Annotated in this window: 53 protein-coding genes and 1 pseudogene (1 of these 54 cut by a window edge); 36 read left to right on the top strand and 18 right to left on the bottom strand. The window is 64.9% G+C overall.

The window, feature by feature from the left end; all coding sequences use genetic code 11:
- From LGN19_RS28115 to LGN19_RS28090, 6 genes are all read left to right on the top strand, one after another.
- Positions 1-1,077, top strand: partial view of a type VI secretion system Vgr family protein gene (locus tag LGN19_RS28115; RefSeq protein WP_122948807.1) — the final stretch only. It extends 1,455 nt beyond the left edge of the window; only the last 1,077 of its 2,532 coding nucleotides appear in the window; its start codon lies off the left edge, out of view; its stop codon occupies positions 1,075-1,077.
- Positions 1,078-1,081: 4 nt separating this feature from the next.
- A complete protein-coding gene (locus LGN19_RS28110; RefSeq protein WP_226218340.1) occupies positions 1,082-2,047 on the top strand; it encodes a DUF4123 domain-containing protein in 966 nt (321 codons plus the stop codon).
- Between the two features lie 40 nt (positions 2,048-2,087).
- On the top strand, positions 2,088-4,958 hold the full coding sequence (locus LGN19_RS28105; RefSeq protein WP_226218338.1) for a T6SS effector BTH_I2691 family protein: 2,871 nt from the start codon (positions 2,088-2,090) through the stop codon (positions 4,956-4,958).
- Positions 4,958-5,695: a putative type VI secretion system effector gene (locus LGN19_RS28100; protein ID WP_175219231.1), complete on the top strand. Its 738-nt coding sequence runs from the start codon at positions 4,958-4,960 to the stop codon at positions 5,693-5,695. Before LGN19_RS28105 ends, LGN19_RS28100 begins: the two co-directional genes overlap by 1 nt.
- A gap of 248 nt (positions 5,696-5,943) precedes the next feature.
- Entirely contained in the window at positions 5,944-6,678 is a 735-nt protein-coding gene (locus LGN19_RS28095) for a putative type VI secretion system effector (RefSeq protein ID WP_226218337.1), read from the top strand.
- 34 nt (positions 6,679-6,712) lie between these two features.
- Entirely contained in the window at positions 6,713-6,964 is a 252-nt protein-coding gene (locus LGN19_RS28090) for a PAAR domain-containing protein (RefSeq protein ID WP_043178489.1), read from the top strand.
- Positions 6,965-7,016: 52 nt separating this feature from the next.
- Here the strand turns inward: LGN19_RS28090 and tssF are convergent, their stop codons facing one another.
- Positions 7,017-8,906, bottom strand: coding sequence for a type VI secretion system baseplate subunit TssF (gene tssF, locus LGN19_RS28085; protein WP_226218335.1), 1,890 nt, complete (start codon positions 8,904-8,906; stop codon positions 7,017-7,019).
- 167 nt (positions 8,907-9,073) lie between these two features.
- On the opposite strand from tssF, the gene LGN19_RS28080 reads away from it, so the two are divergent.
- Together LGN19_RS28080 and LGN19_RS28075 are read left to right on the top strand one after the other, a co-directional pair.
- A complete protein-coding gene (locus tag LGN19_RS28080) occupies positions 9,074-9,454 on the top strand; it encodes a hypothetical protein (RefSeq protein ID WP_122948816.1) in 381 nt (126 codons plus the stop codon).
- 662 nt (positions 9,455-10,116) lie between these two features.
- Entirely contained in the window at positions 10,117-11,019 is a 903-nt protein-coding gene (locus LGN19_RS28075) for a hypothetical protein (protein ID WP_226218333.1), read from the top strand.
- A gap of 40 nt (positions 11,020-11,059) precedes the next feature.
- Here LGN19_RS28075 and LGN19_RS28070 read toward each other — a convergent pair whose 3' ends face one another.
- Both LGN19_RS28070 and LGN19_RS28065 read right to left on the bottom strand, forming a co-directional pair.
- Complete coding sequence (locus tag LGN19_RS28070) at positions 11,060-12,754, bottom strand: NfrA family protein (RefSeq protein ID WP_122948818.1); 1,695 nt, start codon at positions 12,752-12,754, stop codon at positions 11,060-11,062.
- Positions 12,751-14,709, bottom strand: coding sequence for a glycosyl transferase family protein (locus tag LGN19_RS28065; protein WP_226218330.1), 1,959 nt, complete (start codon positions 14,707-14,709; stop codon positions 12,751-12,753). Before LGN19_RS28065 ends, LGN19_RS28070 begins: the two co-directional genes overlap by 4 nt.
- Positions 14,710-15,677: 968 nt before the next feature.
- On the opposite strand from LGN19_RS28065, the gene LGN19_RS28060 reads away from it, so the two are divergent.
- The 6 genes from LGN19_RS28060 (at position 15,678) to LGN19_RS28035 (ending at position 21,120) form a co-directional block, all read left to right on the top strand.
- Positions 15,678-15,986, top strand: coding sequence for a hypothetical protein (locus LGN19_RS28060; protein WP_226218328.1), 309 nt, complete (start codon positions 15,678-15,680; stop codon positions 15,984-15,986).
- A 12-nt stretch (positions 15,987-15,998) separates the two neighbouring features.
- Positions 15,999-17,642, top strand: a complete 1,644-nt coding sequence (locus tag LGN19_RS28055; RefSeq protein WP_226218326.1) for a DUF2334 domain-containing protein — start codon at positions 15,999-16,001, stop codon at positions 17,640-17,642.
- Between the two features lie 107 nt (positions 17,643-17,749).
- Positions 17,750-18,718 (top strand): hypothetical protein, encoded by a 969-nt coding sequence (locus LGN19_RS28050; RefSeq protein ID WP_226218324.1) that lies wholly within the window; start codon positions 17,750-17,752, stop codon positions 18,716-18,718.
- A gap of 312 nt (positions 18,719-19,030) precedes the next feature.
- On the top strand, positions 19,031-20,230 hold the full coding sequence (locus LGN19_RS28045; RefSeq protein WP_174962051.1) for a PLP-dependent aminotransferase family protein: 1,200 nt from the start codon (positions 19,031-19,033) through the stop codon (positions 20,228-20,230).
- A gap of 12 nt (positions 20,231-20,242) precedes the next feature.
- Positions 20,243-20,434 carry a hypothetical protein gene (locus LGN19_RS28040; protein ID WP_226218323.1) on the top strand — a complete coding sequence of 64 codons (192 nt, stop codon included), beginning with the start codon at positions 20,243-20,245 and terminating at the stop codon, positions 20,432-20,434.
- A 98-nt stretch (positions 20,435-20,532) separates the two neighbouring features.
- Positions 20,533-21,120 carry a pyridoxamine 5'-phosphate oxidase family protein gene (locus LGN19_RS28035; RefSeq protein ID WP_226218322.1) on the top strand — a complete coding sequence of 196 codons (588 nt, stop codon included), beginning with the start codon at positions 20,533-20,535 and terminating at the stop codon, positions 21,118-21,120.
- On the opposite strand, the gene gcvA is transcribed toward LGN19_RS28035, so the two are convergent.
- A complete protein-coding gene (gene gcvA / locus LGN19_RS28030; protein ID WP_226218320.1) occupies positions 21,093-22,013 on the bottom strand; it encodes a transcriptional regulator GcvA in 921 nt (306 codons plus the stop codon). The two genes, LGN19_RS28035 and gcvA, sit on opposite strands and share 28 nt — an antisense overlap.
- A 134-nt stretch (positions 22,014-22,147) precedes the next feature.
- On the opposite strand from gcvA, the gene LGN19_RS28025 reads away from it, so the two are divergent.
- The 7 genes from LGN19_RS28025 (at position 22,148) to LGN19_RS27995 (ending at position 30,303) form a co-directional block, all read left to right on the top strand.
- The gene (locus LGN19_RS28025; RefSeq protein WP_043205077.1) at positions 22,148-22,852 is read left to right on the top strand and encodes an SDR family oxidoreductase; all 705 of its coding nucleotides are present in this window, start codon (positions 22,148-22,150) and stop codon (positions 22,850-22,852) included.
- Between the two features lie 204 nt (positions 22,853-23,056).
- A complete protein-coding gene (locus LGN19_RS28020) occupies positions 23,057-24,334 on the top strand; it encodes an epoxide hydrolase family protein (protein ID WP_226218319.1) in 1,278 nt (425 codons plus the stop codon).
- A 331-nt stretch (positions 24,335-24,665) separates the two neighbouring features.
- Positions 24,666-25,475 carry an enoyl-ACP reductase FabI gene (fabI, locus tag LGN19_RS28015; protein WP_374102081.1) on the top strand — a complete coding sequence of 270 codons (810 nt, stop codon included), beginning with the start codon at positions 24,666-24,668 and terminating at the stop codon, positions 25,473-25,475.
- 60 nt (positions 25,476-25,535) lie between these two features.
- The gene (locus tag LGN19_RS28010; RefSeq protein WP_226218317.1) at positions 25,536-27,878 is read left to right on the top strand and encodes a DUF3141 domain-containing protein; all 2,343 of its coding nucleotides are present in this window, start codon (positions 25,536-25,538) and stop codon (positions 27,876-27,878) included.
- Positions 27,879-27,897: 19 nt separating this feature from the next.
- Positions 27,898-28,836: a phosphate acetyltransferase gene (locus LGN19_RS28005; RefSeq protein ID WP_174962061.1), complete on the top strand. Its 939-nt coding sequence runs from the start codon at positions 27,898-27,900 to the stop codon at positions 28,834-28,836.
- Between the two features lie 4 nt (positions 28,837-28,840).
- Positions 28,841-30,019, top strand: a complete 1,179-nt coding sequence (locus LGN19_RS28000; RefSeq protein WP_226218316.1) for an acetate/propionate family kinase — start codon at positions 28,841-28,843, stop codon at positions 30,017-30,019.
- A gap of 29 nt (positions 30,020-30,048) precedes the next feature.
- Positions 30,049-30,303, top strand: a complete 255-nt coding sequence (locus tag LGN19_RS27995; protein ID WP_122948831.1) for an RNA-binding protein — start codon at positions 30,049-30,051, stop codon at positions 30,301-30,303.
- A 210-nt stretch (positions 30,304-30,513) separates the two neighbouring features.
- Here the strand turns inward: LGN19_RS27995 and LGN19_RS27990 are convergent, their stop codons facing one another.
- Positions 30,514-30,909, bottom strand: a complete 396-nt coding sequence (locus LGN19_RS27990; protein WP_226218314.1) for a hypothetical protein — start codon at positions 30,907-30,909, stop codon at positions 30,514-30,516.
- Between the two features lie 459 nt (positions 30,910-31,368).
- On the opposite strand from LGN19_RS27990, the gene LGN19_RS27985 reads away from it, so the two are divergent.
- The 10 genes from LGN19_RS27985 to LGN19_RS27940 all read left to right on the top strand — a co-directional run bounded on the left by LGN19_RS27985 (position 31,369) and on the right by LGN19_RS27940 (position 39,766).
- Positions 31,369-32,412, top strand: coding sequence for an alpha/beta fold hydrolase (locus LGN19_RS27985; protein WP_175219253.1), 1,044 nt, complete (start codon positions 31,369-31,371; stop codon positions 32,410-32,412).
- Entirely contained in the window at positions 32,409-32,954 is a 546-nt protein-coding gene (locus tag LGN19_RS27980) for a cytochrome P460 family protein (protein ID WP_226218311.1), read from the top strand. Before LGN19_RS27985 ends, LGN19_RS27980 begins: the two co-directional genes overlap by 4 nt.
- Before the next feature lie 303 nt (positions 32,955-33,257).
- A complete protein-coding gene (locus tag LGN19_RS27975; RefSeq protein WP_226218308.1) occupies positions 33,258-33,584 on the top strand; it encodes a DUF4148 domain-containing protein in 327 nt (108 codons plus the stop codon).
- Positions 33,585-33,668: 84 nt separating this feature from the next.
- Positions 33,669-34,460, top strand: a complete 792-nt coding sequence (locus LGN19_RS27970; protein WP_226218306.1) for an alpha/beta fold hydrolase — start codon at positions 33,669-33,671, stop codon at positions 34,458-34,460.
- Positions 34,461-34,464: 4 nt separating this feature from the next.
- Complete coding sequence (locus LGN19_RS27965) at positions 34,465-34,626, top strand: hypothetical protein (protein ID WP_226218543.1); 162 nt, start codon at positions 34,465-34,467, stop codon at positions 34,624-34,626.
- 426 nt (positions 34,627-35,052) lie between these two features.
- Entirely contained in the window at positions 35,053-35,523 is a 471-nt protein-coding gene (locus tag LGN19_RS27960) for a rhodanese-like domain-containing protein (protein WP_226218304.1), read from the top strand.
- 28 nt (positions 35,524-35,551) lie between these two features.
- Positions 35,552-36,490: a serine O-acetyltransferase EpsC gene (gene epsC / locus LGN19_RS27955; RefSeq protein WP_174962072.1), complete on the top strand. Its 939-nt coding sequence runs from the start codon at positions 35,552-35,554 to the stop codon at positions 36,488-36,490.
- A gap of 8 nt (positions 36,491-36,498) precedes the next feature.
- A complete protein-coding gene (locus LGN19_RS27950) occupies positions 36,499-36,720 on the top strand; it encodes a helix-turn-helix domain-containing protein (protein WP_226218302.1) in 222 nt (73 codons plus the stop codon).
- Between the two features lie 138 nt (positions 36,721-36,858).
- Complete coding sequence (locus tag LGN19_RS27945; RefSeq protein WP_021156739.1) at positions 36,859-37,791, top strand: family 2A encapsulin nanocompartment shell protein; 933 nt, start codon at positions 36,859-36,861, stop codon at positions 37,789-37,791.
- Positions 37,766-39,766, top strand: coding sequence for a family 2A encapsulin nanocompartment cargo protein cysteine desulfurase (locus LGN19_RS27940; protein ID WP_226218300.1), 2,001 nt, complete (start codon positions 37,766-37,768; stop codon positions 39,764-39,766). Before LGN19_RS27945 ends, LGN19_RS27940 begins: the two co-directional genes overlap by 26 nt.
- A gap of 58 nt (positions 39,767-39,824) precedes the next feature.
- Here the strand turns inward: LGN19_RS27940 and LGN19_RS27935 are convergent, their stop codons facing one another.
- The 9 genes from LGN19_RS27935 to LGN19_RS27895 form a co-directional block, all read right to left on the bottom strand.
- Complete coding sequence (locus LGN19_RS27935; RefSeq protein WP_319000666.1) at positions 39,825-40,718, bottom strand: acetylglutamate kinase; 894 nt, start codon at positions 40,716-40,718, stop codon at positions 39,825-39,827.
- Between the two features lie 48 nt (positions 40,719-40,766).
- Positions 40,767-41,288: a PTS sugar transporter subunit IIA gene (locus tag LGN19_RS27930; RefSeq protein WP_226218296.1), complete on the bottom strand. Its 522-nt coding sequence runs from the start codon at positions 41,286-41,288 to the stop codon at positions 40,767-40,769.
- A gap of 139 nt (positions 41,289-41,427) precedes the next feature.
- Entirely contained in the window at positions 41,428-41,646 is a 219-nt protein-coding gene (locus tag LGN19_RS27925; protein ID WP_226218294.1) for a hypothetical protein, read from the bottom strand.
- A gap of 58 nt (positions 41,647-41,704) precedes the next feature.
- Positions 41,705-42,076: a DUF6697 family protein gene (locus LGN19_RS27920; RefSeq protein ID WP_226218291.1), complete on the bottom strand. Its 372-nt coding sequence runs from the start codon at positions 42,074-42,076 to the stop codon at positions 41,705-41,707.
- Positions 42,077-42,517: 441 nt separating this feature from the next.
- The gene (locus LGN19_RS27915) at positions 42,518-43,810 is read right to left on the bottom strand and encodes a hypothetical protein (protein ID WP_226218289.1); all 1,293 of its coding nucleotides are present in this window, start codon (positions 43,808-43,810) and stop codon (positions 42,518-42,520) included.
- Positions 43,811-43,868: 58 nt separating this feature from the next.
- Complete coding sequence (locus LGN19_RS27910) at positions 43,869-44,483, bottom strand: LysE family translocator (protein ID WP_122948844.1); 615 nt, start codon at positions 44,481-44,483, stop codon at positions 43,869-43,871.
- Positions 44,484-44,663: 180 nt separating this feature from the next.
- Positions 44,664-46,304, bottom strand: coding sequence for a chaperonin GroEL (gene groL, locus LGN19_RS27905; RefSeq protein WP_226218287.1), 1,641 nt, complete (start codon positions 46,302-46,304; stop codon positions 44,664-44,666).
- A gap of 12 nt (positions 46,305-46,316) precedes the next feature.
- Positions 46,317-46,607, bottom strand: a complete 291-nt coding sequence (locus LGN19_RS27900; RefSeq protein WP_011356207.1) for a co-chaperone GroES — start codon at positions 46,605-46,607, stop codon at positions 46,317-46,319.
- A gap of 142 nt (positions 46,608-46,749) precedes the next feature.
- Positions 46,750-48,033 (bottom strand): alpha/beta fold hydrolase, encoded by a 1,284-nt coding sequence (locus LGN19_RS27895; RefSeq protein ID WP_226218285.1) that lies wholly within the window; start codon positions 48,031-48,033, stop codon positions 46,750-46,752.
- A 387-nt stretch (positions 48,034-48,420) separates the two neighbouring features.
- Here LGN19_RS27895 and LGN19_RS27890 point away from each other — a divergent pair, with 387 nt between their 5' ends.
- Both LGN19_RS27890 and LGN19_RS27885 read left to right on the top strand, forming a co-directional pair.
- Positions 48,421-49,101: a class II aldolase/adducin family protein gene (locus LGN19_RS27890; RefSeq protein WP_174963376.1), complete on the top strand. Its 681-nt coding sequence runs from the start codon at positions 48,421-48,423 to the stop codon at positions 49,099-49,101.
- Positions 49,102-49,221: 120 nt separating this feature from the next.
- A complete protein-coding gene (locus tag LGN19_RS27885; RefSeq protein WP_226218283.1) occupies positions 49,222-50,340 on the top strand; it encodes a sigma-54 interaction domain-containing protein in 1,119 nt (372 codons plus the stop codon).
- On the opposite strand, the gene LGN19_RS27880 is transcribed toward LGN19_RS27885, so the two are convergent.
- From LGN19_RS27880 to LGN19_RS27865, 4 genes are read right to left on the bottom strand one after another with little or no spacing between them, the layout of a single operon-like run.
- The gene (locus tag LGN19_RS27880) at positions 50,331-51,119 is read right to left on the bottom strand and encodes an ABC transporter permease (RefSeq protein WP_226218280.1); all 789 of its coding nucleotides are present in this window, start codon (positions 51,117-51,119) and stop codon (positions 50,331-50,333) included. The genes LGN19_RS27885 and LGN19_RS27880 overlap by 10 nt on opposite strands.
- A gap of 16 nt (positions 51,120-51,135) precedes the next feature.
- Positions 51,136-51,951, bottom strand: coding sequence for an ABC transporter permease (locus LGN19_RS27875; protein ID WP_226218278.1), 816 nt, complete (start codon positions 51,949-51,951; stop codon positions 51,136-51,138).
- Complete coding sequence (locus LGN19_RS27870; protein ID WP_226218277.1) at positions 51,951-53,057, bottom strand: PhnD/SsuA/transferrin family substrate-binding protein; 1,107 nt, start codon at positions 53,055-53,057, stop codon at positions 51,951-51,953. Before LGN19_RS27870 ends, LGN19_RS27875 begins: the two co-directional genes overlap by 1 nt.
- Positions 53,058-53,088: 31 nt before the next feature.
- Positions 53,089-54,165 carry an ABC transporter substrate-binding protein gene (locus LGN19_RS27865; RefSeq protein WP_226218274.1) on the bottom strand — a complete coding sequence of 359 codons (1,077 nt, stop codon included), beginning with the start codon at positions 54,163-54,165 and terminating at the stop codon, positions 53,089-53,091.
- A gap of 455 nt (positions 54,166-54,620) precedes the next feature.
- Between LGN19_RS27865 and LGN19_RS27860 the strand changes: the two genes are divergently transcribed.
- From LGN19_RS27860 to LGN19_RS27850, 3 genes and pseudogenes are all read left to right on the top strand, one after another.
- Positions 54,621-55,793 (top strand): LLM class flavin-dependent oxidoreductase, encoded by a 1,173-nt coding sequence (locus LGN19_RS27860; RefSeq protein ID WP_226218271.1) that lies wholly within the window; start codon positions 54,621-54,623, stop codon positions 55,791-55,793.
- A gap of 50 nt (positions 55,794-55,843) precedes the next feature.
- Positions 55,844-56,890 (top strand): ABC transporter substrate-binding protein, encoded by a 1,047-nt coding sequence (locus LGN19_RS27855; RefSeq protein ID WP_175219290.1) that lies wholly within the window; start codon positions 55,844-55,846, stop codon positions 56,888-56,890.
- Positions 56,891-56,923: 33 nt separating this feature from the next.
- Positions 56,924-57,355: pseudogene (locus tag LGN19_RS27850) on the top strand (energy transducer TonB); the annotation flags it as partial.

The raw sequence follows: 57,355 nt of genomic DNA, 5'->3' as shown, positions 1-57,355 counted from the left end.
TGCGACCGGCCCGTCATCATTGCGAGGATGTACGGGGGCGCGACGCAGCCGGTGTGGCACACGAACGGCTTGCTGTCCGGTCAACGCTCGCGCGAGTACGGCGGCACCGGCTACAACCAGCTCGTGATGGACGACTCGACGCAGCAGAATCGGGTTCACCTTTACTCGAGCAGCTACCAGTCTCATTTGCACCTCGGGTACCTGATCCAGCACACCGACAATACGCGTGGCGCGTTCCTCGGTAGCGGTTTCGACCTCAAATCGGACGCCTATGGCGCCATTCGGGCGGGGCAGGGCCTGTTCGTATCAACGCACGCGACAGCGCCGAACCAGCCGTTGAACGTGACCGCCGCATCCGAGCAGTTGGCCAGTGCGGAAACCGTTGTCGATCTGACGTCGCAGGCGAGTTCGGCGAACCAGGCGGAGAGCCTGCAGGAGGGGCAGGACGCGCTCAAGAAATTTACCGACGCGACGCACTATAGCGTGAGCGGCGGCGCCGGCAGCGGTGGTCGGACGGACGGCGGCGGCACGGGTAACGCGAACGGGTTCTCGACGCCGATCATGCTGATGGCGAGTCCTGCGGGCGTGGGGCTGTCGACGCAGGAGTCGGCGCAGGTCACGGCGAACCAGCAGGTCAATATCGTCAGTGGCAAGAGCGTGCACGTGGCGGCCGGCAAATCGCTGATCGCGAGTGTGATGGAGAAGATCAGCCTGTTCGCGCAGAACGCGGGGATCAAGCTGTTTGCGGCGAAGGGCAAGGTTGAGATTCAGGCGCAGAGTGACGAGATGAAGCTTTCGGCGCTCAACGACGTGACGATCACGAGCTCGAACGGGAAGGTCGTTATCTCGGCCGAAAAAGAAATCTGGATCGGCGCTGGTGGCTCGTATATCAAGATCACGCCTGATCTGATCGAGAACGGAACGAGCGGCCAGATTCTCGAAAAATGCGCATCGTGGGACAAGCCGGGTGCATCGTCGATGCGTCTGCCTTCACCGCTTGCCAGCGTGCCGAAGGGCTGTTCGTGGAAGACCGCTGCGGCATCGGCCGATAGCGCGTCGAGCGTTGTGCTGGAGTGACTGGATGGAAACGTTCGAACCTGTTGATGACTTGAACCGTGAGTCGGTCGATTCGACTGTCCGTGCCTTGCGCGCTTATTTCGACCAGCAACGCTTGTCGCGCTGTTGCCTTGTAGTCGACCCGAGTCAGCGTGCGTTGCCTCAAAGCGGCGAGGGTGCACCTTCGTTCCATGATCGGCCTGGCGCCGTCGTCGCAATTGGACACGAAGCTTTCCCTGATGATCATCGTCCGTATTTGATCGAGCTGGATCTGTCGACCTCTGAAGGTGTGGCGTTGCTGGTTGAAAGCGTTCGGCTGGCCTTCGAAGATCGACAGCCGGATGCCGTCGCAAAGGGGCTCGGTCAACGGATTGGCGGCTGGTTGGCGAGCGACATGGCGCCGGAACAAATCGCCGGATACTGGTCGAATCACATACTGCAAATCGACGACCAGGGGCGCCGATGCGCATTGCGCTTCTACGACGCTCGTGCACTGAGTCTGATGTGGCCGATTCTGTCTGACGCGCAGAAGCGGACCTTGCTCGGCCCGGTCAAAGCCTGGCACGCGTTGGATGCCACGGCAAAGTTATGCGTTTACTCGTCGGCAACGACATTGTGTACGGAACTGGATCTGACTGAAGGGCAGTGGCGTGATATCCATCGTCATGGCGTGATAAATCGAGCGCTTGCATTGCATATGTTGGCTACGCAGCGGCAGCCTCGATCCAGCGAAGTCGAGACCGCGATTGCGAGCGCGACCCGTGCGGAGCAGCACGGATTGACCGATCGAGAGGACAAGGTCGCTTTTATCGGGCATGCGCTGGCGTGGCATCCCTATTTCGATCGTCATCCGAGCGTTGCACTGGCATTGCGCCAGCGCGCGCCGGATGAGTTCTATACATCCGCTGTCGGCGAATTGAGCGAGGACGAAATCGAAGCGATTCGCCGGGGAGCGTGGTACGACGAGTCGAAGGCAGTTTTGTCTTTCTAGTCTCAGCAGAATAAATCTAGTTCCCATATCGAGAGAGCGAATGGATACAGCAAACCAGTGCGCCAACTGCGAAAAGACGGGGCTGCCGATCCTGCCGGTTCGGTACACAGTCGTACCGAATTCCGTGGCGGCAAAGTTGCCAGCCGGCGTTAGCGGGCATGGGGTGACTGACGTCAAACTTACTGAACATCGATACGCGCTGCGCACGTTGCGTGCAGGTTGGGTGTATCTGTTCTACGTAAAGGGTGCGCGAGGTAGTAACTACTGGGAGGCGTACAACGTTACGGAGGACGGGCGCTTGTGGAAGCAGTCGCTTCCGCTGCCGGCCGAGCCGACGACTCATCCGGCATGTGCAAAGAAATCTATCGCAGTGCCGATGGACATCATTGCTATCGAGAGGCCCGATAAGTGCACTGACCGTGTGTATGTCGCATTTTCGCAGCATGCGTGGCATCGCGATACGTTCGAACTGTACAAGAAGGATGCGGCGCTTCGTCAGCAACGCATGCAATGGATCGAGCCGTCAAAATGGATCTCGGCGGGCCAGGACGCACACGGGCACGCTGTCGTTGCAACCCGACAAAGTATCGATGACGTCATCGAATACATGCCTGGCCTCGATCCCAAACTGTTGCAGCCGCCTGCGCAGACGCTGAGCGACGAAACCGGCAAATACAAGCCGGAAGTCATGCGTCAGGTGACGACCTGTTACCCGTTGCATATTCGTCAGGCGTCTCCCGGATCGGCCAGTGACGCGTTGATCAGGGTGATGAGCGATGTCGGCCAGCTCGCTCAGGGCAAGCATCATCCACCGATGCTATTAGCGTTGTGGGACGGTATCGGGAACGTTCATGAATTGAACGGCTTCCGTAACGACGCTGGGAGCTGGTTGCTGACGTACACGCGTGAGCGGGTGAAACAGATCGATGCGCTCGAGTCGATTACCTCCGCTGAAGGAGCGGTACGCAACGGTGCGGTCGAGTCGAAAAGCCGTTTGCGGTCGGCGTGGACGGCTGGTTGGGAAGCGATGAAGAATAATCCGTATGCAGCGGATGGGGTTCCCGATGCTCTGGTCGTATCTCCGGAACAGCAGGCGATGTCCGACAAGAAAATTGCTGCTGCCGGAGTGATCACGCCGGCTGAGGCAAAGCGGATAGGCGATGCCGCTTGGCCGAAGTATTACGGCAAACTCGATCCGCAAAAACTGAACGTGTTTCGACCGTGGTACGAGTCGGTGCAGAAGGCCTCGCATCAGTTACAGGCCAATCGGACGCCGGATGTCGGCGCGTGGCTGAAAGCGTCGACGTTCATGGCGACGCTGCATGATTATCACGAAAACAATTTCGACGATGGACATGCCTTCGCCGCAGTCATCGATGGTGCGTTGTGGGGTTTGCCGTCGGAGGAGAAGGGCGCCAAGTTGGTCGAGGATCTGGTCAACAACATGGATCCCACGCAACCGTCGAGTCTGGTGTGGCGGGCCTATGCGTACAACCAGCAGGATCAGAAGGAGGAAATCAAGGCGCTGCTGGCGAAGGCAACCGAATACAAGACACAGCCGGCGAGCGTCGGCGATCAAGTCAGTCATTGGGCCGACTTCGTGTCTTCGTATCTGATCAAGAATCTGAAGGCATTCCTGAAGTTCTGCGACAAGATGACGGATGTGCTGAAGCGCGGAGCAACGGCGGCGTCGGGTTCGGAATATATCGTGAAAGGTCTGCGTGTCGATCAGCTCGCCGTGACAATAGGCAATGGCCTGTTCAAATGGAGTAAGAGTGCGGAGTTGGCCGATAGCGTCGGTATGTATCTGATTCGCGGCACGTTGATGCTACGAGGCGGGATTGCGCAGGCGGACACAATCAAGCTCATCAAGGCTGCGGTGGTAGCCGAGCCCGCGATGCGCCTGGCTTTGCAGATGGGCTATCGCGCGTTGCGGCAGCAGGGACTACCCCCGCCTCAGGCGTATTTGCGTTCGCTGCAGGCCGTAGGATCGGATAAGCGTGTCAAGAACTTGACGGACATGTGGGAGGAGGTCAGCAAGTCGCAAAAGGGGGCGTCGACGCAATTGAATGCCCGGTTGGCTAGTACGCTGGTGGTAATCGAGATGCTGAATTTCGGATGCTTGCTTGCCAAAGCGGATAAGAGCAGCGATGACTATGCGCTGCTGGTCGCGTCCGGGGTGTCGGTGGTCGGGGCGGTATTTACGGTTTCGGAGAAGGCGCTCAAGGCGTTCGGGAGTGACGCAGCGCAGACGCTGCGCAATCTGAAGGCGATTACGAGTTTCTTGGGAGGCGTTTCGGCGATGATTCAGGGGGTCGTGGATCTTCACAAGGGATTTGGTAAAGTTGCAACTAATAATTACCGTATCGCCACACTTTATTTCGTTAAGTCGGCGCTCGGTTTGGGCACGGGAGCGGCGTACCTTCTGACCGCTCTGACATCGTCGGCTTCACTGCTTGCGCGCCTGGCCGGAGATGGGAGCCGCATTGTGATTCTGGCTAGAGGAGGTGCGGCGGGCATTGCCGGTGCGACCGCCAGATTGGCTTCTTTCACGACCCCTGAGGTCGCGGACGCTGGCGGGTGGTTTGCTCGACAGGGTGCGGCAAAGACGGCAGGCACCACTGCAGTCGGCGTAACCGCCGAAGAATTGGGTGTAACGATCGGCGCACGAGGCGCATTGTTGTGGCTTGGTAGAAGTGTTTTGATCCTGACTGGCTGGGAGGTTGCCGTGGCAGTGGTCGCAATCCAATTCATGATTTGGTATTTTTCGGACGATGAGTTGCAGACATGGCTTGAAAAGTGTGCGTTCGGGCGAAAACCTGCGAATCCGGCTTGGGATGCGGGAAAGCAGAGCAACGAATTTGAGACGGCATTGAAGGTAATGGGTCTTTCGGCTGACGGAACGAATTAATGATGGAAAACACGGAAAAATCCTCTCCTACCCGACTGTTGAGAGGGCATATCAAGAATCTTCGTAGCACGCGGCAGTTTCAGGAGTTTTTGTTTACCGATGCAGATCGGACGGCGATGGGCGCAACGGCTGTTGTGGCCGGACTGGCGGGTCTGGGTGGGGTGGCCATCGGGCTAGCCGCGTCTGCTGATGATACGGCCGAGGAGGCCGATCTACTTGAATTTGAACTGGATGGGAAGAGCATTCGTGCGTGGGTATGGGTATCCGTGTTCAAAGAGGGCGATGAAGTCGAGATTGTCGCGGAGCCATTTGGCGAGATATGGCGCGCATTTGGCATCAGACGTATCAGCGACCGAATCGTAGCGCTCCATCCGCATTGCAGTCGTGGTCGATATGCTCACTATAAAGCGACGGCGCGATGGTGGTTTTATATATATTCGGCATTGATGTTGGTCATGATTGTGTTGGGGGCGATCATTTTGTTTTTTGATCCAATTGATAATTGGCTGGGAATTTTTTATATGTATGCGGGCGGGGGTGCTATGGTTGCGGCTATTTTTGGCGTGATCGCATTCAACATATCCAGGAAATTTATGGGATTTGTTCGTCTTGCTGAAGGGATTTTTTCCGGTTTCGGCTGGAAGGATGTGAAAAATATTGACTTGCCCGCGATCACGAAAAAGAGCAAGCAGCCTGGCGAGCCAGGCGCATTAGGCGTCTTGTATTTCCGTTACTAATCGGAGTTTTTGCTCGCAAGTGTAATGAGGTATCGTTTTATCAGCATCCTAATGTTTAACCGAATCTGGTTGTAAAGGGCGGTGAGTCGATGGCTGACAACAGCGTTTCGATTGCTCAGCACGATCATCGAGCGACCTGGGAATGCCATCCGATCTGCGAATCCGGCTTGGGATGCGGGAAAGCAGAGCGATGAATTTGAACGGTCATTGAAGGTAATGGGTCTTTCGGCTGACTGAATGGATTGACGATGGCAGACACGGCACAATCCTCCCCCACGCAACTGTTGAGCGGGCGTATCTGGAATCTTCGTAGCACGAGGCAGTCTCAGGAGTTTTTGTTTTCAGAAGCGAATCGGACGGCGATGGACGCAACGGCTGTCGTGGCTGGGCTGGCGGGTCTGGGTGGGGTGGCCATCGGGCTAGCCGCGTCTGCGGATGATACGGCCGAGGAGGCCGATCTTCTTGAATTCGACTTAGGTGAAAAAAAAGTTCGGGCTTGGGTATGGATGTCTGTATTTAAGGAAGGTGATGAGGTTGAGGTCGTGGCAGAGCAGTCTGGCGATATATGGATTGCATTCGGCATCAGGCGCCTCGGTGACCAAGTTCTTGCGTTACACCCACATTGCAGCAGAGGGAGATATGCGCATTACAAGGCAACGGCGCGGTGGTGGATTGGACTCACTGGGTCGCTGCTATTGGTCATGAACATTCTCGGAATAGTCATGGCGTACTTCAAGGACCTTCATAACTGGGCGGGAATATTTGATATGTTCCTCTGGGGAGGCGTTGGGGTTTTCGCTGTCACAGGTGTAATTGCATTCCGAATCGCTTGGAAAATGATGGGATTTGTTCGTCTGGCTGAGGGGATTTTTTCTGGTTTTGGCTGGAAGAACGTGAAAAGTATTGACCTGCCCGCGATCACGAAAAAGAGCAAGCAGCCTGGCGAGCCAGGTGCATTAGGTGTCTTGTATTTCCGTTACTAACCGTAGTTCGCTCACTCGAAGGATGGGCTTTTTCATGATGAATCTCATCCGTGTCGGCGATGACACCGACCACGGCGGCAAGGTGATCACTGGTTCATCGACGATGCGCTTCGACGGCCGTTTTGTTGCCCGTAAGGGCGACGAGGTATCGTGTCCTCAGCATCCCGACGTCAAGCCGAATCTGATTGTAGAGGGCGATGAATCAATGACGGACAACGGTGTTCCGATTGCTCGGCACGGTCATCGGGCGACCTGCGGCTGCCATCTGATTTCGAGCCTTACCTGACCAGCACTTCTTTCGTGCGTGTCATGACGCCGGGATTTGGGCCGCAGGAAAGTCAGGCCAGCGGGATCGTGCCTGGTCTCGGTGCGCACCGTCGAATCTCTCTACCATTGTTGGCAGACGTCACGACGAGTTGAACGAAGCTTGTCGCGGGCGCGTGCATGGCGAAAAAGTGGTCCATGACGACAATGAACGTGCTCAGGCTGGCGGCAGCGAATGCCTGTTCATCGACCGTCAGCGTCACTTCCAGGCCCCGCACGAAGCTCGGCATCGGTTCTCCCGACAACCAGAGCTGCTTGACGCGATGGCTCAGGTTCGTCAGTCCATCGAGCAGGTTCGCGTGTCTCGCAGCATGATTCGAGAATTCGCGGAATACGCGTTTCAGATCCACGAGCCCCGCTCGGGTCAGTTCGATCGAGTGTGGGGCGAGCAGCGCGATAAACCGCCATGCCGCATTTCCATCGCGCGGCAAACGTTCGACCTCCGTCGGAGTGCTCAACATCACGATGCGTGACACTAACGCGCCCTGCTCATTGACCAGATCGCCATCGTCGGCACCGAATCGCATCGTGCGAGGGAGGTCGCCATTCGAGCAGGTGACATCTACCACTATTTGCTCAATCCCGGTGTCGGCAGCGGGTCGTCCATCCAGTCCGACCAAATCGAGTGCGGTCTCCTTCTTGTCCGCTGGAGCAGCCGCGTTGCGTTGCTTGGGCACCCAGTAGGGACCGGCCGGCTTCGTAGAACTGCCGTGCATGAGCGACGTGAACGGATGAATGACGTTCGCCCGGGATGCGTTTGTCGTGGCGCGGACTGCGTCGACGGAGCAGATTTCGACGTCGGCGACATCGGTATTCTGGGATCGGACGGGATACGTGCCGCTGATCGGGTCTCGCTTGAGCGACAGTGATGTGAGTTGGAACAGGTTGACGATTGGCGTGCAAAAGAGCCTGAGATGGTCGGCCGACAGATTCTTTAACCTCTGGGCAGCCGGCGAATCCGGGTGAATACTGGAAATGGCGAGGTGGAGTGTCAGACGTGGCCCGGAGCCTGCCGCGCGCGCGAGCGACGCGAGATCGACGTCGACAAAATCGAATTTCTTCGGATACGCAAAGTATTCGCTCAGCAACCTCAAGGCTGCCGGGCCGTCATCTTCGTCAATCAACCTCTCGGAATCATCGTAGCCGGCTGCGGCAAGAGGCGGCGCGTTCAGTGCCTCCCAGCGATGTTCGGTGTCCTCGACGAAGGCTGCGGCCGTGTATATCGTCATCGCATCCATTGTGGCGCTGACGACTTCGCTGGCGCCACTGATGTGGATCCGCAACGGGTGGGGCATGGCGTCGATGCGGAAGTCCGGCCGGGCAACTTCGAAGGTGATGGAGAGCAGGCCAGCCGTGTTCGGGGGCAGCGCCACATTGGACGGGGCGGCCGACGCCGACGTGTAGCGCGCATCCGAAATACGGACGGGTGCCAGCGTTACGTCATAGACGGTTCGGAAACGGTAGTCTTCGGTCTTGCTGACCAGCTCTGTTGCGCGGGGAGCGATGGACGGCTCGGTGATTTTGTCGAACATGTCCGAGACATCGAACTGGGCGACCGCGCATGCCGGAAACGCGCGTAGGTACCGGGGGTAAAGCATGCCGAGGAGGGCGTCGGCAAACTCCGGATAGCTGTCATCGAGCCGACTGTCTATATCCGCCGCGAGGAGCGCGAACGACTGCAGCATTCGCTCGAGATGGGGATCTTCGGAACGGTCGCCGCTGACCCCGAGCCGAATGGCAATCTTGGGATAGCGCGATGCGAAGGCGGCAACCGATCGGCGTAGTAGTGCAAGTTCTCGTTCGTAATGCGGAAGCAGGTAATCCATCGCGTAAAGTGAGGAGCCGGCACGACGACAAAACTGTCTGTTCGCCGTTTGGCGGTTGCGCTGAATGGTGTCAGGCATACTAAGGTCGGCTGTCGCTATGATAACCGCTTAATCGACGACGCTCGTTGAAGTGTTCTCGACCGACTGGCAGGGCCGCGATGCCGTGATTGCGTGAAGTTCCCGAGCCGTCCACCGACCAAGCCTGATTCCAATAGACTTTCCGCAGCGAACGGCTGCCTGCACCGATGCGTCAGATACCTTTTCTTGCCTTTGCGCTCTCGGCCCTCGTGCCCGGTCTGCTGTGGTCGTATTTCACCGGCGATCACGGGTCGCTGAAATATTCCATTCCAATCGCCTATTTCGGCACGGCAGTGTTTGCAATTCCACAATATCTGCTGGTAGTGAAATACTGGCGCGTTTCCGTGATCGCATCGTGTCTGTGTGGCGGGATTACTGGATTGTTGACGTGGATTGCCACCTTTTTGATTTACACGTCGATCTGGGATGACGATCTTTTCAAAGCCGGTTTGTCGGCCGCTTTGGGGTTCCTGGCGTTCGTATGCCTGGGTGCGGTGGCGGGATGCGTGTTCTGGCTCATGCATCGTTGGCAACGATCCAAAGGCTGATCCGGTTCCGGTCTCAACGGGTATCGGTGTGCCGGGACCGCGCTGGGCACGTGCATGGCACCTGCGAAGCGTAGTGAGGCGTGTGTGCTTCCCGGGCACGAATTCGCGGCGCTTGGCAGGCGCGTGCCCAGGAGCGGTTCTGATCGGGGCGCGGTTTCCGGATTCGGGATGGCGCGGGCGCTGATCCGTGCGCCACGCTCCTTCGTCGTGGCGGCTTCCGTTGCCGGTCGCCTGGTGAGTTCCCGTGTCGCGGGCGGCGCCTGTCGCGGTGTCGCGCTCGTCGGTCGAGGTGGGTTGCCACCCGCTTCGGGCGTTGGCAATCGTTTGCACCCGGCCACCCGGACATCGGCTTTACCCTGAGACGCACGCGTCGCCCGCCCGCCTGCCGGCGCCCCACGCCAGCTTTCTGCGCCGATGCTGCAGTGCAATTGATCAGTATCTCGTAACAACTGCCCGGCCGCGAAGCCCCGACGTTCTCACTTTCGATACCGATCCTAACGATCTTTTTGGGGCTCGCTACTTTCGATATCGTCCGATAATTACCTTTTATTTTCGTCTAAAATCGCGCTTCTTCTTACTTTAGGACGGAAAGCGTTTTGAAAAAACTGACGAAAAATCTCTCGCGCACGGCCATCGCCGCATGCGTTGCTTATGCCGGGCTCATGCCCTTATCCCGGCCCGCCGAAGCCCAGGTCGAACCTCTGAAGAATCCCGTCTACGGCGTGACCCTCGACGACCTGACCAAGCTGGACGCCATCGTCGCGTCGCTGCAGAACCTGCCGTACAAGCCCACCGTGCGCGTCGTGTTCGATCCGGGTACGTCGGCCGCCGACTACTACGCACCGCTGCTGCGCCTGCACGCAGTCGCGTACGTGATGGGCGAAGTTTACGATTCTTACTATTTCCCGACAGATCTCGCCACGTATCAGGCACGAACGCAGGAACTGGTGTCGCAGTTGAAGAACACCGTCGACGTCTGGGAGATCGCGAACGAAATCAACGGCGAATGGCTGCGTAACGACCCGAGCGGCACCAACAGCGTGGTCAACTCGCAAGAGCAGCAGATCGGCCAGATGGTTGCCGCGGCCAACCAGATCGTCAAATCGAACGGCGGCAAGACGGCCATCACGCTGTACTACAACGACGACAGCAAGGGCAACAACTGCTGGGAGAAGCCGCAGGATTACTGGAAGACGTGGCCGACCACCTTCCTGTCCTCGACGGTCCGCCAGCAGGCCGACTACGCACTGTTCAGCTACTACCCGTACCAGGATTGCCCGGGGCTGAGTCCGACGTGGAAGAACGATTTCGCGGCGCTGGAAAGCATCTTCCCGAACGCGAAGGTCGGCTTCGGCGAAATCGGTACCTCGGACACCTCCGCGCCGGCATCGGTGCAGCAGAACCTGATCAAGACGTACTACCCGATGGTCAACAGCATGACCGATCCGCGTTTCATCGGCGGATTCTTCTGGTGGAACTACGTCGAGCAAATGCTCCCGTATTCGACGAGCTCGTACTTCCAGCTGTTGCGTCAAACGATCCTTCCGCTCAAGTCGCCCAACTAAGCGACAAGCGCCGTTCAAGATCAAGCGTCAGCGTCGATGGCTAGAACCACAATGTCGCGCGTACCACGAGACCACGTGCGCGTGCCGCTGACGTCAAACCGAACCGGTATTGCACCGTGACATCCAGGTAGCTTGCCGGCGCGCTATAGCGGCCTTCGCGAAACCAGTACCGCAACTGGATGCCGGGCCCGGCGCCGATCGCCGTCTTGTCCGGTTGTCGATTGTCGTGATCGCCAGCCACCGCGGCGTGGGGGTAGATGGTCAGCCGATCGCTGATCATCGGCAAGCGCCAGGTGTGCCCGTAACGCAACTCCGAATAAATGATGTACCGACCCGCACTGATGAAGTACGCGCCCTCGACATACGCCTGCCAGCTGCGCCAGCTCGGTTCCGTCACCCTCAGGTCGGTCCCCGCTTCCGACGAATAACCGAGGCGCATCAGCCAGTCGGTCATCGACAGGCTGCCGATGTGGAACAGCCGCTCGGCGGTCAGCACGACGTTCTGGTCGGGCAGCGGCTTGTAGCGTGCGCCCACCGAACCCTGCACGGTCGGCATGCCGGTCACGTTGCCCGTCCCGTCGTAGGCCGTGCCGTATCCGCGCACGAAGAACTGGAAGATGCGGCCGTTCTGATAGCCGATCTTCGGCGGCTGCCAATACACCTCGATACCCGGCTGCAACACGCTGATGGTGCCTTGCGGGCCGAACGCGGCCGACTGGTACGGCGCGCTCAGCACGAACCCCCAGGAGCGCTGAAGCTGCTCGACTTCCCGCCGATAGCCGAACTTGTGCTGCGCATCGAACGTGTGTTCGTTTTCGTCGGCGTCGAGGCTGTGCTCGAACAGATCGATGGACTCCTGGTTCAGCCCGATCCGCTTGGCGGCGTAGCCCGCGTCCGCGTAGTTCATCGCGTTGCCGGCACCGCCGGAAAATCCCTCCTGGAACGCGTCGAGCGCCTCGCGATCCTTGTGGTCGCGCAGCAGGTCATAGGCTTCCTGCAATTTCTGTTGCGCGGTATTGTCCACCGGCGCCTGAGCGGCCTGATCGTCTTGCCGCGCCTGTGCCGCGATCGACGCCGCCATGTTGCGCTCGCCGTCGGTCGTCGCATCGCTGGCCGCCAGGTCCGCCATGCGGATCGCAGTGTCGCGGTCGCCGGCCTGCAGGCTCATCTGAGCGATACGCAACTGGACCACGGCCGATTTTTCATCGGCCAGCGGCGTCAGTGCAATGCCGGCTTCATGCGGACGCTTCGCCGAGAGCGCGCTGTCCGCCCAGGCGAGGCGCAGGTTGCGCTGCTGTTCCTTGCTCCATTTCCCGGTCGCGACGGCGGTGGCGAAATCGCTGCAGGCAACGTCGTAGCGCATCTGACGCTGCGCCAGGTAGCCATGCTGCGCGCGTACCGCCGCACTCTTCGGAAAACGAACGATCAGCGATTCGGTCATCGCGTCCGCTTCGTCGACTTTGCCTTCCCGTCTGTAGACATCGACGAGCAGCAGCCCGAGCTGTTCGCTACCGGGCTGAATCTTGATGGCGCGCGACGCATACACTTCGGCGAGGGGCAGGTCGCCGGCATTGATCGCCTTGTAGGCGCTGTCGGCGAGCCGGTAGGCTTTGGGCGTCAGGTGCTGGGCGGCGGATGCCGGCGCCTGCCAGGCCAGCGACACGGCGATCGCCAGTGCGCTCAACCGTGCGCAGCGCTTGAGGCTGGCCGCGATCGGGAGTCTCGAATGCTTCATGCCTGTTCTCCCGACGGTTTTTTCGCGGGAGCGCCCTGCTGCGCTGCCGGATCGCCGTCGCGTACGCGTGCGAGTTCGACGAAGCGCGAGTGCCGGGCGAGTTCGGCGGTAATCTCCAGGTCGCAGGCAATGAAATAGGCCACCTTCGTCCGGGCGCCACGTCGCACGACATCCTGTTCGTCAGACGTGAGCGGCCGCCCGACCGCGATGTTCAACGTGCCGTCGTCCGCCGTTGAAAACGGGACGGCCCGATACGCGTACTGCAGCTCGAATGCCAGCGAATCCGCGAAGTGGCCCACCGCGACGTTGCCGAGGCACACCCGAGGCAGTTCGGCTTGTTCGGCGATGGCATCCGCCAGCGATTCGGTCGAGAGCGCGCTACCTTCGATCAACAACTCACCGAGCCGCTTGCCGCAGATCAGCTGTTTCTCCAGGCTCGCCTGCAATTGCTCCAGCGTGACCACCCCCCAACCGACGAGGATCTCGCCGATCTTGAGGCGCGCTTTGCCGAGTTCCTGGTTCGACAGATAGGTATGACTGGTCTTGTCCCACGCGATGGGCTTGCCGCTCACGAGATGGCCGAGATAGATGCGCCACGCGCGGCAGACCGCGTAGAAATTGATCAGGTTGTTGACGAACATCCGCGGAATCGAGAGCAGCCCCTGGACCGGGCCGTTCAGCTTGCTGACGAAGTGATAGCGTTGCCCCGCACGCGCAAACAGCATGGCGGTGTTCACCCACAGCAGCGGCGCGACCCAGGAGCCCGCCGCGAGGACGGTGGCGCCGGCAGGGATGGCATGGCCGGCTTTCTGAAGGGCGGCCAGCAACAGGAAGTTGAGCAGCACGCCATAGGCGATCACCGAAAACAGTGACGTCACGATGCCTTTGCGATCGTGGAAGAACATGTAGCGGGTGAGCAGGTTGCCTTTCCAGCCGAGTTGCTCCCAGCCTTGAAAGGCGATGCCGAGAATCCAGCGGGCGCGCTGACGGTAGGCGGTGCGAAATGTCTTGGGAAAGTACTCGCGCGTGGCCAGCAGGTTTCGATTGACGACGCTGCCGCCGGCACGCTCGCGCCCGGTGTCGCGCGCGATATCCGAAAGCGGAAAGCGGGCGAAGGTTTCCTTCATGCCGAGGTCCCTCAGCCGAAAGCTGAAGTCGTAGTCCTCGGTCAGCGAACTGGTGTTGAACGGGCAACCGTTGCGTTCCTTCATCGCCGCTTCGATCGAGCGCCTGCTATAGCACGACGCAACGCCCGCGCCCGGGACGATGCCGGTCAGGCGGGCCCGCACCGGCACGTCCTTCTGGTGCGTTTCGCTGAAGTCGTCGAGGTAGCAGCCGGCGACGAACTCGTTCCACTTGCGCGGCAAGGACAGCACGGGAAGCTGGACCAGGTCGCTCTCCGCAACCGCGTGGTTGAGGTACTTGAGTTCGACCGGATGAATGACATCCTCGCAGTCGTGCATGACGACGCCCGCGAACTGGATGTGATGAACCGCTTCGTAGCGCAGGATGGCTTCGACGATCCAGTTCAGGCAGTCCGCCTTGCAGGTGGGCCCGTCGTTCATGACCGTCGCGCGCGTGACCCTGCCTGGATACCGGCGGACCATCCGTTCGACCTCGGCCGTGGTTTCGGCATCGTTGTGATAGGTGCCGACGAATATCACGTAGCGCTCGTATTCGAGGGTCGCCAACGTGTTTTCGATCATCTTGGCGATTACGTCATATTCTTTCCAGGCCGGCACCATCAGCGCCAGATGCCGCTCTTCCAGCGTGCGCAGCATGCCGATATCGATCGTTTGCGATTTTTCGCGGCGCAGGATCCGCCCGATTTCAAAGGACCAGTAACAGGCGTCCAGGGTGAGGTCATCCAGTGTGCTCACCAGGATGACAATTGCGGTCACAATGGTGACAAGGTTAAGTGCATATAAATATGCACTCCAAATCATGTGATCCATCATTTTTTCCGCACTGTTATCTTGTACTGGATTATTTCCCCTCGTACCGACGCAAGACGAAACGTTCTCCGTCCTCGTCGCCCCCGTCACGCCCACTCCGTGGTTTGCGCCACGCGCATGTCTACCGCTCGAAAAGGCGCTGCGCAGGGCGCGACCTTCCTCGATGCGGCCCCGTTGCATCGCGAACGATGCAACGTGTTCAGTGGATGACTTTTCGACAGCCTGTTCCCTGCTTGCCTGCCGCCGTCCCTGCACGCGTCAGCGCTTGCAGCGGCTCTCCACCCGGCGCACGCGCAGTGCTCCCCGCGCACCGGCTTCGCAACCCACTGCTCATGTAGCAAGTCGTGCGCCATCGCTGCGCGACCCTTGACCTTGCGGGCGTCGCGCGGGGCGTCGTGCAGGATCGGCCCACCGAATCCGTGCCAAATGTTTCAGTGCTGAAACGCGCGATCGACCGACCGGATGACACATCGTTTTCAGACCCTCCGACGCGCCGCGACCGTGGCCCTCGGGAAATCGCCACGCGATTCCAGCGGTGGCCGGCAGGACGGATTGGCGTTGAACCGGAAATGCGGTGCGTCAGTCGTCATGGCGTGTGCATGTCACCCGTGACGATCGCCGCGTTGCATCGCTGCAATGAACGGCGATTGGCTGGTTTTCCCTGAATCGTACGAACAAGTTTTGCGCGTTTGTCCGATTAAATTCGTGACACCGCCGCGTTGCACGCCTGAAACGTTTTATCGACGCATTTTCGAGCTGCGTAGATGCGTCAATTTCGGCGCCTTGTCGCTATGCCCTTTTGGGACCGATGGTACGGTTCTAGCTTGACAGTCAAACCATCTCCTGCCGGATTTATTCGTCTGGTTTCAATCGCGCAGCAGAAATTCACGACATAACGCCCCGAATCCGGATGGCGCTTCGCCGTGCTCGTTTCGTTAACGAGATGGACTTATTTTGCATATCAAAGGATGAAAATCATGCCTTCGCATCGCAAGCAATCTTTTCGGAACGGATTGAGCACCGCCGGATCGCTCGTCGCAATAATCGCCACGCTTGCATTCGCCGTCGGCGTTCAGGATGCGAGTGCGCAGCAGAACGGCAATTCTTCTGTCCAGAGTAAGGTCAAACCGCCTCCGCTGCCGAACGGCTCGTCTCAAATCCAAGTGAAAGCAGGCATGTCCGACGAGGATTGGGACAAGGCGTACAAGGAAACGGGCCGCCCGAAGTTCGACAGGAAGTCCGTCAAGAAATCCAATGGCAATGTGGAACGTGACTAGGGAGAAACGGCCATGAAAAAGATCTTGCTCGTCATCGCCCTGCTTGCGGGACTCGCGCAAATGACATTGCCGGGCACCGCGCATGCGCAGGCCACCACCGCCCATACGCTCGTGCTGTACGACAATCCGGCGAACGATCCTTATTCGAAGCTGGGCCTGATGTACAGCATCATGCTGAGGAACCTGCTTGGCCATTTCAATACGACGGTCGATCTGGTTCCGATCCAGAACTACACGTCCGGCATGATCGGAAGCCACGACGCGACGTTCTATATCGGCGACTACTACAACAACCCGATTCCGACCGCGTTCCTGAGCGACGTGATGACCGCCCAGAAGACGGTGGTCTGGTTCAAGTACAACCTGTGGGAACTGGCATGGAACACGGCCTACACGTTCAACCAGACCTACGGGTTCAGCTTCCAGGGCCTTGCGGGGATGAACGCGACGCCTTCGGCGAGCAATCCGAATCCCGGCTTCTACGACACGGTCACGTACAAGAACCTGTCGATGGTCAAGTACTACGCGTATAACGCGTCGACCGGCGTCATCAGTGCGGATCCGGATGTCGGCCTGACCCAGATCGTCGATACCACCAAGGCGCAGGCGCTCGTCACCATCAAGAACAGCCAGAGCGGTGCAACCGCGCCGTACGTGATGCGCTCGGGCAATCTCTGGTACTTCGCGGACATGCCGTTTTCCTACATCGGCCCGACGGATCGCTACCTGGTGATTTGCGACATCCTGCACGACATCCTGAAGACCAATGCACCGGTGAATCATCGTGCGCTCGTCCGCCTGGAGGATCTCGACGCGTACACGACGACCAGCTCGATGCAGAAGCTGACGAATTTCCTGTACTCGAAGAAGATTCCGTTCACGATGGCAACCATCCCGTTGTATACGGACCCGAACGGCTATTACAACGGCGGCGTGCCGGAAACGATTCATCTGGCACAGGCAACCGGCCTCAAGAGTGCGCTGAACTATGCGGTCGCGCACGGCGGCTCGATCGTGATGCACGGTTATACGCACCAGTACGATTCGACGCCGAACCTGCAGAACGCCGTGAGCGGCAGCGATTACGAGTTCTGGTTCGCCGTGCAGAACCGCCCGGTCGATGAGGACTCCGTGCAATGGGCGGAAGGCAGAATGACCGATGGCCTGCTCGAGTTCACGACCAACGGCTACAAGGTCGTCGGCTGGGCCGCGCCGCAGTACCAGATGTCGCCGGCCGCATCGTCGGCAACCGCCCTCACGTTCCCGACCACGTTCCAGCGGGCCGTGTATTACACCGCGACCAATCCGCAACTCGGAACGGGTGCGGCCAACCAGGACTTTTCTGCCGGGCAGTTCTTCCCGTACATCATCAACACCGATTACTACGGGCAACGAATCATTCCGGAGAACCTGGGCAGTGTGCAGTACAACATCTGCAATATCGACCCGTTCTCGTGCATCACGTACACGTGGCAGCAAATCGTGACCAATGCCCAGTATGGTCTGGCGGTGCGGGACGGGTTCGCGTCGTTCTTCTTCCATCCGTACTGGCTCGAACCCGATCTCGGATTGCCGGCATACCAGGACTTCCAGAGTCTCGTCACCGGCATCACGAATCTCGGCTACACGTGGGTGGACGGCACGACGGCCAAGTGATGACGGCGTAGCTTCAGCCCCGTGCGACCCGCATTGGCAACGCGGGTCGCACGTTTGCGTTTGATCGGCTACGATGACGCGCAGGCATGCTTCCCGGGGAGCCAGCGATGACCACGTACGCGATCCCGGCCTTGCGCAGGATTCGACAGCGCATGGGCCGGTTTCGGCTCGCAGCACGACCGGGCCTGCTCGCCACCGCGCCGCGTTCGTCCCGGGCGGCGACGCTGGCCGCCATCGGCGCATCGCTCGTCGTGGCCGCCTGCAGCTGGACCGCGTACGACGTGCACGCGGACGGCATCGTCTGGCAGGTGGACAACTCGACGACGAATCCGGTCGGCAACTGGCAGATGCTCGGCATAAGCGATCTGCTGATTCAATGGACCGTCGTCGACGATACCGCGTACCTCCCCAACACCCGCATCCAGCCTGCTGCGCACCTTCCCGACTGGGAACGTATCGGTCGTGAGCCGTGGGCCAGAAACGTCATCCTGGGCCTGGCCGGCTACCAGGACGAAAAACGTGCGCGCACCCATCTGTCGACGCTCGCCGACCAGTCCCTGGAAGTGGCGCACGCATCCGTCCCGCTGCATGTCACCGGTTACTACTTCCCGGTGGAAATCGATCCGACCTGGCAGGATGCCCCCAAGCTCGCCGCGGTCCTGCAACGGCTGCCACGCCCGCTCTGGGTGAGCGTGTACGACCAGACCAATATCGGCGGAAAGGCGCTCGCGGACTGGCTCGCGGCATGGCTGCCTTCGGACGTCGGCGTGTTCTTCCAGGATGGCTGCGGCGTCTATGCCCGCGAGCCGTTTGTCGCGCGCAGCTACCTCGACGAACTCGTTTCAAAACTGGGCAAACGGCGCGTGCGGGTCATCGCCGAGGCGTTCCGGCCCGCCGAGCGCGGCGGGTTCCGTTCAGCCAGCGCCGACGAGCTGAGCAGGCAACTGCTCGCGTATCGCGGCTATTCGGTCTATCTGTTCGACGGTCCGCACTATGTGTCGGACGACCTCACGCGCGCGCTCTCGACGTGGAAGCCCGGGCCGCCGCCGGTCGCGCCTGCAGGGCCGGCGCACTGATTCGGCGCGATCCCGGCGAGCGGGGCGGGCGGGGCGAACGCGTGGCGAAACAATCGGACAGATTGGTTTTCCGCCGGCAACACGTGCCCGGAATCCGGTGTCGAAACGTGGGCATACCCGGTGTTTCGCTTCCTCCGCCCACGCGCCATTTGATGACCAAACCGCAAGACCTAGTGCATAGATATCGTTTGCCGCGGCCTTAATGACTATCGACAATCGTGGCTCGATTTCACCGCCGTGGCGCCAGACGCGCCGCGGTGGCCGGCATCGGGCGGCTATCCCGGCCGTCCGCGCCATCCAGCTCACGACGACATGTACGCGTTCACTCCCTCATTCCAGAATCCCGCCGGTTCGCCGATCCGCGAACTGTTCAAGTACCTGTCCGAACCGGGCATGATTTCCTTCGCGGGCGGCTATCCGGCCAGCGACCTGTTCGACGTCGACGGCCTGAACGCGGCCGCCGAGCGCGCGTACGCGCAGCCGGTTCGCTGCCTGCAATACGGCCCGACCGACGGCCTTGCCGAACTGAAACAGCAACTGATCGCGCTGATGGGGCGCCGCGGCGTGGCGTGCACGGCGGCCGAACTGCTCGTCACGACCGGTTCGCAGCAGGGCCTCGACCTGCTGCTGCGCGTGATGGTGTCGCCCGGCGATGTCGTGTTGACCGAGCAGCCGGCTTATCCGGCGACGCTGCAGGCGATGCGTCTGCAGCAGGCGCGCATCGTGACGATTCCGGTCGATGGCGACGGTCTCGACGTCGATCGTCTCGGCGAGCAGCTCGCGTCCGGCGCGATCGCGCAGCCGAAGCTGCTCTACACGGTGCCGACCTTCGCGAACCCGACGGGTGCGACGCTCACGCGCGAACGCAGGCTGAAGCTGTTGCGTCTCGCCGTGCAATACCGTTTCCTGATCGTCGAGGACGATCCGTACGGCGACCTGCGTTTCGCGGGCGAGGCCGTGCCGTCGATGCTGGCACTCGCCGATGAAGTGGACGGCGCGCGCGACTGGCTCGTGCATTTCGCGAGCCTGTCGAAGATCGTCGCGCCTGGGCTGCGCGTGGGCTGGACCATCGCGCCCGCCGAAATCGCGCGGCGCTGCGTGATCGCGAAGCAGACGGTCGATCTGTGCAGCACGCCGTGGACGCAGGCGGCCGCCGCCGAATATCTGGCCGACGGCGCGCTCGAACGCCATCTGCCGCGCATCACGGCTGCCTACCAGCGCAAATGCGATGCGATGTGCGACGCGCTGCGCGACGGTCTTGGCGATGCGATCGAATTCCATCGACCCGAAGGCGGGATGTTCGTGTGGGCGCGGATCGGCGCAGTGTCGTCGGACGTGCTGCTGCAACAGGCGATCGCGAACAAGATCGTGTTCGTGCCGGGCAAGGCATTCTTCGCGGACAACGTCGACGCGGCCTCGCTGCGCCTGTCGTTCGCCGCGCCGGACGTCGACGCGATCCGGGAAGGCGTTGCGCGCCTCGTGCGCGCGTATGGTGCGGCGCTGGCCGCTTGAGGAGACATCCACGTGAATATCACCGTCAACGACACCGTATCGATGGGCGCAGCACCGGGCGCGGGCGATCACCGGCCGGTTGCGCACCGTTCGTCGCAGATCAGCGCAGGGCCGCAGTATGTGGTCGACGTGCTCGGCCGCTTCGGCGCGGAGCCGGCAGCCGACATCGGCGACGCGGCACCGGTCGTGCTCGGCTACAACTGAGCTGCGCGGCAGCAGCGGCCGGCGCGTGATGTGCGTGCCGCTGCCGCCGCAAACGGTTAAGCTTGCGCGATCGCCACCTGCACGATCGCCGCTTCGTCATGCCTGACTCAACGTCCGAATCGCTCGCGCAAACCTACGAGCGCCTGTGGTCCTGCCTCGAATCCGGCGTGAGCGCGCAGCGCTCGCCGTTCACGATGCTGCAGGCCGCGACGCTCGGCATCGACGGCGCGCCAAAGGTACGCACGATCGTCTTGCGGCAGGTGAGCCGCGCCGATCGCGTGCTGTCGTTTCATACCGATGCGCGTTCGGAGAAGGTCGCGGAGCTGCGCCGCGATCCGCGCATCGCGCTCGTCGCCAACGATCTCGATGCGCTCGTGCAGATTCGCGTGGACGGTGTTGCATCGATCTGCGACGACGATGCGCAACGGCGCGCGATCTGGCAAGCGAGCCGCCCGCATACGCTGCTGCTGTATCGCGCGCCATTGCCACCGGGTACGCCGGTCGAGTCGCCTGAAGCCGCGCATGTCGACAGCGCCGCGTCTACGGATGACGGCTACGACAACTTCTGCCTGCTTCACGTGACCGCGACACGCATCGACTGGCTCGAACTCGCGCGCACCGGCCATCGCCGCGCGGTGTTCGACTTGCGTGAAGGCGGCTACGACGGCCGCTGGATCGCGCCCTGACCCTGCTGTTCGTCGGACACCGCCTGCGCGATCATCCACTCGCGCATCACGACGATCGCATCGTCGTCGCGCCGCTCGGCCGGATACACGAGATAAAACCCCACCGACAGCGGAAACGCGAAATCGAACGGCTTGCACAGCCTGCCCGCGGCAATGTCGCGCTCGACGAGCGGATCGGTCGCGAGCGCGATGCCCTGGCCGGCGACAGCCGCATCGATCGCGAGCGACGTCTGGTTGAAGCGCAGCCCCTTGTGCGGATCGATGTCGACGGGTTCCGGCATCGCGGCGAGGAATGCGGGCCACAGGTCGTGCGCGTCGTGCAGCAGCACCTGGCCCGCGAGCGCGCCCGACGACGCGGGCGCGGCCAGCAGCGCGGGGCTGCATACCGCGCACACGTCGAGCGGAAACAGCGCATGCGTGGCGAGATGCTTGCCGAACGGCGGCTTGCCGTAGCGGATCGCGAGATCGACGCCGTCGTGGCGGAACGTCGCGAGCTGCGGATCGGCGATCACGCGCACGTCGTAGTCGGGATGCGCGTCAGTGAATCGCGCGAGCCGCGGGATCAGCCATTTCGACGCGAACGACGGCGTCGTGCTGATCGTCAGCGCGGCGCGCCGCTTCACGAGCTTGTCGGTCGCGTCGGCGATCGCGTGCAGCGCGCGCTGCACGTCGGAGAAATACGCGGCGCCGTCGTGCGTCAGCGCGAGGCCGCGCGGCAGGCGTTCGAACAGCTTCAGGCCGAGCACGTCCTCGAGGTGGCGCACCTGCTGCGCGACGGCGCCCTGCGTGACGCCGATCTCGTCGGCGGCGGCGCGGAAATTGAGGTGCCGCGCGGACACTTCGAACGCGCGAAGCGCATTCAGCGGCGGCAGGCGGGAGGGGCGAGGCGGCATCGTCAGGCTGTAGAAAAACTATCGGCTGGAGGCAGAAATACTGGTTCGACAGTCGGCATCGATGCGCCTACATTACCACCATGGCGCGCCGAACGGCGGCTGCGCGGCGGCAGGATTCGAACGAGGAGCAAATCGTGACTGTAGAAAAAGTGGCGTTGATCACGGCGGCGGGCAAAGGCATGGGCGCGGCGATCGCGCGCGAACTGGCGGCGACGGGCTATCGCGTCGCGCTGATGTCGCCGTCGGGCAGCGCGGCGGCGCTCGGCGAGGAGCTGGGCGGGTTCGGCATCCAGGGCTCGGTGACGGAAGAAGCCGACATCGACCGGCTCGTGCAGGAAACGGTCGCGCGCTACGGCCGCATCGATGCGGTCGTGAACAACACCGGGCACCCGCCGAAGGGCGAGCTGCTGGCGATCACCGACGACAACTGGCACGCGGGGCTCGACCTGATCCTGCTGAACGTGGTGCGCGTGATGCGCCGCGTGACGCCGATCTTCCAGAAGCAGGGCGGCGGCGCGGTGGTCAATATCTCGAGCTTCGCGGCGGACGCGCCCGAGCAGCCGATGCCCGTTTCGTCGGCACTGCGCGCGGCGTTGAGCGCGTGGACGCGTCTTTACGCGGAACGCTATGCGGCCGAGAACATCCGGATGAACGCGGTGCTGCCCGGCTTCATCGACAGCTGGCCGGAAACGCCGGAGATCGTCGCACGCATTCCGGCCGGCCGCTTCGGCAAGACCGGCGAGATCGCGAAGACGGTTGCGTTCCTGCTGTCCGACGGTGCCGGTTACATCACCGGGCAGAACATTCGCGTCGACGGCGCGATCGTCAAGGCGCTCTGAGCGTCGTACCGGCGAGCGGCCGCACAGGCCGGCCCGCTCGCCGTGCAGCCGCTACAAACGCGTACAAATCAGACAAATCCGGGATACATCAGACCTTTCAAATGGGCGACGCCGCGTGACGAGGGCGCGCCGGATTGAAAGCGAGGGCGCGTTTCCCGCGCGCGGCATGTTCACTTTCCACTTCACGAAAGGAGATGCCGAACGATGTCTTCCACACCGTTTTCCCCGATGCGTCGCCACCTGCTGGCCACCTCCGTGGCCGCCGGGGTCTCGGCGATGCTGCCCACCGCGCTGCATGCGGCGACCGGTAACAGCGGCATACGCCCGTTCACCGCGCACATTCCCGATGAAGCCGTGGCCGACCTGCGCCGCCGCATTGCCGCGACGCGCTGGCCGGGCCGCGAGACCGTTGCCGACGAATCGCAAGGCGTGCGGCTCGCCCGCATGCAGGCGTTGCTGCGTTACTGGGGCACCGACTACGACTGGCGCAAGGGTGAGGCGCGCCTGAACGGTTTCCCGATGTTCATCACGGAAATCGACGGGCTCGACATTCATTTCATCCACGTGCGTTCGCGGCACGAGAACGCGATGCCGATGATCATGACGCACGGCTGGCCGGGTTCGATCTTCGAGTTGCTGAAGGCGATCGGCCCGCTGACCGACCCGACTGCGCATGGCGCGAGCGCGGACGATGCGTTCCACGTCGTCGTCCCGTCGTTGCCGGGCTTCGGCTTCTCGGGCCGGCCGACGCAGACCGGCTGGGGTTCCGACCACATCGCGCGCGCGTGGGGCGAGCTGATGGCGCGGCTCGGCTATACGCGCTTCGTGTCGCAGGGCGGCGACTGCGGCTCGGTGATCTCGCACAGGATGGCGATGCAGCGCGTGCAGGGTCTGGCCGGGATACACGTGAACATGCCGGCGACGGTGCCGCCGGATATCGCGACGCTGCTCGCGACCGATGCGCCCGCACCGGCTGCGCTGTCGCCGAAGGAGAAGGCCGCGTACGAGAAGCTCGCGACGTTCTATCGCGACAACTGCGGCTACTCGGCGATGATGGTCACGCGCCCGCAGACGGTCGGCTATGCGCTCGCCGATTCGCCTTCAGGGCAGGCTGCATGGATGTACGACAAGATCTCGCAGTGGACGTATAGCGGCGGTGTGCCCGAACGCTCGATTCCGCGCGACGAGATTCTCGACGACATCTCGCTGTACTGGCTGACGAACACCGCAACGTCCGCCGCGCAGATCTACTGGGAGGATCACTCGAACAACTTCAATGCGGTGGATATCTCGCTGCCGGCCGCGATCACGGTGTTTCCGGGTGAGATCTACCAGGCGCCGCGCAGCTGGGCCGAGCGCAGTTATCACAACCTGATCTACTTCAACGAAGTCGACAAGGGCGGGCATTTCGCGGCATGGGAGGAGCCGGCGCTGTTTGCGCGTGAAGTGCGTGCCGGGTTCCGGCCGTTGCGGCGCGTGTAAGCGAGGACGATTGGCGAACGCGGGCGGCGCAGTCATGCGGCTTACGTTCGCCTCTGCTTTATCGCGAAAACAGCGGTTACTTTGTTTCTGCCTGCAGAAGCAATACGCGCTTCCGCGCACGATTGAATGACATATCGATGAAATTCGCGCTGCCCGATCGAAACATTCCATCGTAATTATTTGATTCAAAAGCGATTTTGATAAATATCAAAAATATATCGCATGAATGGTCTGATGGTTTGAAACCCTTAATACAATGATTCACGGCGGAAAGGCCAATCGGCCCTTTCACAGTTTCGCTCCGTGAAAAAATACGACCCGGGGTTTCACGATGACGAATAGCGACGTGCGCGAGTCACGCGTGCCGTGCAACGGCATGCGACCGCTTGAAGGCCGAAGGGGAATCGTCGTCGGCATGGCGAACGAGCAGAGCATCGCCTGGGGATGTGCGCGCGCTTTTCACGCGGCTGGTGCCGAGCTGGCCGTGACCTGGCAATCCGACCGGGCGTTGCCGTATGTCGAGCCGCTGCTGGAACAGCTGAAGCCGGCGATCGCGATGCCTCTCGACGTGAGCCGGGCCGACCAGATGCACGCGCTGTTCGACACGATCGGCGAGAAGTGGGGCGGCCTCGATTTTCTGTTGCATGCCGTTGCCTATGCACCGAAGGCCGATCTGCACGGGCGGGTGGTCGACAGTTCGCCGGACGGGTTCGCACTCGCGATGGATACCTCCTGCCACTCGTTCATCAGGATGGCGAAGCTTGCCGAGCCGTTGATGACGTCCGGCGGAAGCCTGATGGCGATGACCTATATCGGCGCCGACCAGGCCATTGCGGAGTACGGCGTGATGGGGCCGGTCAAGGCGGCGCTGGAGGCCACCGTTCGCTATCTTGCCGTCGAACTGGGGCCGGCCGGCATCCGCGTGCATGCGGTTTCGCCCGGCGCATTGCCCACGCGGGCGGCCTCCGGGCTGCCGAATTTCGATCACCTGCTTGACGACACCGCACGGCGCGCGCCGTTGCGCCGGCCACTCGACATCGACGACGTCGGCGGGCTGTGCACCTTTCTTGCCAGCGATGCCGCACGGGCGATGACCGGCGGCGTTCACTACATCGACGCAGGGATGCACGTGCTCGGCTGACGCGAGGCGGCCGCTCCCGGAATGCGTCGAGATGGACCTTGCCCTCTGGAGAACAGTGTTATGGATGCTGTTACGCAACTGGCGCGTAGTCATGAGATCGCCACGGAGATTGCCCTCGTCCTGCAAAAGCGCACGCAGCACGCGCTGGAACAGGTCGGGAAACGAGTAGGCGAAGCACTCGACGGCAGCGACAGCCGCGACCCGGGCGCCGCCCCCCTGACCACGCTTTTCTCGCCGCTGGGCGCGTGGCATTACGCGGTCGATGCCGTACAGCGCTCGCTGCTGTTCTGGGACACGTTGCGCGAGCGCGGCACGCAATACGTCGAGCGTACGGCCCAGGGGCTCAAGCCGGTGCTTCATTTCGACTACGAAGTCGTGCTCGACGGCCGGCAGTTCGAACGGCCCGTCAATTACGCGCTGGTTCACATCCAGCCGCCGGACGGCGTGATCGTCGACGCCGGCAAGCGGCCTTACCTGATCATCGATCCGCGCGCGGGGCACGGCCCCGGTATCGGCGGCTTCAAGGACGATTCGCAAGTCGGCGTGGCGTTGCGCGCGGGGCATCCCGTGTACTTCGTCGTGTTCTTCCAGGAGCCCGAGCCCGGCCAGACGCTGCTCGACGTGTGTGCGGCGGAACAGGCGTTCGTCCGGAAAGTACGGGCGCTGCATCCGGACAGCCTCAAGCCGGCCATCGTCGGCAACTGCCAGGGCGGGTGGGCCGCGATGATGCTCGCGAGTTCGTCGGCGGACGATACGGGCCCGATCGTCATCAACGGCGCCCCGATGTCGTACTGGAGCGGTGCGTGGAGCGACGGGCCCGGCGACAATCCGATGCGCTATGCCGGCGGCCTGCTCGGCGGCACCTGGCTCGCGTCGTTCTCGTCGGACCTGGGCAACGGCAAGTTCGACGGCGCCTATCTCGTGCAGAACTTCGAGAACCTGAACCCGGCGAACACGTTGTGGGACAAGTACTACCACGTGTACGACAACATCGACACCGAGCCGCCGCGCTTCCTCGAGTTCGAGCGCTGGTGGGGCGGCTACTACCTGATGAACCGCGAAGAGATCGAGTGGATCACGCACAACCTGTTCATCGGCAACAAGCTCTGGTCCGGCGAAGTGCGGGACGGGGCGGGCAAGGCGTTCGACCTGCGCGAGATCCGCTCGCCGATCATCCTGTTCGCGTCGATGGGCGACAACATCACGCCGCCGCAGCAGGCGTTCAACTGGGTCGCGGACATCTACGGCAGCACGGAGGAGATCAAGTCGCGCGGGCAGGTCATCATCGGGTTGATGGAAGAGGATGTGGGGCATCTCGGCATCTTCGTGTCGGGCAAGGTCGCGAAGAAGGAGCACGCGCAGATCGTCAGCGTGCTGGATGCCGTCGAAACGCTGGCGCCCGGCCTCTATGCGATGTCGATCGAGGAGGTGACAGGCGCCGACGGGAAGGTCGCTTACGAGGTCACCTTCGCCGAGCACCGTCTCGAAGAGATCGCGCAACACTTCAACCGCTTCGGGCGCAAGGATGAACAAGCGTTCGAGGCTGTCGCCGAGCTGTCCGAATTCACGCAGCGCGCCTATGAACTGTTCATGCAGCCGTTCGTGCAGCAGGCCTCGAACGAGACCACGGCACGCCTGTTGCGCGATTTTCATCCGCTGCGCTTTCAGCGCTGGGCGTTTTCGGATCTGAATCCGTGGCTCGGCTGGCTGAAGCCGGCCGCCGACACGGTCCGGGCCCACCGCCAGCCGGCCGACGATATCGCGCCGTGGCGCAAGCTCGAACGTCGTGGCGCCGATATCGTCAGCGCGTCGCTCGACTATTTCCGCGCGATGCGCGATGCGGGCACCGAGTCGCTGTTTTTCACGCTGTACACCGAGCCCTTCATGCTGCATTTCGCGGAGCAGTATCGCGACCGTCATGCGGCTTCGCCGGCGGCGACGGATCCCCGCGACCTGCCGTTCGTGAAGGAGGCGCTCGCATCGATCGACCGGGGCGGCTACACCGAAGCGGTGGCGCGCGCCGCGTTTCTGCTCGAGCGCAGCGGCGAACCGTTTCCGCTGGCGCAGCTTGCAACCGAGCGCGAACTCGCGGAAACCTACGCCGAGTATCTGCCCGACCTGCCGCCCGACCAGTGGCGGCGCATCTATGGCGAGCAGGAGATCATCGCGACTTACGCACCGCAACAGGCCGTCGCCACGCTGCCGGCACTGCTTGCCTGGCCGGAGGATCGCCAGCGGCTGCTGACGTTGCTGGACAAGCTGCTGGGCGATGCGCGCGTGCAAAGCGCGTCGGTGAGCGAGCAGCAGTGGGCGGCCCTGCAGCGCATCCGCGCGGTGCTGGGTGCGCCGCCTGCCGTGCGGCCGGCCAAGGGGCCGGCGGCGGCACTCGATCGTGTGCAGTGACGGACAGCAAGGAACCGAGATGGAAAACAGACACGAAAAATATCAGCGCCTCATCGAACACTGCCAGACGCTGGCACCGATGCCGACCGCCGTCGCGCATCCGTGCGATCGAAGCTCGCTCGAAGGGGCGCTGGAGGCGGCGCGCAAGGGGCTGATCGACCCGATCCTGGTCGGCCCGCGTGCACGTATCGAAGCGACCGCCGCGGAGTTCGGGCTGTCGATCCGCGCTCACGAGATCGTCGATGCACCGTACAGCGAGGCGTCGGCAGCGGCAGCAGTGCGGCTCGTCCGCGACGGCCGGGCGTCCGCGCTGATGAAGGGCAGCCTGCACACCGACGAGCTCATGGCCGAAGTGGTGCGGCACGATGCCGGATTGCGCACGGGCCGGCGCATCAGCCATTGCTTCGTGATGGACGTGCCTGCGCACGCCGATCCGCTGATCGTGACCGACGCGGCGATCAATATCGCGCCGACGCTCGAGGAAAAGGTCGACATCCTGCAGAACGCGATCGATCTGGCGCATGCGCTGGAATTTCCGCAGGTCTACGTGGCGATCCTCTCGGCGATGGAGACGGTCAACCCGAAAGTGCCGTCGACGCTCGAAGCCGCCGCGCTGTGCAAGATGGTGGACCGGCGGCAGATTACCGGCGCGCTCGTCGACGGCCCCCTTGCGCTCGACAACGCGATCGATCCCGAGGCCGCGCGCATCAAGCAGATCGATTCGCCGGTGGCCGGGCACGCGAACGTGCTGATGGTGCCGGATCTCGAAGCCGGCAACATGCTCGCCAAGAGCCTGTCGTTCCTGGCCGGCGCGGACGCGGCGGGGATCGTGCTCGGCGCGCGCGTGCCGATCATCCTGACGAGTCGTGCCGATTCGTTGATCACCCGGCTGGCTTCCTGTGCGGTCGCGATGCTTGTCGCGAACGTGCAGCGTGAAGCGGCCAGGCGCGCGGGGTGACGCCATGGCAGACGTGATTCTGGTGTTGAATGCCGGCTCGTCGAGCATCAAGTTTTCCGCATTCGACGTGCAGGGCGACACGCTCGGGCTGATCGTGCACGGCCAGGTCGACGGCCTGTATACGGCCACCGCGCACTTCAGCGCCGTCGACCGTCACGCGGAGCGTCACGAGCGGCAATGGGCCGGCGGCGATACGTTCGGCCATCACGAAGGGCTCGAGCAGATCGCCGCGTTCCTGGAGGATCACCAGGAAGGGCACCGTCTCGCCGCGGTGGGCCATCGCGTCGTGCACGGCGGGCAACGCTTCAGCGGCCCGGTCCGCGTCACGCCCGAGATCGTCGCCGAGCTGGAAAAACTCACGCCGCTCGCGCCGCTGCATCAACCGCACAACCTGACGCCGATTCGCATCCTCGAAGCGGTGCAGCCCGGTATCGAGCAGGTGGCCTGCTTCGACACGGCGTTCCACTGCACGCAGCCCACGGTGTCCCAGGCGTTTGCGCTGCCCGAGTCGATCACCAGCCGGGGCGTGCGCCGCTACGGCTTCCACGGGCTCTCGTACGAATACATCGCGAGCGTGCTGCCCGACGTTGCGCCGCAGGCGGCGCGCGGGCGCACGGTCGTCGCCCACCTCGGCAACGGCGCAAGCATGTGTGCGCTCGTGGCGGGCAAGAGCGTCGCGAGCACGATGGGGTTCACGGCGGTCGACGGATTGCCGATGGGCACGCGTTGCGGCAACCTCGATCCGGGCGTCGTGCTGTTCCTGATGGACGAACTCGGGATGGACGTGCGCGCCGTCGAGGATCTGCTGTATCGGCGCTCCGGGTTGCTCGGGGTGTCCGGCCTGTCGAGCGACATGCGCACCCTGCTCGCGAGCGACGATCCGCACGCGCGCTTCGCGATCGAGCTGTACGTCTACCGCATCGCGCGCGAACTCGGTTCGCTTGCCGCCGCGATGGAGGGCATCGACGCCATCGTTTTCACGGCGGGGATCGGCGAGCACGCGGCGGCGATTCGCGAAGGCGTGCTGCGCCGCGCGGCCTGGCTCGGCGTCGAGATCGACGTCGCAGCGAACCGCACGGACGGGCCGTTGATCGCGACGGCGTCGAGTCGCGTACCGGCGTGGGTGATCCCGACCAACGAAGAGCTGATGATCGCGCAGCATACGCGCCGGTTGATCCGGTGACGGACGGACGTACAAGGAAAGGAGCCGTCATGGCCGAACTACTGCTGGTCAACGTCGAAGAACACGCACGCGACGACGAAGTCGGCGCGTTCCTGAAACGGCATGGATTCCCGCTGTTCGATTCGATCGAGCGCGTGCCGGCCGGGATTGGCGACCCCATCGCGTTGCTCAGGTTCAATACGTTGTCGTCGGTCGCGATCTACACGCTGCGCGAGCGGATCGACCACATATCGTGGCGGGGGCGCTCGATTCGTGCGCATATCCTGCCGGATCGGAAGGAGTGAACGGCTTTGCATGGCCGGAGCCGGTGCGGTGTCGGGACGCGCAGCAAGATGCTCCGGCCATATCGCGGCCGGTCACTGTGTCGCGCACAAGCGCGGTTTGAACGGTGAGCGCGAGTCATGGGTTGTGTGGTCCGCGTTCTTGAACATGCTGACACTTGCGAATCAAGTGGTAGTCGTCACGTCAGCAGTCGAGCAGCGATGGCATGCATCTCACAGAACGCTGCATGCACCATGTGAACCCATCAACCGCATCACGATCGATGCGGCAAAGAAGACAACGGTCAGCGCGACCAGGAATTCTATCCACGTCACCCTGAACCATTGAAGACGCCGGGCGATCGCGGCGACTACGATACAGGCAACGAGTCCGATCAATACATCGTGCGGATAGTCGATGAAGGCGATCAGAACCGCTGAACCCGCGAGGTACACGGTCCAGAGCAGTGCATCACCGAGCTGCCCGCAGTACCCCGCCGAGTAGCCGGACAATCCTGCGAGCGCCAGCGCCGCAAGCCCGAGTAGGGTCCAGATTGTCGCGAGCCAGAGTGGCGGCTGCCGAGCGGCTTCCATTGGCTGGAGTGCGCCTGATTCATTGGCGTCAGTCAAATTGATCACCTGAAGTCGAATGGGTTGTCGCCCCGATACCCGGAGTATCGCCGTAATCGGGCAATCGGTGGCACGGACGGGGGCGACCACACATTTCCACGACGCGAACATAGGCCCGCGATTGCCGGGTTGTTTCGGTGCCGACGCCGACGCCGACGCCGACGCCAACGCCGACGCCGACGCCAACGCCGACGCCGACGCCAACGCCAACGCCACGGGGCCGATGGCGCCTTGCGGTAGCCCGAAAGCGTCGTTCTTCGCCCCTTTTTTGAATCGTCGTGTGTCGTGTTCGCACACAGATACGTTGGGATACAAAGCCTCTGGATGGATCGGATATAAATCCGGTGAAGCGATTCACACGGCGGCGCAGTGCCTGCACCGCCACCGAGAACGCCGATTCCCGAGTGCCCGCACGTGCCGCGGGCCCCTTCCGTAGCGATCGACAATGGAGAACGAGTCATGCCTGAAACCGTGAACACCCGCCGCCGCCTGATCCTCGGTACGACGCTGGCAAGCCTGAGCCTCGCCGACCTCGGCTTCAGCGCCCTCGCGCATGCGCAGTCGGCGCCCGATGCGCCGGCGACGAAGCGCTCGGCCGGCGTCGCGTCGCTGGGCACGATTCACCAGATCGACGCGGGCGTGCTCAACGTCGGGTATGCGGACCTCGGGCCGAAGAACGGCCCCGTCGTGTTCCTGCTGCACGGCTGGCCATACGACATCTACAGCTATGCGGAAGTCGCGCCGCTGCTCGTCGCGGCCGGCTATCGCGTGATCGTGCCGTACCTGCGCGGCTACGGGTCGACGACGTTCCGCTCGGCCGACACGGTGCGCAACGGCCAGCAGGCCGTGACGGCCGTCGACATCGTCGCGCTGATGGACGCGCTGAAGATCGACCGCGCGGTGTTCGGCGGCTACGACTGGGGCGCGCGCACGGCCGACATCATCGCGGCGCTGTGGCCGCAGCGCGTGAAGGCGCTGGTATCGGTGAGCGGCTACCTGATCGGCAGCCAGGAGGCGAACCGCAAGCCGCTGCCGCCGCAGGCCGAATTCCAGTGGTGGTATCAGTTCTACTTCACGACCGAGCGCGGCGAACTCGGCTACACCGCGAATCGCGACGCGTTCAACAAGCTGATCTGGCAACTCGCGTCACCGAAGTGGCAGTTCTCCGACGAAACCTACGCACGCTCGGCGGCATCGTTCCAGAACCCCGATCACGTGGCCGTCGTGATCCACAACTATCGCTGGCGCCTCGGGCTCGCGAAGGGCGAGGCGCAATACGACGACATCGAACGGCGTCTCGCAGCCGGGCCCGCGATCACGGTGCCGACGATCACGATGGAAGGCGACGCGAACGGCGCGCCGCATCCGGAACCGGCCGCTTACGCGAAGAAGTTCACGGGCAAGTACCAGCACCGGACGATCACCGGCGGGATTGGCCACAACCTGCCGCAGGAAGCGCCGCAGGCGTTCGCCGATGCGATCCTGCAAGTGGAGCATCTGTGAGGCGGGCTCGCGTGGGCGGCGTGCATCGCGGCGCGCGGCGTGTGTTGGTCGCGGGCGTGTTGCTGGCCGGTGCGCTGTCGGCGAGCGGCCCGGCCGCGTTCGCGGAGCAGCCGAAGCCGGCCGCGGCCGCGTCGCCGATCTACGGCGTGACGATTCCGCCCGGCTACCGGAAGTGGGAAATGGTCGCGCCGGCCGAAGAAGCCGCCCCCCTCGATGAACTGCGCGTGGTGCTCGGCAATCCCGTCGCGATCCGTGCGCTCGAACAGGCGACGCTGCCGTTCCCGGACGGCACGATCCTCGTGAAGCTCGCGTACAAGCGCAAGCAGTCCGACGAGTTCGCGCCGGCCACGGTGCCCGGCCAGGCGACGACCGTGCAGGTGATGGTGAAGGATTCGCGCCGCTATGCGTCGACGGGCGGCTGGGGCTTCGGGCGCTTCATCAACGGCGTGCCGGCCGATATCGGCCAGCATCAGACGTGCTTTGCGTGCCACCAGGCGCGGGTGAGGAATCACGACTACGTGTTCACGCGGCTTGCGCCGTAACGTGCGGGGTTTGATGGGCTTGACGGAAAGGCGTGCCGTGCGTGGCACGCCTTTTTTCATGGTGGGTGTGCGTTGGCGGAGCACTTCATCGGAAAGGGCGGTGAACGATGCGGCAGCCGGGTTTGTATCGCCGTGTATCCGCGGCCGCTTCTGACAAACTGGCATGCAGAAAGCCCCGGTTCCGGAAACATGGCAGATACGTGCGCGGGTTCTACTGTCGACATGCAGGAAACGTTCGATGCCAGACGAACTGGATCGGATGCCGAATGATCGACTGACTACCTTCCTTCAAGGAGCACCCTCATGAAAGCCGCTCGACTCCTCGCCGTTGCCGTCCTCGCCGCCATCCCCGCCTTGTCGTTCGCCGATACCGGCCACGGCCTGACGCGCGCCGACGTGCGCGCCGAACTCGTCCGCCTGGAACAGGCCGGCTACAACCCGGCCCGCAGCGAACCGCATTACCCGGAAGACATCGCCGCCGCGTTGCAGGTCGCGCGTTCCGACCAGAACGGTCCGTCGAAGTCGCAAGGCGACAACGTGGCCGATGCGTCGACGCCGGCCAGCCATCGCGACACGGCCCAATCGCGTTCCGCACGGAACGCCGCGGACGGCCTGTACGCGCATTCGTGATCCGGTGCCACGCCTGCTGCATGGAGGCGCGGTCGCCCATGCAGCACTTCATTTGAATAACACGACACAGATAGGAGCATGACGATGGCCGGTTTGACGAAACGCGTTCTGGTATCCGCCGCGGTGATCGGCGGACTGTTCGGTGCGATCGCGGCGCAGGCCGCGCCGCAGGACGACCTGAAGGGCACGAACGTCGTGCTCGTGCACGGCGCGTTCGCCGACGGGTCGAGCTGGAACCGCGTGATTCCGCTGCTCGAGGCGCGCGGGCTGCACGTGGTGTCGGTGCAGAATCCGCTGAGCTCGCTCGCCGACGATGCGGCCGCGACGAAGCGCACGATCGACGCGCAGAACGGGCCGGTCGTGCTGGTCGGCCATTCGTGGGCCGGCGTCGTGATCAGCGACGCGGGCAACGACGACAAGGTGAAATCGCTCGTGTACGTCGCTGCGTTCGCGCCCGACAACGGCCAGTCGATCGCAGACGTCACGCAGGGGCTGCCGGCGCCAGCGTGGGCCGGTGAGCTGCGCAAGGACGCGGGCGGTTTCGCCACGCTGTCGGACAAGGCGATCGCGCAGGATTTCGCGCCGGACCTGCCGCCCGCGCAGCAGCGCATCGTCGCGGCGACCCAGGGGCCGTGGTATGGCGGCTGCCTCTCGGAGAAGGTCACGCAGGCCGCATGGCATGCGAAGCCGTCGTCGTTCGTCGTCGCGACGCAGGACCGGATGATCGACCCGAAGCTGCAGGAAGCGATGGCGAAGCGGATCGGCGCGACGGTCACACGCGTGAACGGCAGCCATGTCGCGATGCTGAGCCAGCCGAAGGCCGTGGCCGACGCGATCATCGCGGCCGCCGAGCGCGCGAAGCAGGATACGCAGTAAGTGAATGAGGCGCCGCGCTTTCGCCGGGGAAGCGCGGCGCCATAACGGCGTACCGGTTGGCGTGCAGGTGGTTGCCGCGCATCATCGCGAGGATCTGTGCCTGCTCGCGGGGCGCGATATCGAAGCGGGTGGCGTGCCGGTCGCGCCAGTCGACCCGGTGCAGTGACCGGTTGACGGACAAGCGAATGCATCGGCGATGCCCGACCGGCATCGTGCCGATGCATTCCGCCAGCCAGTCGGATGTCATCAGTCGTCCCTGCATGCGCGTTCGCGCTTGCACTCCGTTTCGAATTCCATTGCAACGCGCCGCCCGCCGCGTCGATCGCCTCCCGCAACACCTTTCAAAGTCCTTCGATGCGTGACATCGAACGGTCACCATTCCGCCTGTCCTCCTCGCCAGCGAACCCGCCCCGATAGCGCGCGTCTGCTATTGCATTCCTCGTGCCGCTGATTAGGAAATGAATTTTTATTGGTTCTGCTTGCCCTTGCTCGCTCGCATAGTGGCGCTGACGGCTATAGACAGCACGCAAGCTGCAACGGCCGCATTCCCGGTGTTTTTGGTCATACGAATCAACGAAAACAAGGAAGTGTCATGACGGTTGCATTGGAAGAACGAACCGCTGCGCAGCAGGTGCTCGAAGACGCGCGCACGGCCGCTGCGGCGGCCGGCACGCCCTATGCGGGCGGCGTCGCGCCGGAAGCGGCGTGGGCGCTGTTCTCGTCCGGCGATGCGGTGCTGGTGGACGTGCGCACCGCCGAGGAACGGAAATTCGTCGGCCACGTACCGGAGTCGCTGCACGTGCCGTGGGCAACGGGCACGAGCCTGACACGCAACCCGCGCTTCGTGCGCGAACTGGAAGCGAAGACGGGCAAGACGGCCGTCGTGTTGCTGTTGTGCCGTAGCGGCAACCGCTCGGCGCAGGCGGCCGAGGCCGCGACGAAGGGGGGCTTCACGCAGGTATTCAACGTGCTCGAAGGGTTCGAGGGCGACCTCGACGAGCGGCAGCATCGCGGCGGCAGCAATGGCTGGCGCTTTCGCGGCCTGCCGTGGGCGCAGGACTGATTCACGGCCGTTACAGGGAGAACGCAGCATGGCCGCATTCGACATCGACGACATCGTTCAATCGCTGCAGACCGTGCGCCGCGCATGGCGCGAGAAGCAGCGGCGCTCGCTTGAACCGGGCGGGCGGGACTTGCCGGCGCGCGAGGCGCTCGCGCAAATCATCGGCGCGCTGAAGGGCGTGCTGTTCCCGATGCGGCTCGGGCCGCCCGACCTGCGCCAGGAGAGCGAGAACTTCCACGTGGCCCATGCGCTCGACGCGGCGCTGAACGCGCTGCTAGCGCAGGTGACGCTCGAATTGCGCTATGCGGCGCGCCAGCGTCACACCGACGGGCCGGTCGATACCGTCGACGTCGTCGCTTCGTCGGCCGTGCAATCCTTTGCCGCGCGGCTTCCGGAGATTCGCCGGCTGCTCGACAGCGACGTGCTGGCCGCATTCCACGGCGATCCGGCGGCCGGCAGCGTCGACGAGGTGCTGCTGTGCTACCCCGGCATCCTCGCGATGATCCACCACCGGCTCGCGCACGAACTGTACGGGCTCGGCCTGCCGCTGCTCGCGCGGATCATCGCCGAGCAGGCACACGCGGAGACGGGCATCGACATTCATCCGGGCGCGCGCATCGGCGCGGGCTTCTTCATCGACCACGGCACCGGCGTCGTGATCGGTGAAACCGCGATCATCGGTGAGCGCGTACGCGTGTACCAGGCCGTCACGCTCGGCGCGAAGCGCTTTCCGCGCGATGCGGCCGGCCATCTGGAGAAGGGGCTCGCACGCCATCCGATCGTCGAGGACGACGTCGTGATCTATGCGGGCGCAACGATCCTCGGCCGCGTGACGATCGGGCGCGGCGCGGTGATCGGCGGCAACGTGTGGCTTACGCAGGACGTGCCGGCCGGCGCGAACATCACGCAGGCGGTGCTGCGCAGCGAAGCGAACGCCGCGCCGCGCGCGGCGGCGCGTGTCGCCTAGGAGGCGCGATGAGCAACCTTATCCATCACTTCGGCGCCAACGTGCGCAAGCTGCGCGAAGCGCGCACGTGGTCGCAGGAGCAACTGGCCGAGCATGCGGGGCTGAATCGCTCGTATGTCGGCGAGATCGAGCGCGGCGAGGCGATCGCATCGATCGTCACGGCCGACAAGATCGCGCGCGCGTTCGACGTGTCGATCTCGACGCTGCTGCCGGGCGTGTACGTCACCTGAGGCCGCCCGGTTTCGTTTCCCTTTCGGTTGCACGCGACATGACGGCTATAGCATGTTGAGCCGGCAGGTGCGTGCTTCCGATAATCACCGAGCGTCATAAGCAATCCCGTTTTTCATCTTAAGAACCCGGAGCCACACATGTCGACCGTTGCAAGCGGCACGGCCGCGCTGAGCGATCACGCCGCCCGCCAACTAGCGAACGCTACCAAGACCGTCCCCCAGCTTTCCACGATCACGCCGCGCTGGCTGACCCACCTGCTGCAATGGGTGCCGGTCGAGGCCGGCATCTACCGGCTGAACCAGGTGAAGAACCCGGAAGCCGTGCGTGCCGCGTGCACGCAGCTCGAGGACGAAAGCGTGCTGCCGCAGACCTTCGTGCCGTACGAGGAACAACCGCGCGAATACTTCCTGAACGCGGTGAGCACGGTGCTCGACGTGCATACGCGGATCTCCGATCTTTACAGCAGTCCTCACGACCAGATCAAGGAACAGCTGCGCCTGACGATCGAGACGATCAAGGAGCTGCAGGAAAGCCAGCTGATCAACAACCCCGACTACGGGCTGCTCGCGAACGTGACCGACGACCAGCGGATCTTCCCGCTGACGGGCGCGCCGACGCCGGACGATCTCGACGAGCTGCTGACCAAGGTGTGGAAGGAACCCGCGTTTTTCCTCACGCACCCGCTCGCAATCGCCGCGTTCGGCCGCGAATGCACGCGGCGCGGCGTGCCGCCGCCGACGGTCAGCCTGTTCGGCTCGCAGTTCCTCACGTGGCGCGGCATTCCGCTGATTCCGTCGGACAAGGTGCCGGTCGCGGACGGCAAGACCAAGATCCTGCTGCTGCGCGTCGGCGACAAGCGGCAGGGCGTGGTCGGCCTGTATCAGCCGGGTGTCGCGGGCGAGCAGGGACCGGGCCTGTCGGTGCGCTTCATGGGGATCAACAACCAGGCGATCGCGTCGTACCTGATCTCGCTGTATTGCTCGCTCGCGGTCCATTCGCCGGATGCGCTGGCTGTCCTCGATGACGTCGAAATCGCCAAGTTCCATGACTATCCCGACACCTACCGTTAATCCCGGCCTGGCCGGCGGCGACGCGCTCGCGCTGCCGCACGCGCCGCTGCCGGCCGGCTTGCCCGACCCGGCGACGCTTGCGCGGCTCGCGTCCGAGTTCTTCGCGACGCCGCCCGGGCAGGCCACCGCGCCCGGGCTGTCGGCCGGCAGCGGCGCGGTGGGCGGTGTGCCGTCGGCATTGCCGGCTGCCGCGCCGATCCTCGCGTCGGTCAGCAACCCGGTACCGGGCGGCTCGCCGCTCGCGGGGCCGGGCGGCACAGGCACCGGCGTGCCGGGTCTCGCGCTTCCGCAAGGGAAGGTGCCCGGTGCGAACCTTGCGCCGTCCGCACCGACCCACGTGCTGTCGCTCGGCAACCGCGCACCCGCGCTCGCGCCGCATGCGGCCGCGCAGAACGGGCTGCCCGACAACGCCGTGTCGATCGCACCGGCGCTCGAACCACGCGTCGGCGGCGCGGCGCTCGGCGTGCCGCAGGTGAATGCACCGGCACCGGAAGGCGCGGCGAAGGCATCGCCGTACTACTTCACAGACGGTTCGCTGCAGGGCTGGCAGGCGACGCCGCAGGACATCGTGGTGCCGTCGAACGGTCTTGCGTCGCCGGAAGCGTTCGGGCTGCCGGGTGACGACGCGCTGCGCGAGCTGCTCGCCGTGCATCGCGACGTGCCGGTGTCGCGTGCATCGGGCGCCGACGTGCCGCGGTACTTCATCGACGATGCGCATGCAGCCGAGCCGCAAGGCCAGTTGCATCGCGGCGCGCACCCGCCGTTCGACGTGAACGCGATCCGCCGCGATTTCCCGATCCTGCAGGAGCGCGTGAACGGCAAGCAGCTCGTGTGGTTCGACAACGCAGCGACGACCCACAAGCCGCAGGCCGTGATTGATCGGCTCGCGTATTTCTATGCGCACGAGAACTCGAACATCCACCGCGCCGCGCATGCGCTGGCCGGCCGCGCGACGGACGCGTACGAGCATGCGCGGGACACCGTGCGGCGTTTCATCGGCGCATCGTCGCCCGATGAAATCGTGTTCGTGCGCGGCACGACCGAGGCGATCAACCTGATCGCGAAGACGTGGGGCGTGCAGAACGTCGGTGAAGGCGACGAGATCATCGTGTCGCATCTCGAGCATCACGCGAACATCGTGCCGTGGCAGCAGCTTGCTGCGCTCAAGGGCGCGAAGCTGCGCGTGATTCCGGTCGACGATTCGGGGCAGGTGCTGCTCGACGAATACCGGAAGCTGCTCAACGACCGCACGAAGATCGTGTCCGTCACGCAGGTGTCGAACGCGCTCGGCACGGTCGTGCCGGTGAAGGAAATCGTCGAGCTTGCGCATCGTGCCGGCGCGAAGGCGCTCGTCGACGGCGCGCAGTCGATCTCGCACATGCGCGTGGACGTGCAGGCGCTCGATGCGGATTTCTTCGTGTTCTCCGGGCACAAGATCTACGGGCCGACCGGGATCGGCGTCGTGTACGGCAAGCGCGCGATCCTCGACGACATGCCGCCGTGGCAGGGTGGCGGCAACATGATCGCGGACGTGACGTTCGAGCGCACGGTGTTCCAGCCGCCGCCGAACCGGTTCGAGGCCGGCACCGGCAACATCGCGGATGCGGTGGGGCTGGGTGCTGCGCTCGACTACGTGAACCGGGTCGGCATCGAGAACATCGCGCGCTACGAGCACGACCTGCTCGCGTATGCGACGAGCGTGCTCGCGCCAGTGCCGGGTGTGCGGCTCGTCGGTACCGCGCGCGACAAGGCGAGCGTGCTGTCGTTCGTGCTGAAGGGCTATGAGACCGAGGAAGTCGGGCAGGCGCTGAACGAAGAGGGCATCGCGGTGCGCTCGGGGCATCACTGCGCGCAGCCGATCCTGCGGCGGTTCGGGCTCGAGGCAACGGTGCGGCCGTCGCTCGCGTTCTACAACACGTGCGACGAAGTCGATGCGCTGGTGAGCGTCGTGCGGCGGCTTGCGACGCGGCGTTGACGTCGTTCGTTTGCGGCGGCCCGTTCGGGTCGCCGCAAACGATCTATCGCTACAAAAATCAGAACCGCACGACCTGTTTCTGCTCGACGCTGAAGCCGTCGCGCAGCACGCTGGCCGAATCCGCGAAGTAGCGGCGGGTTTCCGACAGCAGGTCGGTGTTGCCGCGACGGCAGAACACCACACCCGATCCTTCCTCCGTCAGCAGTTCGTCGATCAGCGATTCGGGTTGCCCGATATCGGCGAGATGGACGTTCTGCACGCCGTGCGCGAGCGCATCGAGCGCGTCCCGCACGCAGGGCGCCGCCGTGGCGGCCGGATGCTCGGCGAGCCATTGCTCGAGTTCCGTGATGCCGTACAGCCCGGCGAGCTCGTCGAGTTCGCGCAACAGCGTGCTTTCAACCATCATCACCAGCGTCACGGCGCCCGTGCGCTGCGCGAAGAGGCTGCCGAGCCGTTCCGCGCGCAGCAGGTGATCATGGCCGGCGGCGTCCGGGGCGACCGGCATCACGACGGGCACCAGCCCGTTCTCGAGAAACGCGTTCAGCGCGGTGCCGTCGAATCGTGCGACCGCGCTCGTGTCGTTGCGGTCGGAATCCGCGCGCGCCACCAGCAGGCCGCCGTCGTGACCGTCGATACCGATCGCCTTGGCGCCGTGACTGCCGATCAGGCGCACCAGTTCATGATTGACGCCCGCCATCGCCGCGTGAACGGCGTGGACCGATTGCATACCGGATGTGCCCGGCACACCCTGGACGACGATCGGACGAACGCCGGTGAGTGAGAGCAGCGCGACATCCTGCGCGAATGCCTGACGGGCGCGCGCATCGCGCGCGGTGCCGCCCTCGACAATGACGACGGTCTGTCCGTGCAGGGCCTGCATGAACGGTAGCGAGCGCGCGAGTCCGGCCACGCGACGGGACGTAAGGGTGGGACTTTCAGGGTCTGGGAACATGGGAATCCGAATGGATGAAGGGAGTGCCTGCCGCCGCACGGTGCGGCATCAATGCGTGCGTTGCATCAGCTGGTGAATCTCGTCGGGCGTCTGCGCGTCGCGCGAGGCCTGCCGGAACGAGCGTTCGCTGAAACACCGCGCCGCGTCGGCGAGCAGTTCGAGGTGTGCGCGATCGTCTTGTTTCGGCAGGACCAGCACGATGAATTCGTGCACGGGCTTGCTGTCCGGTGCGTTGAAGGTGAACGGATACTGCGCGCGGACGAACAGCGCGACGGCCGAGCGGAAACCGTCGACGCGCGCATGCGGAATCGCGACGCCCTGGCCGAGGCCGGTCGAGCCGAGCTGTTCGCGCTTGATCAGTTCGGTCCTGATCCGTTCCGCGGCGACACCACTGCTGCGCTCGATATGTCGCGCGACGAGGTCGAACAACTGGATCGCGCTTTCGACCGGCACGTCGAGCAGGATGTTGTCCGTTGGGCAGGCGTCGGCCAGCCGGGTCGCGAACGGTGCACCGCCGCGTCGGTAGGGAAGGTCGGGTTGGCCGCCAGCGGCGGCCTGCTGCGTTTGCATGCGGATCTCTCCGTGTCGGGATGACAGGGAAATCCTAGACAAAACCGCGTAAAGACGGTGTCAGATACGCGGGGGCCCGGCATTAAAATTGTGTATCGATTGCGTCGCGGCGTGCGCGACGCGTTCGATACGCACCGCTTCAGGTACCCGACAGGACGAACGGCAGCGTCGTCAGCAGAAAGACCGAAATGCCGACCACCGGTGCGCCGAACGCGATCGCCGCGAACGCCACCACGGCGCTGGTCAGCACGAGCGTTCTCGACACCCGTCGGTGCCGGTCGTGTGCAGCCGCCCTGTCATCGCGGATTGCATCGGTCCGCGCACCGATCACGTGTTTCCAGAACGTCAGGCCAAGCATGAGTGCTCCTGTATGAAAGATGACCGGGACGGGGCGCGCGATGCGCCCCGCGTGTGTTTCAGCAGCGCTCGAGCTTGAGCACGCGCGAGATCTGTCCGGGCGTGAAGCTGCTGTTGCGCACGTATGGCGCGCAGTCGAGCGGTGCGGTGAGCGATTCGCTGACGACGTACTGGCCGACGAAGCGGTATGCGTCGGTTGCCATGCGGATGAACACCGGAATCGCATCGCGTTGCACGGCGAGCGTCCTGCCGGCCGCTCGCGCGGACGCGCTGCCGTCGCAGAGGATCACGTCGGGCGCGTGCGGGTTGAGGTCCGTGCGCAGGCAGGCGGCCACGACCTTGCCGTTTTTCGTCGGCAGGAAGGCCTGCTTGCTGCCGCCACAGGCGGTATGGATGAATTCGCGGGTGTACTGCTTGTCGATCTCGAACATGACCGGGCTCCGGTATCGGAAACTTCCGTTGGTTAAATCAGGTATGCAAAGTAATTCGACCGGATCGGCATGTCGGATACGGGCAGGCCAATCGATCGTTGCCGGGGCGGCGGATCGATGGCGCGTCGTGGCACGGGATTGTCCGCCCGAATACGCTTGCTCGCACGATGCGCGATCAACGCATCGACGTCGTGTTCAAGCGTGCACGGGGATGACTACGGCGCGCACCGTCCGCCTGCTGGCAGGACGGTGGCTCGGGAACAGAGAGACGCAGGCGTCCTGCCTGTCAGGCAGAAAAGCAACTCGGAGGGCGAGGACTTCGGATGCGCATGTGCGTACTCGGTGATGGATGGATTGCGAACACATTCTAGTGAACGCATGCGCGGGCGCAAGTAAAAAGGTCGTAAAGGTTGCGTGGTCCGTGCGGGATCGCGCCGTGTACTACGTGCACTGCCAGAGATGCGCGCTGGTGCGGCATGGCGCGCACCAGAACGTGTAGTTTGCGCCGCCGCTGCCCCACAGCCATTCGCTGCCGTCCGTTTGCGGAAGGCCGGAATCGAGCTGCATGACGAATGACATCATGCGGCCGCAATCCGGGCAGTCGGGATACCACGCGGACTGTACCCACGACGGTGCGCCGCCGACACGACTCAGGTTCTGCCGGCTGTTCGACAGGCCCCATTCCTGCCGCGTCCAGCGTGCGGGTGCGGCGAAGAGTGCAACGTCGGCCTCCACGAACGGGGCCGCCGTATATTCCGGCTGGATGGCGGCGTCGCGTTGCTGCGACGGGTGCGCACAGGCGTTGCCGGCGTCGTCGTGGCGGTGGAATATCGGGCCGTCGCTCTCCCAGCCGACACACGACAGGCAGGTGTCGAACGACACGGGCGTTGAGCTGTCGATGCCCGCTTCAGCGGGTTGGGGCAGTGTCAGCAACCGATGCAGTGGCGCGTGACACAGGCCGCATCGATGCGACGATACGCCGCCAAAGCGCGCGTCCAGTCGATGCGAATCGCCGGCGCGCCAGGTTGCATGATGCGCGAGAACCCCGCGTTGCCATTTCGGCTGGGCGCGGAGTATCGGTGCGCCCAGCGTCGGCCCGAAGTCGATATGCAGCGGCGTTTCGCCGTGCAATGCGCGCAATGTGTCGTGTTCCTGAGCGTAGCCGGCGGACATGAGCCGGTTGGCGCGCGTCCCGGGATCGTCCGGAAACAACCACGCTGCCGCGTCGCGAACGGCGGCAGGCTGTCGCGAATGGAGCAGCGCGACGGCACGTGCATGCGCTGCCTTGCTGCCGGAAGGGACGTCGGCAAGCCGGCCGCGCCATCGTTCGACCGTCGCCGGATCGAGCATCCGCCACACGTTGTCCTCGAGGTACACGCTCGGCGACTGCTTCGTGGTGGAAACGTCAAGGAGCATGTCCCAGTGACCGGAAAACATCTGCGGTGTCTGGGTTGCCACGCTCGACAACACGCTCGCAAGCCGTTCGTTCCAAGCGCCGTTGCGGATGTCTTGCCACGCTTCGGTGGCGACCTTCGCGAAAGCCGTGTCGTCCATCAGATCGAGCGCGGCGTCGAGGAACGTCGCGTGCGGGAACACGCGATCGAACGATGCGATCACGAGGTCGGCGAGTGCCGCCGGGTCGTCGTGCCGCAGCGCCAGCATCTGCGACATCGGATCGTTGTCGGTCCAGCCGAGGCGTTCGTAGTCGTCGAGAATGGTTTGTATGGTCGGCATGGTGGGGCGTGGTGGCGGTTCGAAACGTGAGTGCCTGCGTGTGCGGAAACGCAGCGGATCAGCGTCCGGCGAGCATCCGCCCGCCGACCCCCATCAGCAGCAGGCCGGCCGTCGTATCGAGCACGGCCTTGCGACGAACCAGCAGCGCGCGCACCGACGGGTGCGACGCGAGCAGCGCCATCGTGCAGTACCACGCGGCCGAGATTGCCACCGACAGCGCGACGACCGCGAGATCGAGCCAGGCCGGCGCATGGGCCGGCACCATCAGCGCGAAGATGCTCCCGTAGAACGCGACCGATTTCGGATTCGTCATGCTGACGACATAGCCCTTCCTCGCGGCGTGCCAGTCGGACGCGGCGGCCGGCGCGGCAACGGGCAACGGCTTGCGCGCGGTCACGATCATTTTCAGGCCGAGCCAGATCAGGTACGCGGCGCCCGCCAGCCGCAGCGCCGTGTGCACCCATGCGACATGCGTGACGAGCAGGCTCAGCCCGGCGATCGCGATCGCCGCCCAGGTGCCGGACGCGGCGGCCAGGCCCAGGCCCGTCATCACGCCGGCGCGGCGCGACGCGACCGCGGTCGACGTGACGATCACGAAGTTCGGGCCGGGGCTGGCGACGCTCAGCAAGAGGACGCCGGCAAGCGGCAGCAAGGTGTTGACGGTGGTCGACATGGCGTGGAAGGCAGCGCGACGGGACGGGCGTTCATCTTACCCGAGCGCGCTGGCGGGCCGGCACGCCGCTCTTTTTCGCCAATCGAACGCAAAAAAGCGCGTGACGACTTTCATCGCCACGCGCAGTGGGAGTCTGCAAGGTCGCGCGCGTGCCGGCGAACCGGCACACGCGCCACACCGTCAGAAATCGAACCCGGGCCCGCCCGCACCCGGGCCGCCAGGTGCCGCCGCCGGCGCCGCATCCTTCGGCGCTTCGAACACGGTCGCATCTGTCGTCAGCAGCAGCCCCGCGACCGACGCCGCGTTCTGCAGTGCCGTGCGCGTGACCTTGGTCGGATCGAGCACGCCCGATTCGACGAGGTCGCCGTATTCGCCGGTCTGCGCGTTGTACCCGAAGTTGCCCGAGCCTTCGGCCACCTTCGCGACGACCACACTCGCTTCCTCGCCCGCGTTCGTGACGATCTGGCGCAGCGGTTCCTCGAGTGCGCGCAGCACGATCTTGATGCCCGCGTTCTGGTCGGCATTCGCGCCCTGCAGTTCGCGGATCGCCTGCCGCACGCGGATCAGCGCGACGCCGCCGCCCGGCACGATGCCTTCCTCGACGGCCGCGCGCGTGGCGTGCAGCGCGTCGTCGACGCGATCCTTCTTCTCCTTCACCTCGATCTCGGTCGCGCCGCCGACCTTGATCACCGCCACACCGCCCGCGAGCTTCGCGACGCGTTCCTGCAGCTTTTCACGGTCGTAGTCCGACGTGGCTTCTTCGATCTGCACGCGAATCTGCTTCACGCGCGCTTCGATGTTCTTCGCATCGCCCGCGCCGTCGATCACGGTCGTGTTTTCCTTGCCGACCTCGATGCGCTTCGCCTGGCCGAGTTCGGCGAGCGTTGCCTTTTCGAGCGTCAGGCCCGTTTCCTCGGCGATCACCTGCCCGCCGGTGAGGATCGCGATGTCCTCGAGGAGTGCCTTGCGGCGGTCGCCGAAGCCCGGCGCCTTCACGGCCACCGTCTTCAGGATCCCGCGGATGTTGTTCACGACCAGCGTCGCGAGCGCTTCTCCTTCGACATCTTCCGCGATGATCAGCAGCGGCCGGCCCGACTTCGCGACCTGTTCGAGCACCGGCAGCAGGTCGCGGATGTTCGAGATCTTCTTGTCGTGCAGCAGGATGTACGGGCTTTCGATCTCGGCGATCTGCTTCTCGGGATTGTTGATGAAGTACGGCGACAGGTAGCCGCGATCGAACTGCAGCCCCTCGACGACATCGAGTTCATCCGCGAGCGACTTGCCGTCCTCGACGGTGATCACGCCTTCCTTGCCCACGCGGTCGATCGCTTCCGCGATGCGCTGGCCGATCGATTCCTCGCCGTTCGCGGAGATCGTCGCGACCTGCGCGATTTCCTTGCTCGTGGTGGTCGGTCGGCTGATCTTCTTCAGCTCGTCGACGGCCGCGGCGACGGCCTTGTCGATGCCGCGCTTCAGGTCGAGCGGATTGAGCCCGGCCGCGACGTATTTCTGGCCTTCACGGACGATCGCCTGCGCGAGCACGGTGGCCGTCGTGGTGCCGTCGCCGGCCGCATCGCTGGTGCGCGACGCGACTTCCTTCACGAGCTGTGCGCCGATGTTCTGCAGCTTGTCCGCGAGTTCGATTTCTTTCGCGACCGACACGCCGTCCTTCGTGACGATGGGTGCGCCGAAGCTGCGTTCGAGCACGACGTTGCGGCCCTTCGGCCCGAGCGTGACCTTCACCGCGTTCGCAAGAATGTTCACGCCTTCGGTCAGCTTCGACCGTGCGACGTCGCTGAAAATGATTTCCTTCGCTGCCATGATTGCGCTCCGTTATTGATTGACGACCGCGACGATGTCTTCCTCGCGCAGTACGAGAAACTCGTTGCCGTCCACCTTGACGGCCTGGCCCGCGTACTTGCCGAACAGCACGCGCTCGCCGACCTGCAGGTCGGGCACGATGCGCTGGCCGTCCGCATCCTTGCGGCCGGGGCCGACGGCGATCACTTCACCCTGGTCGGGCTTTTCCGCGGCGCTGTCGGGGATTACGATGCCCGACGCGGTGGTGGTTTCCTGGTCGAGTCGCTTCACGATCACGCGGTCGTGCAAGGGGCGTAGGCTCATTGGTTCGTCCTGTGCTGGTCTGTCGAAATTGGCTGGCACTCTTTTGCAGAGAGTGCTGACGAGTATAAAAATGCGCGGCGGCGCGATCCAATAACGGATTCGGAAATGCATTCGCGCCGTCGTGCAAAGCGCGCAGTGCCGGCTATTGCGACACGGCCTGCTGCGCGGTGGGCGTGCAGATCGGGTGGATTGTCTCGCCGGCGAGCACGCGCTTCACGAACGGAATCGAATCGGCGAGCGACGCGTTCACGGTGCCGTTGTGCTCACGGCCCGCATACAGGTGCGCCTCGACGGTCGTGCCGGCCGCGCATGCGTCCTTCGCGAGCGCGAGTTCGAGCGGCGCGAGCCCGTCGTCCGCGCCCGCACCGATGAAGACGGGCGTGGCGATCTTCAGCGTCGGGTATTTGAGGTACTCATCCCACCATGTCTTCAGCCGCGCATCGCCGCCGGGCTTCACGGTGTTTGCGTGCGTGAGGTGCGCGAGCGCCGTGTCGTCCTCGAGCGACGCGAGGCAACTGATACGCGCCTGTTCGAGGATCGGCAACGCCTGCTCGGTCAGCACCTCGTCCGCGCGCAGCGACGGGTCGATCTGCTGCGCGGAGAGCACCGAGTAGAACTGATACGCGAGCGTCGGATCGACGCGCTCGGGATCGCGCCGGTAGGCGCTCTCGAACTTCGGCAGCGACGCGAGCGTGGCCGGCGATGCGTTGTAGATCGTGCCGGTGGCAACGGTCGCGCGGATCGCGAGTTCGGGCGCATAGACGGGCGCGTAGCCGGCCGCCGCGAACACGGCCGAGCCGCCTTGCGACTGACCGACGAGCACGACTTCGTTCGCGAGGCCCGGTACGCCGCCGAGCACCGCGCGCACGCTGTCGAGCAACGTGTAGCTGTTCGAGCGGTTGTTGAGCTGCGGATTCGGGCCGGGCGTGCCGAGCCCCTGATAGTCGGTCGCGACGACCGCGAACCCTTGTTGAAGCCATGCGTTCAGGTAGCGCACGTCGCGATACGAGCGGCCGAACCACGAAGGCGCGCAGATGTCGGCCATCCCGAACGTGCCGTGCGCCCACGCGACGATCGGCCAGCCGCCCGCCGGCGGCGTGCCGCGCGGCACGAACAGCGCACCCGACACGGCGATCGGCGTGCGGCCGCCGACACCGTCGGTCGACGCATACAGGATGCGCAACTGGCGCCCGGCGCTCGCGAGCCCGAGCGTCGCCGGAAGCGGCTCGGTGCGCAGCAGCGCGCCAGGCGTCGCCGGAATGTCGCGGTCCCACGTGTAGAACGCGGACACGCGGCCGTCGCCCTGCAGCGGGTCGGGCGCAGGAACGTGGCCGGGTGAAGCCGCGTGCGAGAGGAGAGACGCAACGGCGAGCGCCGAAGCCAGCAGCGTGCGCGCGGTGTAGCCGCGCAGGGGGAGAAGCGTCATGGTCGGATGGGTGTCGGTGAAGTCGGATCGGACGCGCCGGACAGTGCGCGGCGCGGGCCGACCACGACGCAAGTTTCGAACCAGTGCACGCGTTGCAGAGGCGGCGCACGGTGTGACCGGCCTCGCGTTGCGCGGCGGCCCGTCCGCGCATGCACCGGCTGCGTTTCGCGCAGCAATCCGGGCCGGCGTGCTGTTGCTCCCGCAACAGAAGCGCACGTGTGGAGCGTGCGGCGCGCGTTGCGCAACGCGCACGCACACCGTGGCGTGGGCTTTCGACGCGTGCCTGCGTGGCTGGCACGATTGCTGCTGATCCGGTGGCCGTGCGTCGCGGTGTTACGGCGTTGCGATGCGAGCCCAACCATCTACCCGATCAAGGAAACCGTCCTCATGTCCGTCACCTCAACCATCGACAGCGGCGAGCTCGTGGCATTCGTCGAGCGCGCCACGCGCGAATTCACGCAGGCCGAGCGCGTGCTGAAGGACACGCGCACGCTGTCCGCGACCAATACGTTCCAGGCGTTCCAGCGCGTGCCGGGCACGGAACTCGTCGTCGCGCTGTCGGCGCCGAGCCCGTGGGCCGCGTCGCAGGAGATCCAGCCCGTCGTCGTGACGTTCGACGGCGACGTGCTGCATGGCGACGCGCGCGCGGGCGGCAACGGGCCGCGCTATGCGGACGTGTTCCGTGAAGTACCGGAAGTCGGCGTCGTGATCCACGTGCACGGGCCGTACCTCGGCGCGTGGGCGAGTGCGCATCGTCCGCTGCCGATCCGCTATGCGCCGGCCGCGCGCTACACGCGTGCCCGCGAGATTCCGGTGTATGTCGATCGCCGTCCCGGCGAGCCGCGCTTCATCGTCGATACGATCCGCCGCGATCCCGAGGTACCGGCGATCATCGAGGCGAACGGCGGCGCGACCTTCTGGGGCAAATCGATCCTCGATGTGTCGAAGTACATCCTGATCCTCGAGGAAGCCGCGTATTTCCAGGCGCTCGCGGAACCGCTCGGCGGCTCGCTCGAATTCGGCCCGGGCGCGCTCGAGCAGCAATGGAAGATGACCGGCCTCGCGTGATGCCGCGCGGCGGCCGGCGCAATCCGGCCGCCGTCATACCGATAGCTCGATGAATTGGTTCGTGGCCGGCGCGCGCCTTGCTATCGTCAAACCTTTCCCGTTCAACACGCCGGTCGTGCCATGGCCATCTTCAGCTTGCCGGACCCGACTTCGCATGCGATCACGATTCGTGCGAAGGCGCTGACCTTCGACGATCCCAAATCGCGGGTGCTGCTCGAACGCATCCAGCTCGTCGCGCCAAGCGACGCGACCGTACTCGTCACCGGCGAGAGCGGCACCGGCAAGGAGCTGATCGCGCGCCTCGTGCATTCGCTGAGCGAGCGCCACGACGGCCCGTTCGTCGCGGTCAACTGCGGCGCATTCTCCGAGACGCTGATCGAAAGCGAGCTGTTCGGCCACGAGCGCGGCGCGTTTACCGGCGCGATCAACAGCCAGCCCGGCTGGTTCGAATCCGCGAATCGCGGCACGCTGTTTCTCGACGAGGTGGGCGACCTGCCGCTGTCCGCGCAGGTGAAGCTGCTGCGCGTGTTGCAGGAGCGCGAAGTGACGCCGGTCGGCTCGCGCAAGACCGTGAAGATCGACGTGCGGCTCGTCGCGGCAACCAACGTGAATCTCGAAGCCGCGGTGCGCGCAGGCAATTTCCGCGAGGATCTTTACTACCGGCTCAACGTCGTGAAGCTGAGCCTGCTGCCGTTGCGCGAGCGGCCCGGCGACATTACGCCGCTGATCGAGCACTTCATCGACACCTATGCGAAGCGGCTGCGGGTGGCCGCGCCGACGCTGACGGACGCCGCGCGCGGCCGGCTGCATGCGCACGCGTGGCCCGGCAACATTCGCGAACTCGAGAACGTGATCCACCACGCGATGCTGATCTGCGCCGGCGGCGCGATCGACGTGGGCGACCTGCAGTTCTCCGCGCTGTCGCTCGCGTCCGATGCCGGCGATCCGCGCACCACGGCGGCGGCACCGCCGCGCCGTGCGCGCGATGTGGCCGAAGCGACCGATGCGCTGCGCCACGCGGTGATCGAGCTGCTGGATCTCGGCACGCCGGCGCTCTGGCAGCACATCGAGGACACCGTCTACCGCAGCGTGTTCGACTACAGCGACCATAACCAGCTGCGCATGTCGCGCCTGCTCGACCAGTCGCGCAACATCGTGCGCGCGCGGCTCGCGCAGCTTGGCATCCTGAAGCCGCGCGACGCGGGCGACGCCGACGCGCGGCTGCGCCGTCAGGCGTGATCGCGCCGGCGCAGCGCGCGCTGCGCGATCCGCTCGCATAGCGCACTCATGCCGACGGCGAGCGCCGTCACGCCCAGCACGCAGACCAGCAACACGTCGGCGCGTGCGCCCGCCTGCGCGTTCTGCATCAGGCTGCCGACCCCCGCGCCCGCATTGAACAGCAGCTCGCTGCTGGTCGCGGTGATCCACGCGAACGGCACGGCCTGCAACACGCCCGCGAACAGGTCGGGCAACGCGCCCGGGATCAGCACGTCGCGCCACAGGCCGATGCGCGTCAGGCGATACGACTGCGCGAGTTCGACGTAGCGCGGATCGACGCGGCGCAGCCCGTCGAAGCTGGCGGTGGTCATCGGGTAGAACGCGGCGAGCGCGATGATGAAGACCTTTGCGAATTCGCCGGTGCCGGCCCATAAACTCAACAGCGGAATCAGTCCGAGCAGCGGCACGTAGCGCAGCGCCTGGAACGCCGGTTCGCCGAGCTTGCGCGCAAGCGTCGAGCGCGCCATCGCAGCGCCGAACACGAGCCCGAACGCGACACCGGCTACCAGGCCGACTGTCGTGCGGCGCAGGCTCGCGCCGAGATCGGTCGCGAGTTCGCCGCTGCGTGCGAGTTCGACGAGTGCGGCGCCAACCTGCTGCAACGGCACGAACGCGTATTGATGGGCCGCATCGCCGGACGACGCGTATTGCCACGCGGCGACCAGCAGGGCCGGCACGACGAGGCCGCGCGCACGACGGCGCAGCGCGGCGATCGAGAAGGGGGGCTTGGCGAGGGTCATTCAGAAACCTGTCCGTTCAGCGCGCGGGCGTCTGCCAGCGCAATGCGTAGCGTTGCACGAGTGCGATCGACCGGTCGATCGCGAAGCCGATCAGCCCGATCACCGCGACGTCGATGAGCACGACGTCGAGCCGCAGCATCTGCCGCGCCAGTTCCATCATCTGGCCGATCCCGCTGTCGGCGCTGAGCAGCTCGACCGCGACGAGCGCGAGCCACGCGCGCGCGAGTGCGATCCGCACGCCGGTCAGCAGCGGCGGCAACGCGGCCGGCAGCAGCACGTCGCGCAGCAGCGCGAAGCGGCCGAGCCCGTAGTGCCGCGCCATCTCGACGAGGTCGCGCGGCGCGTCGTGCACGCCCGTGTACGCGGCCAGCGCGACCGGAAAGAACACGGCCTTGCCGACGACGACGAGCTTCAGCGGCTCGTCGACGCCGATCAGCAGGATCAGCAGCGGAATCAGCGTGAGCGTCGGCACCTGCCGCAGCAGGTCGAACGTCGGCCGCAGGTAGTCGGCGAACAGCCGGTTGCGCGCAAGCAGGATGCCGAACGCGGCGCCGCCGGTCGCGCCGATCGCGAAGCCGAGCGCGAGGCGATGCAGCGTGATCAGCAGGTTGTCGCGCAGTTCGCCGGTGTCGAGCAGCGTGCGCAGCGTTGCCGAGAGCCGTTCGGGCGGCACGACGAGCTGCGGCGGGAACCAGCGCTGCGCGCTCGCGAGCCACCACAGCGCGACGAACGTGACGGGCGTGGCCCACCACAGCGCGAGCCCGCCGAGCCGTGCAATGCCGGGCAGACGGAGCGCGCGCGTGCCGTTCGACGCGAGGGCATGCATCGGCATCAACGGCTCGCGACGCGCGCCGCGTCGGCACGCCAGTAGCCGTCGAGCCCGAGCTGCTTGAGCGCGGTCGACACGAACGTCGGCGCGAGCAGCGCGTTCACGTCGACCGGCGTGGACGTCAGGCCGGCCTGGCGGCTGTACGCGATGACGTCGCGGTAGTGGCCGGTCAGCGCGGGCGTGAAGAGCGGTGTCCATTGCTCCTTCCACGGTGTCGCCTCATCCGCGTATTCGCGGCGCACGACGCTTTCCGGCTGGCCGGACGCGCTCAGGATCTTCACGTACGCGTCGCGGTTCTGCGGCTGCGAGATCCAGTGCGCGGCACGCACGTAGGCCGTCGCGACGAGCTGCGTGATGTCGGGGTAGCGCCGCACGAAATCGTCGGACGCCCACAGTTCCGCGCGCATCTTCCAGTCGTCGGGCGCGGTCTTGGTCGACCAGATGATCTTTCCGACGTTCTTGTCGACGAGCGAATACGCGTCGGACAGCGTGAAGAAGCCGTCGACGCGGCCCGCCGCGACGGCTGCCGCACCGGCTTGCGGGTCGAGGTTGTAGATCTTGAAGTCGGACAGCTTCAGCCCGTTCTCGGCGAGCAGCTTGCTGAACGTGACTTCCCACGGCCGGCCGCGATTGAGCGCGATGCGCTTGCCTTTCAGATCGACGATCGACTTCGCGGTCGAGCCGGCCGGCACGACGAGATACGTGTTGCTGCCGACACCGCCCGGCACGATCAGGCGCGTGTGGGTGCCCGACGCGTTGACGACGACTGACGGCAGGTCACCGTAGCCCGCGAAATCGATGCTGCCGTTCGTGAACGCTTCGTTCACGAGCGTGCCGACCGCCGCGGTCGACACGGGCACCCATTGCAGCTTCACATGCCGCGCGGCGAGCGCCTTCTCGAGCGACTTGTCGGCGTCGATCAGCGCGGACGCGCCCGCGTATTGCGTCTTGCCGCCGCTCGAATAGGCGACGACGGCGATCCGCACGACCTTGGGCGCGTCGTCCGCATGCGCGGCCGATGTGGCGAGCGATGCCGTGGCGAACGGCAGCGCGGCGAACAGCGCGCGCAGCGAGCGACGCAGCGAGACGAGGGAGAGCGTGGGTTTCATGATGGTCCGGAACAGTAGGCGGAAAAGGGGCTCACGCGCGTTTCTGCAACGACGGCAGCAGCACGTCGGCGAGCGGGCGCGGGTCGATCCAGTCGGCGACGTCGAAGTCGGCTTCCAGAAAACCCTGGTCGTGCAGGAACGTCTTGAAGTCGTCGAGCGCGGCGACCGATTCGTCGTCGAGGTTGACGCCGAGATGCCGGTGCAGCTGGTTGCCGTACGCGGCACGGACCCAGTCGATCGACGACGCGGTTTCGCCGGCCACGTAGTGGGCGGTCTCGTCGGGATGCGTGCCGGCCCAGTCGCCGGCGGCGACCACGAGCTTCAGGAAGCCGGCGACGATGTCCGGATGGTTCGCGAGCACGTCGGCGTTGACGGTCAGCGGGCGCGGCGTGCCGTTGTTGTTGCGGATCGAGCGCTCCGGATGAAAGCCGATGTCGATCACGACGTGCGCGCCGATCAGCTGCGCGATCTCGAGGCCGGTCGAGCCCTTCACGTAGATCGCGTCGACCTCGCCGCGCAGCAGCGCGCCGGCTTCGGCCGCGTACAGCGCGCGGCTCGAGAAGCCGTGCGGCGACGCGAACAGGTCCGCCGCGCGCGCCGGCCCGACGGCCTGCAGCGTGCGTGCGCGCACGTCGACGCATTCGACGTCGCGCGTGGTCAGCCCGTCGAGGCTCAGCGCGTTGCTGAAGCCGCGCAGCGCCGACGCGCGAAAGATGTCGATGCGGTCGTCGGGGCGGCTCGGGATCGCGATGCGCCGCCCGCGCAATGCCTTCACGGAGCGGATGCCCGACTCGGGCCGCGCGAGGATCAACTGCGATTCGTCGACCCACGACAGCCCGATCACGCGCGTATTCGCGCCGTTCGAGCGCGCCCACATCGCGGGGATGCTGCCGCCCTGGCGGAACGACTGCGCGAGCGTGTGATCGCTGATCGACGACACGTCGTGCCGCGTGGCGCCGCGCGGCGAGCGGATCGCGACGCCGTCGGCCGACGTCTCGCCGTTGAGCCAGCCGAGATGCACGGCGATGCCGAGCGGGGTCGGCACGGGCGATCGGGCGTACCAGAACGTCTGCTGCTTGTCCGATGACGAATCGGGCCTGTCTGTCATGGGTGAGATTCCCTCTCTGCGTAAGCATGGTTGAAGCCCGGTCGCGCACGGTGTCGGTGTCGCACGCGCGGGCCAGTCAACGTTGCAAGTTCCGGGCCAGTGAGCGGAAACGGCGCGGTTGCACGCGGCGCGGGCATCGCGCGGGAGGCGCGACGCACGTGCCGATTCATCGCCTGTTGCGTCAGCAACAGTCGCGTCGGTCGCTGTTGCGCGAGCAGCAGCAGTGCGGCCGGTGCAGCAGCACGGGACGGGCCTGTCGAGACGTCGCCGGCAACCGCCAGCGGGTGCGATCCGACTGTTGCTGACGCCCGGTATGCAAGGCGCCGCGCGCGTTCGCCGGCGGCCACGCCCGCGCAGTGGCGAGTGCGCTGGCACACCGCGTGCTTTACAGCGCAGCACACGCGCGGCACGCCGATGCCGCACGCAATCCGAATGGCCCGACCAGGAGAACTCCGATGGCTGTTGAATTTCTGTGGCGCCTGCCGATGCATGGCGACGGCCGGCGCGCACACGACCTGCATACGCGCGGCGAATGGAACCGCCAGCGCGCATCGCGCGTCGCGCCGAAAGTCGACGATGACGATTTCGGCTACATCGACTATCTGTCGCAGGTCGCGCGTGCGGCCGACATCGCCGGCTTCCACGGCGCGCTGATTCCGATCTTCCGCTTCACCGAGGAACCGTGGGTCGTGGCTGCCGCGCTGGCGCGCGAGACGCGCCGGCTGCGGCTCCTGATCGCGCTGCAGCCGCATTTCGTGCATCCGGTCTACGCGGCGCAGATGGCCGCGAGCCTGCAGCGGATCAGCCGCGGCCGCGTCGAGTGGAATGTCGTCACGGGCGGCGGCGGCCCCGACCAGCGCGCGTACGGCGACTTCATCGATCACGACAGCCGCTATGCGCGCACCGACGAATTCCTCGATGTCGTGAAGGGCGTCGCGGCCGGCGAGCCGTTCACATTCGACGGCCGCTTTTACCGCGTCGAAGCAGGTGGCCTGCTGCCGCCGTTGAGCGGACAGAAGCCGCCGCGCATCTACCTGGCCGGTGCGAGCGACGCCGCGCTCGCGGTTGCCGCGAAGCATGGCGACGTGCACCTGAGCTGGGGCGAGCCGCTCGCGAAACAGAAGGAAGTGATCGATGCCGCGCGCCGCGCGCTCGATCGCCAGAACGCCGAGCGCGACCTGCGCTTCGGCATGCGCATCGACATCCTTGCGCGCGAGACCGAGGCGCAGGCGTGGGCCGAGTTGCGGCAGATGTTCGCGACGGTGGGCGACGCGACGCGCAACGGCTTCGGCGGGCGCGGCGAATCGTCGGAATCGGTCGGCGCGAAACGCCAGTTCGCGCTGCACCAGGGCCACACGCAGCACTTCGACGACCTGATCGTCGGCCCGAACCTGTGGGCCGGGATGTCGCAGATTCGCGGCGGCCCCGGCTGCGTGATCGTCGGCAGCCACGAGCAGGTGGCCGAGCGGCTCGCGGAATACGTCGACATCGGCGTCTCGACGTTCATTCTCGCGAGCAACCCGCATCTCGAAGAGGCGTACCGCGTGGGCGAGGAGGTGCTGCCGCTCGTCGACGGCGCGCTGAACGCGCGCGGCACGCAGGCGGCGCTGCGCGTGGCCGGCGCATGAGCGCGACGGCATTGCCGCGCCATCCAACGACATCGACAAGGACATTCACCATGACGACACTCGCTGCGCAGGCCACGGCCTGCGACGCACTCTGGTACACGCGCTGCCCGGTGCCGACCGCGCTCGGCATCGCCGTGCATCGCGGCTGGTTCGACGAGGAGTTCGGGCCGGAAGGTATCACGCTGAATTCGCTGCAGGAGACGGCCGACGCCGGCAAGCGCGAATCGCACTTCGATCACAGCCTGCCGCACTCGTTCCGGCAGGGCGGCAACATTCCCGCGCTGTGGGCGCGGGCACGCGGCGCTGACACACGCGTGATCGGCCTGTCGTGGACCAACGAATTCCAGGCGATCGTCACACTGCCCGATCGCGGCATCCGCTCGGTGCGCGATCTGCGCGGCCGGCGGCTCGGGTTGCCGCGCCATCCGATCAGCATCGACTTCTGGCGCGCAGCCGCGCTGAAAGGCTTCCTGAGTGCGCTCGAACTGGAAGGGCTCGGGCACGGCGACGCCGAATGGGTCGACCTGCCCGACGAACGCGAACGCCGCACCGGGCCCGCATCGTTTGCGCGTGGCCCGCACGAGTACGGGATCGAGATCGCGGCGCTCGTGCGCGGCGAGGTCGATGCGGTGTTCGTGAAAGGTGTCGAAGGGCTCGAAACCGTGCACCTGATCGACGCGCAGGTCGTCATCGATCTCGGCGCGCACCCCGATCCGCTCGTGCGGATCGGCAACGGCACGCCGCGCACGCTGACCGTCGACCGCGCACTGATCGACGCGCGCCCCGATCTCGTGAGCCGCTTCCTGTCGGTGGTGGTGGGGGCGGGCGACTGGGCCGCGCGCCACCCGGCCGAGACGGTCGCCTATATCGGCCGCGAAACGCGCGCGTCCGACGAGTGGGTGCGCTATGCGTACGGCGCGGACGTGCACCGCCATCTGGAGACGGGGCTCGCGCAGACGTCGATCGACGGGCTGGTCGCGTTCAAGGACTTCCTCGTCGAGTGGGGCTTTCTCGAACAGGATTTCGATGCGCGCGCCTGGATCGACCCGGCGCCGTTCACGCGCATCGACCGGCAACGCCATGCGTGGGTCGCGTAGCGCGCCGCGGCGCGTCATTGCAAGGAGTAGAGCATGACAGGTATGACGATCGATTACGGTGTGCCGCCCGCGCGCCGGCATGCGGCGCGCGCTGCGCCGCGTGCGGGTGCAAGCGGCGCGGCGGGCAGGGCGGCGGCGGTGGCGCGTCCGCCGTCCGCTTCGCCTTCGGCGCGGCCGGATGCGCCGAAGGCGAAGCCGCGCGGGTGGCGCGTCACGGGTGCGATTGCGCTGGCGGTCGCGGCGCTGCATGCGGGCGTCGCGTTGCTGGCCGCGCGCGCGCCCGCCGCACCGCCCGTGCAGCCGCCGCGGCCGCTGCCGATGACGGTCGAGCTGACGCGGCCGCCCGAACCGTTGCCGCAGGCCGCGCATCCGCCACCCCCGGTGGTGCCGCCGAAGCCGCTGAAGCAGGCGCCGACCCCGCCGAAGCCGCGTGCGGCCGTCGCGCACCCGGCGCCGGTGCCGGCC

This window comes from Burkholderia sp. AU30198 (assembly GCF_020419825.1).
In the GTDB taxonomy this organism is placed as follows: domain Bacteria; phylum Pseudomonadota; class Gammaproteobacteria; order Burkholderiales; family Burkholderiaceae; genus Burkholderia.
The sequence above is the reverse complement of the archived record's forward strand: the minus strand, read 5'-3'. Positions and strand labels throughout refer to the sequence as shown.

Bases quoted from the DNA above. Each gene is read 5' to 3' on its own strand.
- LGN19_RS28005 (WP_174962061.1), top strand. From the start codon at position 27,898: ATGGAAAACAGACACGAAAAATATCAGCGCCTCATCGAACACTGCCAG.
- LGN19_RS28000 (WP_226218316.1), top strand. From the start codon at position 28,841: ATGGCAGACGTGATTCTGGTGTTGAATGCCGGCTCGTCGAGCATCAAG.
- LGN19_RS28065 (WP_226218330.1), bottom strand. From the start codon at position 14,709: ATGGATCACATGATTTGGAGTGCATATTTATATGCACTTAACCTTGTC.
- LGN19_RS27865 (WP_226218274.1), bottom strand. From the start codon at position 54,165: ATGACAGACAGGCCCGATTCGTCATCGGACAAGCAGCAGACGTTCTGG.
- LGN19_RS27880 (WP_226218280.1), bottom strand. From the start codon at position 51,119: ATGACCCTCGCCAAGCCCCCCTTCTCGATCGCCGCGCTGCGCCGTCGT.
- LGN19_RS27970 (WP_226218306.1), top strand. From the start codon at position 33,669: ATGGCCGGTTTGACGAAACGCGTTCTGGTATCCGCCGCGGTGATCGGC.
- LGN19_RS27875 (WP_226218278.1), bottom strand. From the start codon at position 51,951: ATGCCGATGCATGCCCTCGCGTCGAACGGCACGCGCGCGCTCCGTCTG.
- LGN19_RS27945 (WP_021156739.1), top strand. From the start codon at position 36,859: ATGTCGACCGTTGCAAGCGGCACGGCCGCGCTGAGCGATCACGCCGCC.
- LGN19_RS28020 (WP_226218319.1), top strand. From the start codon at position 23,057: ATGTCTTCCACACCGTTTTCCCCGATGCGTCGCCACCTGCTGGCCACC.
- LGN19_RS27935 (WP_319000666.1), bottom strand. From the start codon at position 40,718: ATGTTCCCAGACCCTGAAAGTCCCACCCTTACGTCCCGTCGCGTGGCC.
- groL (WP_226218287.1), bottom strand. From the start codon at position 46,304: ATGGCAGCGAAGGAAATCATTTTCAGCGACGTCGCACGGTCGAAGCTG.
- LGN19_RS27885 (WP_226218283.1), top strand. From the start codon at position 49,222: ATGGCCATCTTCAGCTTGCCGGACCCGACTTCGCATGCGATCACGATT.
- LGN19_RS27950 (WP_226218302.1), top strand. From the start codon at position 36,499: ATGAGCAACCTTATCCATCACTTCGGCGCCAACGTGCGCAAGCTGCGC.
- LGN19_RS28055 (WP_226218326.1), top strand. From the start codon at position 15,999: ATGAAAAAGATCTTGCTCGTCATCGCCCTGCTTGCGGGACTCGCGCAA.
- LGN19_RS28100 (WP_175219231.1), top strand. From the start codon at position 4,958: ATGATGGAAAACACGGAAAAATCCTCTCCTACCCGACTGTTGAGAGGG.
- LGN19_RS27985 (WP_175219253.1), top strand. From the start codon at position 31,369: ATGCCTGAAACCGTGAACACCCGCCGCCGCCTGATCCTCGGTACGACG.
- LGN19_RS27995 (WP_122948831.1), top strand. From the start codon at position 30,049: ATGGCCGAACTACTGCTGGTCAACGTCGAAGAACACGCACGCGACGAC.
- LGN19_RS27940 (WP_226218300.1), top strand. From the start codon at position 37,766: ATGACTATCCCGACACCTACCGTTAATCCCGGCCTGGCCGGCGGCGAC.
- LGN19_RS27900 (WP_011356207.1), bottom strand. From the start codon at position 46,607: ATGAGCCTACGCCCCTTGCACGACCGCGTGATCGTGAAGCGACTCGAC.
- LGN19_RS27930 (WP_226218296.1), bottom strand. From the start codon at position 41,288: ATGCAAACGCAGCAGGCCGCCGCTGGCGGCCAACCCGACCTTCCCTAC.
- gcvA (WP_226218320.1), bottom strand. From the start codon at position 22,013: ATGCCGCCTCGCCCCTCCCGCCTGCCGCCGCTGAATGCGCTTCGCGCG.
- LGN19_RS28105 (WP_226218338.1), top strand. From the start codon at position 2,088: ATGGATACAGCAAACCAGTGCGCCAACTGCGAAAAGACGGGGCTGCCG.
- LGN19_RS28090 (WP_043178489.1), top strand. From the start codon at position 6,713: ATGATGAATCTCATCCGTGTCGGCGATGACACCGACCACGGCGGCAAG.
- LGN19_RS27965 (WP_226218543.1), top strand. From the start codon at position 34,465: ATGAGGCGCCGCGCTTTCGCCGGGGAAGCGCGGCGCCATAACGGCGTA.
- LGN19_RS28080 (WP_122948816.1), top strand. From the start codon at position 9,074: ATGCGTCAGATACCTTTTCTTGCCTTTGCGCTCTCGGCCCTCGTGCCC.
- LGN19_RS27925 (WP_226218294.1), bottom strand. From the start codon at position 41,646: ATGCTTGGCCTGACGTTCTGGAAACACGTGATCGGTGCGCGGACCGAT.
- LGN19_RS27975 (WP_226218308.1), top strand. From the start codon at position 33,258: ATGAAAGCCGCTCGACTCCTCGCCGTTGCCGTCCTCGCCGCCATCCCC.
- LGN19_RS28060 (WP_226218328.1), top strand. From the start codon at position 15,678: ATGAAAATCATGCCTTCGCATCGCAAGCAATCTTTTCGGAACGGATTG.
- LGN19_RS28035 (WP_226218322.1), top strand. From the start codon at position 20,533: ATGCCTGACTCAACGTCCGAATCGCTCGCGCAAACCTACGAGCGCCTG.
- fabI (WP_374102081.1), top strand. From the start codon at position 24,666: ATGACGAATAGCGACGTGCGCGAGTCACGCGTGCCGTGCAACGGCATG.
- LGN19_RS28050 (WP_226218324.1), top strand. From the start codon at position 17,750: ATGACCACGTACGCGATCCCGGCCTTGCGCAGGATTCGACAGCGCATG.
- LGN19_RS27895 (WP_226218285.1), bottom strand. From the start codon at position 48,033: ATGACGCTTCTCCCCCTGCGCGGCTACACCGCGCGCACGCTGCTGGCT.
- LGN19_RS27915 (WP_226218289.1), bottom strand. From the start codon at position 43,810: ATGCCGACCATACAAACCATTCTCGACGACTACGAACGCCTCGGCTGG.
- LGN19_RS27855 (WP_175219290.1), top strand. From the start codon at position 55,844: ATGACGACACTCGCTGCGCAGGCCACGGCCTGCGACGCACTCTGGTAC.
- LGN19_RS28010 (WP_226218317.1), top strand. From the start codon at position 25,536: ATGGATGCTGTTACGCAACTGGCGCGTAGTCATGAGATCGCCACGGAG.
- LGN19_RS28070 (WP_122948818.1), bottom strand. From the start codon at position 12,754: ATGAAGCATTCGAGACTCCCGATCGCGGCCAGCCTCAAGCGCTGCGCA.
- LGN19_RS27910 (WP_122948844.1), bottom strand. From the start codon at position 44,483: ATGTCGACCACCGTCAACACCTTGCTGCCGCTTGCCGGCGTCCTCTTG.
- LGN19_RS27870 (WP_226218277.1), bottom strand. From the start codon at position 53,057: ATGAAACCCACGCTCTCCCTCGTCTCGCTGCGTCGCTCGCTGCGCGCG.
- epsC (WP_174962072.1), top strand. From the start codon at position 35,552: ATGGCCGCATTCGACATCGACGACATCGTTCAATCGCTGCAGACCGTG.
- LGN19_RS27920 (WP_226218291.1), bottom strand. From the start codon at position 42,076: ATGTTCGAGATCGACAAGCAGTACACCCGCGAATTCATCCATACCGCC.
- LGN19_RS28075 (WP_226218333.1), top strand. From the start codon at position 10,117: ATGCCCTTATCCCGGCCCGCCGAAGCCCAGGTCGAACCTCTGAAGAAT.
- LGN19_RS28095 (WP_226218337.1), top strand. From the start codon at position 5,944: ATGGCAGACACGGCACAATCCTCCCCCACGCAACTGTTGAGCGGGCGT.
- LGN19_RS27890 (WP_174963376.1), top strand. From the start codon at position 48,421: ATGTCCGTCACCTCAACCATCGACAGCGGCGAGCTCGTGGCATTCGTC.
- LGN19_RS28110 (WP_226218340.1), top strand. From the start codon at position 1,082: ATGGAAACGTTCGAACCTGTTGATGACTTGAACCGTGAGTCGGTCGAT.
- LGN19_RS27960 (WP_226218304.1), top strand. From the start codon at position 35,053: ATGACGGTTGCATTGGAAGAACGAACCGCTGCGCAGCAGGTGCTCGAA.
- tssF (WP_226218335.1), bottom strand. From the start codon at position 8,906: ATGCCTGACACCATTCAGCGCAACCGCCAAACGGCGAACAGACAGTTT.
- LGN19_RS28045 (WP_174962051.1), top strand. From the start codon at position 19,031: ATGTACGCGTTCACTCCCTCATTCCAGAATCCCGCCGGTTCGCCGATC.
- LGN19_RS27860 (WP_226218271.1), top strand. From the start codon at position 54,621: ATGGCTGTTGAATTTCTGTGGCGCCTGCCGATGCATGGCGACGGCCGG.